Source organism: Lacicoccus kunmingensis DSM 17847, assembly GCF_059568765.1.
The window spans coordinates 1-57,671 of record NZ_JCANUC010000011.1; the positions used below are offsets into that span (position 1 = coordinate 1).

At 41.6% G+C, this 57,671-nt stretch carries 57 protein-coding genes (1 of these 57 running past the window's edge); 27 read left to right on the forward strand and 30 right to left on the reverse strand.

Features of this window, described 5'->3' with window-relative positions; translation table 11 throughout:
* Positions 1-175 precede the first annotated feature (175 nt).
* From BO48_RS10820 to BO48_RS10835, 4 genes are all read right to left on the reverse strand, one after another.
* Entirely contained in the window at positions 176-1,393 is a 1,218-nt protein-coding gene (locus BO48_RS10820) for a tyrosine-type recombinase/integrase (RefSeq protein ID WP_001291561.1), read from the reverse strand.
* Positions 1,394-1,474: 81 nt separating this feature from the next.
* Positions 1,475-1,678, reverse strand: coding sequence for an excisionase (locus BO48_RS10825; RefSeq protein WP_000814511.1), 204 nt, complete (start codon positions 1,676-1,678; stop codon positions 1,475-1,477).
* Between the two features lie 460 nt (positions 1,679-2,138).
* Positions 2,139-2,369 (reverse strand): helix-turn-helix domain-containing protein, encoded by a 231-nt coding sequence (locus tag BO48_RS10830; RefSeq protein WP_000857133.1) that lies wholly within the window; start codon positions 2,367-2,369, stop codon positions 2,139-2,141.
* Positions 2,366-2,788 carry a sigma-70 family RNA polymerase sigma factor gene (locus BO48_RS10835; protein WP_000804885.1) on the reverse strand — a complete coding sequence of 141 codons (423 nt, stop codon included), beginning with the start codon at positions 2,786-2,788 and terminating at the stop codon, positions 2,366-2,368. Before BO48_RS10835 ends, BO48_RS10830 begins: the two co-directional genes overlap by 4 nt.
* Before the next feature lie 504 nt (positions 2,789-3,292).
* Between BO48_RS10835 and BO48_RS10840 the strand changes: the two genes are divergently transcribed.
* Positions 3,293-3,646 carry a helix-turn-helix transcriptional regulator gene (locus BO48_RS10840; RefSeq protein ID WP_001227347.1) on the forward strand — a complete coding sequence of 118 codons (354 nt, stop codon included), beginning with the start codon at positions 3,293-3,295 and terminating at the stop codon, positions 3,644-3,646.
* A gap of 59 nt (positions 3,647-3,705) precedes the next feature.
* Here BO48_RS10840 and BO48_RS10845 read toward each other — a convergent pair whose 3' ends face one another.
* The 14 genes from BO48_RS10845 to BO48_RS10910 form a co-directional block, all read right to left on the reverse strand.
* Positions 3,706-3,873: a cysteine-rich KTR domain-containing protein gene (locus BO48_RS10845; RefSeq protein WP_000336323.1), complete on the reverse strand. Its 168-nt coding sequence runs from the start codon at positions 3,871-3,873 to the stop codon at positions 3,706-3,708.
* Between the two features lie 118 nt (positions 3,874-3,991).
* The gene (gene tet(M), locus BO48_RS10850) at positions 3,992-5,911 is read right to left on the reverse strand and encodes a tetracycline resistance ribosomal protection protein Tet(M) (RefSeq protein ID WP_000691736.1); all 1,920 of its coding nucleotides are present in this window, start codon (positions 5,909-5,911) and stop codon (positions 3,992-3,994) included.
* 15 nt (positions 5,912-5,926) lie between these two features.
* Positions 5,927-6,013, reverse strand: coding sequence for a tetracycline resistance determinant leader peptide (locus BO48_RS10855; protein WP_012386611.1), 87 nt, complete (start codon positions 6,011-6,013; stop codon positions 5,927-5,929).
* A 274-nt stretch (positions 6,014-6,287) separates the two neighbouring features.
* Positions 6,288-7,220 (reverse strand): conjugal transfer protein, encoded by a 933-nt coding sequence (locus BO48_RS10860; protein ID WP_001224318.1) that lies wholly within the window; start codon positions 7,218-7,220, stop codon positions 6,288-6,290.
* Complete coding sequence (locus BO48_RS10865; protein WP_000769868.1) at positions 7,217-8,218, reverse strand: bifunctional lytic transglycosylase/C40 family peptidase; 1,002 nt, start codon at positions 8,216-8,218, stop codon at positions 7,217-7,219. The genes BO48_RS10860 and BO48_RS10865 overlap by 4 nt, the downstream gene beginning before the upstream one ends.
* A complete protein-coding gene (locus tag BO48_RS10870) occupies positions 8,215-10,392 on the reverse strand; it encodes a CD3337/EF1877 family mobilome membrane protein (RefSeq protein WP_000804748.1) in 2,178 nt (725 codons plus the stop codon). Before BO48_RS10870 ends, BO48_RS10865 begins: the two co-directional genes overlap by 4 nt.
* Positions 10,393-10,394: 2 nt before the next feature.
* The gene (tcpF, locus tag BO48_RS10875) at positions 10,395-12,842 is read right to left on the reverse strand and encodes a conjugal transfer ATPase TcpF (RefSeq protein ID WP_000331160.1); all 2,448 of its coding nucleotides are present in this window, start codon (positions 12,840-12,842) and stop codon (positions 10,395-10,397) included.
* A complete protein-coding gene (locus BO48_RS10880) occupies positions 12,826-13,332 on the reverse strand; it encodes a conjugal transfer protein (protein WP_000506270.1) in 507 nt (168 codons plus the stop codon). The genes tcpF and BO48_RS10880 overlap by 17 nt, the downstream gene beginning before the upstream one ends.
* Positions 13,307-13,804 (reverse strand): antirestriction protein ArdA, encoded by a 498-nt coding sequence (locus BO48_RS10885; RefSeq protein ID WP_000342539.1) that lies wholly within the window; start codon positions 13,802-13,804, stop codon positions 13,307-13,309. Before BO48_RS10885 ends, BO48_RS10880 begins: the two co-directional genes overlap by 26 nt.
* A gap of 116 nt (positions 13,805-13,920) precedes the next feature.
* Positions 13,921-14,142, reverse strand: coding sequence for a hypothetical protein (locus BO48_RS10890; RefSeq protein WP_001009056.1), 222 nt, complete (start codon positions 14,140-14,142; stop codon positions 13,921-13,923).
* A gap of 42 nt (positions 14,143-14,184) precedes the next feature.
* Positions 14,185-15,390 (reverse strand): MobT family relaxase, encoded by a 1,206-nt coding sequence (gene mobT, locus BO48_RS10895; RefSeq protein ID WP_000398284.1) that lies wholly within the window; start codon positions 15,388-15,390, stop codon positions 14,185-14,187.
* A gap of 177 nt (positions 15,391-15,567) precedes the next feature.
* On the reverse strand, positions 15,568-16,953 hold the full coding sequence (locus BO48_RS10900; RefSeq protein WP_000813488.1) for an FtsK/SpoIIIE domain-containing protein: 1,386 nt from the start codon (positions 16,951-16,953) through the stop codon (positions 15,568-15,570).
* Between the two features lie 28 nt (positions 16,954-16,981).
* On the reverse strand, positions 16,982-17,365 hold the full coding sequence (locus BO48_RS10905; RefSeq protein ID WP_001234286.1) for a YdcP family protein: 384 nt from the start codon (positions 17,363-17,365) through the stop codon (positions 16,982-16,984).
* Between the two features lie 18 nt (positions 17,366-17,383).
* Positions 17,384-17,698 carry a YdcP family protein gene (locus BO48_RS10910; RefSeq protein ID WP_000420682.1) on the reverse strand — a complete coding sequence of 105 codons (315 nt, stop codon included), beginning with the start codon at positions 17,696-17,698 and terminating at the stop codon, positions 17,384-17,386.
* A 407-nt stretch (positions 17,699-18,105) separates the two neighbouring features.
* On the opposite strand from BO48_RS10910, the gene BO48_RS10915 reads away from it, so the two are divergent.
* On the forward strand, positions 18,106-19,209 hold the full coding sequence (locus BO48_RS10915; protein ID WP_496367484.1) for an LPXTG cell wall anchor domain-containing protein: 1,104 nt from the start codon (positions 18,106-18,108) through the stop codon (positions 19,207-19,209).
* Between the two features lie 198 nt (positions 19,210-19,407).
* Here BO48_RS10915 and BO48_RS10920 read toward each other — a convergent pair whose 3' ends face one another.
* The gene (locus BO48_RS10920; protein ID WP_496367485.1) at positions 19,408-21,108 is read right to left on the reverse strand and encodes a M3 family oligoendopeptidase; all 1,701 of its coding nucleotides are present in this window, start codon (positions 21,106-21,108) and stop codon (positions 19,408-19,410) included.
* A gap of 145 nt (positions 21,109-21,253) precedes the next feature.
* Between BO48_RS10920 and BO48_RS10925 the strand changes: the two genes are divergently transcribed.
* The 3 genes from BO48_RS10925 to BO48_RS10935 are packed head-to-tail and all read left to right on the forward strand — an operon-like array spanning position 21,254 to position 24,200.
* Complete coding sequence (locus tag BO48_RS10925; protein ID WP_496367486.1) at positions 21,254-22,690, forward strand: phosphate--AMP phosphotransferase; 1,437 nt, start codon at positions 21,254-21,256, stop codon at positions 22,688-22,690.
* Between the two features lie 20 nt (positions 22,691-22,710).
* On the forward strand, positions 22,711-23,337 hold the full coding sequence (locus BO48_RS10930; RefSeq protein WP_496367487.1) for a LemA family protein: 627 nt from the start codon (positions 22,711-22,713) through the stop codon (positions 23,335-23,337).
* Complete coding sequence (locus BO48_RS10935) at positions 23,337-24,200, forward strand: TPM domain-containing protein (RefSeq protein ID WP_496367488.1); 864 nt, start codon at positions 23,337-23,339, stop codon at positions 24,198-24,200. The genes BO48_RS10930 and BO48_RS10935 overlap by 1 nt, the downstream gene beginning before the upstream one ends.
* Positions 24,201-24,255: 55 nt before the next feature.
* Here BO48_RS10935 and BO48_RS10940 read toward each other — a convergent pair whose 3' ends face one another.
* A complete protein-coding gene (locus BO48_RS10940) occupies positions 24,256-25,050 on the reverse strand; it encodes a CPBP family intramembrane glutamic endopeptidase (RefSeq protein WP_496367489.1) in 795 nt (264 codons plus the stop codon).
* 174 nt (positions 25,051-25,224) lie between these two features.
* Between BO48_RS10940 and groES the strand changes: the two genes are divergently transcribed.
* Together groES and groL are read left to right on the forward strand one after the other, a co-directional pair.
* The gene (groES, locus tag BO48_RS10945) at positions 25,225-25,509 is read left to right on the forward strand and encodes a co-chaperone GroES (RefSeq protein ID WP_496367490.1); all 285 of its coding nucleotides are present in this window, start codon (positions 25,225-25,227) and stop codon (positions 25,507-25,509) included.
* Between the two features lie 42 nt (positions 25,510-25,551).
* On the forward strand, positions 25,552-27,186 hold the full coding sequence (gene groL, locus BO48_RS10950) for a chaperonin GroEL (RefSeq protein ID WP_496367491.1): 1,635 nt from the start codon (positions 25,552-25,554) through the stop codon (positions 27,184-27,186).
* A gap of 58 nt (positions 27,187-27,244) precedes the next feature.
* Here groL and BO48_RS10955 read toward each other — a convergent pair whose 3' ends face one another.
* Both BO48_RS10955 and BO48_RS10960 read right to left on the reverse strand, forming a co-directional pair.
* A complete protein-coding gene (locus BO48_RS10955; RefSeq protein ID WP_496367492.1) occupies positions 27,245-27,664 on the reverse strand; it encodes a hypothetical protein in 420 nt (139 codons plus the stop codon).
* Positions 27,665-27,709: 45 nt separating this feature from the next.
* Positions 27,710-28,099, reverse strand: a complete 390-nt coding sequence (locus tag BO48_RS10960; RefSeq protein WP_496367493.1) for a hypothetical protein — start codon at positions 28,097-28,099, stop codon at positions 27,710-27,712.
* 243 nt (positions 28,100-28,342) lie between these two features.
* On the opposite strand from BO48_RS10960, the gene BO48_RS10965 reads away from it, so the two are divergent.
* The 4 genes from BO48_RS10965 to BO48_RS10980 all read left to right on the forward strand — a co-directional run bounded on the left by BO48_RS10965 (position 28,343) and on the right by BO48_RS10980 (position 33,204).
* Entirely contained in the window at positions 28,343-29,737 is a 1,395-nt protein-coding gene (locus BO48_RS10965; RefSeq protein WP_496367543.1) for a purine-cytosine permease family protein, read from the forward strand.
* A 512-nt stretch (positions 29,738-30,249) separates the two neighbouring features.
* A complete protein-coding gene (locus BO48_RS10970) occupies positions 30,250-31,176 on the forward strand; it encodes a prenyltransferase (RefSeq protein WP_496367494.1) in 927 nt (308 codons plus the stop codon).
* A 60-nt stretch (positions 31,177-31,236) separates the two neighbouring features.
* A complete protein-coding gene (locus tag BO48_RS10975; RefSeq protein WP_496367495.1) occupies positions 31,237-31,746 on the forward strand; it encodes an RDD family protein in 510 nt (169 codons plus the stop codon).
* A 3-nt stretch (positions 31,747-31,749) separates the two neighbouring features.
* Positions 31,750-33,204, forward strand: a complete 1,455-nt coding sequence (locus BO48_RS10980; protein WP_496367496.1) for a phospholipase D family protein — start codon at positions 31,750-31,752, stop codon at positions 33,202-33,204.
* Positions 33,205-33,459: 255 nt separating this feature from the next.
* Here BO48_RS10980 and BO48_RS10985 read toward each other — a convergent pair whose 3' ends face one another.
* The 6 genes from BO48_RS10985 to BO48_RS11010 form a co-directional block, all read right to left on the reverse strand.
* Positions 33,460-34,227 carry an NRDE family protein gene (locus BO48_RS10985; protein ID WP_496367497.1) on the reverse strand — a complete coding sequence of 256 codons (768 nt, stop codon included), beginning with the start codon at positions 34,225-34,227 and terminating at the stop codon, positions 33,460-33,462.
* Positions 34,228-34,556: 329 nt separating this feature from the next.
* On the reverse strand, positions 34,557-35,453 hold the full coding sequence (locus BO48_RS10990) for a fructose bisphosphate aldolase (RefSeq protein ID WP_496367498.1): 897 nt from the start codon (positions 35,451-35,453) through the stop codon (positions 34,557-34,559).
* Positions 35,454-35,530: 77 nt separating this feature from the next.
* Positions 35,531-35,680, reverse strand: coding sequence for a hypothetical protein (locus tag BO48_RS10995; protein WP_496367499.1), 150 nt, complete (start codon positions 35,678-35,680; stop codon positions 35,531-35,533).
* A gap of 33 nt (positions 35,681-35,713) precedes the next feature.
* Positions 35,714-36,847 (reverse strand): ABC transporter permease, encoded by a 1,134-nt coding sequence (locus BO48_RS11000; RefSeq protein WP_496367500.1) that lies wholly within the window; start codon positions 36,845-36,847, stop codon positions 35,714-35,716.
* On the reverse strand, positions 36,834-37,886 hold the full coding sequence (locus BO48_RS11005) for an ABC transporter permease (RefSeq protein ID WP_496367501.1): 1,053 nt from the start codon (positions 37,884-37,886) through the stop codon (positions 36,834-36,836). The genes BO48_RS11000 and BO48_RS11005 overlap by 14 nt, the downstream gene beginning before the upstream one ends.
* The gene (locus tag BO48_RS11010; RefSeq protein WP_496367502.1) at positions 37,886-38,812 is read right to left on the reverse strand and encodes an ABC transporter ATP-binding protein; all 927 of its coding nucleotides are present in this window, start codon (positions 38,810-38,812) and stop codon (positions 37,886-37,888) included. Before BO48_RS11010 ends, BO48_RS11005 begins: the two co-directional genes overlap by 1 nt.
* 115 nt (positions 38,813-38,927) lie before the next feature.
* On the opposite strand from BO48_RS11010, the gene BO48_RS11015 reads away from it, so the two are divergent.
* The 6 genes from BO48_RS11015 to BO48_RS11040 all read left to right on the forward strand — a co-directional run bounded on the left by BO48_RS11015 (position 38,928) and on the right by BO48_RS11040 (position 43,222).
* On the forward strand, positions 38,928-39,968 hold the full coding sequence (locus tag BO48_RS11015; RefSeq protein WP_496367503.1) for a sensor histidine kinase: 1,041 nt from the start codon (positions 38,928-38,930) through the stop codon (positions 39,966-39,968).
* A 1-nt stretch (position 39,969) separates the two neighbouring features.
* Complete coding sequence (locus BO48_RS11020; protein ID WP_496367504.1) at positions 39,970-40,569, forward strand: response regulator; 600 nt, start codon at positions 39,970-39,972, stop codon at positions 40,567-40,569.
* A gap of 8 nt (positions 40,570-40,577) precedes the next feature.
* A complete protein-coding gene (locus tag BO48_RS11025; protein WP_496367505.1) occupies positions 40,578-41,075 on the forward strand; it encodes a GNAT family N-acetyltransferase in 498 nt (165 codons plus the stop codon).
* A gap of 1 nt (position 41,076) precedes the next feature.
* The gene (locus BO48_RS11030) at positions 41,077-41,994 is read left to right on the forward strand and encodes a DUF7916 family protein (protein ID WP_496367506.1); all 918 of its coding nucleotides are present in this window, start codon (positions 41,077-41,079) and stop codon (positions 41,992-41,994) included.
* A 225-nt stretch (positions 41,995-42,219) separates the two neighbouring features.
* Positions 42,220-42,564, forward strand: coding sequence for a PadR family transcriptional regulator (locus tag BO48_RS11035; RefSeq protein WP_496367544.1), 345 nt, complete (start codon positions 42,220-42,222; stop codon positions 42,562-42,564).
* The gene (locus BO48_RS11040; protein WP_496367507.1) at positions 42,551-43,222 is read left to right on the forward strand and encodes a DUF1129 family protein; all 672 of its coding nucleotides are present in this window, start codon (positions 42,551-42,553) and stop codon (positions 43,220-43,222) included. The genes BO48_RS11035 and BO48_RS11040 overlap by 14 nt, the downstream gene beginning before the upstream one ends.
* Before the next feature lie 44 nt (positions 43,223-43,266).
* Here the strand turns inward: BO48_RS11040 and BO48_RS11045 are convergent, their stop codons facing one another.
* A complete protein-coding gene (locus BO48_RS11045; RefSeq protein ID WP_496367508.1) occupies positions 43,267-43,728 on the reverse strand; it encodes an S-ribosylhomocysteine lyase in 462 nt (153 codons plus the stop codon).
* Between the two features lie 160 nt (positions 43,729-43,888).
* Here BO48_RS11045 and BO48_RS11050 point away from each other — a divergent pair, with 160 nt between their 5' ends.
* Positions 43,889-44,632, forward strand: coding sequence for a glycerophosphodiester phosphodiesterase (locus tag BO48_RS11050; RefSeq protein WP_496367509.1), 744 nt, complete (start codon positions 43,889-43,891; stop codon positions 44,630-44,632).
* Positions 44,633-44,697: 65 nt separating this feature from the next.
* Here the strand turns inward: BO48_RS11050 and BO48_RS11055 are convergent, their stop codons facing one another.
* On the reverse strand, positions 44,698-46,011 hold the full coding sequence (locus BO48_RS11055; RefSeq protein ID WP_496367510.1) for a nucleotide sugar dehydrogenase: 1,314 nt from the start codon (positions 46,009-46,011) through the stop codon (positions 44,698-44,700).
* Positions 46,012-46,245: 234 nt separating this feature from the next.
* Between BO48_RS11055 and BO48_RS11060 the strand changes: the two genes are divergently transcribed.
* From BO48_RS11060 to BO48_RS11100, 9 genes are all read left to right on the forward strand, one after another.
* A complete protein-coding gene (locus BO48_RS11060) occupies positions 46,246-47,553 on the forward strand; it encodes a UDP-glucose dehydrogenase family protein (protein WP_496367511.1) in 1,308 nt (435 codons plus the stop codon).
* Between the two features lie 156 nt (positions 47,554-47,709).
* Positions 47,710-48,813 carry a glycosyltransferase gene (locus BO48_RS11065; protein ID WP_496367512.1) on the forward strand — a complete coding sequence of 368 codons (1,104 nt, stop codon included), beginning with the start codon at positions 47,710-47,712 and terminating at the stop codon, positions 48,811-48,813.
* Positions 48,814-48,834: 21 nt separating this feature from the next.
* The gene (locus BO48_RS11070) at positions 48,835-49,989 is read left to right on the forward strand and encodes a glycosyltransferase (RefSeq protein ID WP_496367513.1); all 1,155 of its coding nucleotides are present in this window, start codon (positions 48,835-48,837) and stop codon (positions 49,987-49,989) included.
* The gene (locus BO48_RS11075; RefSeq protein WP_496367514.1) at positions 49,952-50,791 is read left to right on the forward strand and encodes a glycosyltransferase family 2 protein; all 840 of its coding nucleotides are present in this window, start codon (positions 49,952-49,954) and stop codon (positions 50,789-50,791) included. The genes BO48_RS11070 and BO48_RS11075 overlap by 38 nt, the downstream gene beginning before the upstream one ends.
* Before the next feature lie 41 nt (positions 50,792-50,832).
* Positions 50,833-51,612 (forward strand): ABC transporter permease, encoded by a 780-nt coding sequence (locus tag BO48_RS11080; protein ID WP_496367515.1) that lies wholly within the window; start codon positions 50,833-50,835, stop codon positions 51,610-51,612.
* Positions 51,613-51,656: 44 nt separating this feature from the next.
* Positions 51,657-53,360 carry an ABC transporter ATP-binding protein gene (locus tag BO48_RS11085; protein ID WP_496367516.1) on the forward strand — a complete coding sequence of 568 codons (1,704 nt, stop codon included), beginning with the start codon at positions 51,657-51,659 and terminating at the stop codon, positions 53,358-53,360.
* A gap of 18 nt (positions 53,361-53,378) precedes the next feature.
* Positions 53,379-55,214 (forward strand): glycosyltransferase family 2 protein, encoded by a 1,836-nt coding sequence (locus tag BO48_RS11090; RefSeq protein ID WP_496367517.1) that lies wholly within the window; start codon positions 53,379-53,381, stop codon positions 55,212-55,214.
* Position 55,215: 1 nt separating this feature from the next.
* On the forward strand, positions 55,216-57,246 hold the full coding sequence (locus tag BO48_RS11095) for a glycosyltransferase family 2 protein (protein WP_496367518.1): 2,031 nt from the start codon (positions 55,216-55,218) through the stop codon (positions 57,244-57,246).
* 30 nt (positions 57,247-57,276) lie between these two features.
* Positions 57,277-57,671, forward strand: the 5' portion of a protein-coding gene (locus tag BO48_RS11100; protein WP_496367519.1) for an ATP-grasp fold amidoligase family protein. Its footprint extends 964 nt past the window's final position; only the first 395 of its 1,359 coding nucleotides appear in the window; the start codon lies at positions 57,277-57,279; the stop codon falls past the right edge of the window.

Consider the following 57,671-nt stretch of genomic DNA (forward strand, 5'->3'; position numbering starts at 1 on the left):
TAAACAAAGTATAAATTTCTAATTATCTTTTTATATTTTCTTAAATGCTCGTAAAGCCTTATTCTATGTGCTTTCGAGTATTTTTACTGTAGGAAGATACTTCACGTTTCTTTGCATATTTCCTCATGTCTTAGCTGTCAGAAGTGGTAAATAAGTAGTAAATTCATTTGTACTACTAAGCAACAAGACGCTCCTGTTGCTTCTCTTTATTCAAGCGTTTCATTTCTGCCATTGCAGAATCGAATGTTGCATGTGCGTAATAGTTCAGCGTCATGGCTATATTAGCATGTCCCATAATGTACTGTAATGCCTTTGGATTCATTCCTGCATTTGCATAGTTGGTACAGAATGTATGTCGCAAACTATGTGGAGTGATGTGTGGCAATTTATCCTCGTTATACTTATTGTATTTCTTAACAAGACCTTTCATCATGCCGTTGTAATCACTTGCCACTTTTGGATAGTTCTTTCTATTAAGAAAGAGGAAATCACTATATCCATCAATCTCAACACGCTTATCATTCTTTCGATTCGCTAACACTCGCTTAAATGCTTGATAGGCTTCTTCAACCATAGGAACTTGACGTTCGCCACTTTTGGTCTTTGGTGTTTCAATGTAGTACCCAATTTCAGTATCTCTCAATAGCTGATGGTCTATATTGACAAGACGATTCTCAAAATCTAAATCTGGAAGTGTCAAACCACCAAACTCTGAAATACGAAGACCTGTTTTTAAGAGTATCAGAATTTCATCATAATTTTTGCTGTAGGTTTTATCAGCTTTTGCAAAGGCTAACAGTTTTTCTTCCTGTTCTTCTGTTAGTACGGTCTTAGGGACAGTATCATCATCAAGAACTGCTTTCAGTTGAAAGTCAAATGGATTCTTCCGAACACAATCATCTTGTATAGCAATATAGAATGAAGCCTTTAAAGAACGTTTGTAGTTATTGATGGTTTGATAAGCATAACCATTTTCACTCATTCTAATAGCCCATTCTTTAGCGTCTGATGGCTTAATACTGTCAATACTTCTTACACCTAACTTGTCTTTCTTCAAAATATCCATAAGATATTTGCGTCCAGTTTCAGTGTTTTTTCTAACCTTTGGTCTTTGAGCGTTCTGTTTTGCGTAAAGCTGGCAGAGTGTCATTTTCTTTCCTACAACATCAATACCATCATGAATGTCTTTCTGTAACTCTGCGATTTTCTCTCTAAGTGAGATACAATCACGCTTTCCTGCTGGTACTCGGTCTGTAGCCACAAGTTTCCACGAGTAAACAAATTGCGGTTCTCCAAATGAATCTATATATTTGTATAAGTATCTTCCGTCTTTTCGTTGGCTCTCTCCAGTCTTTAAGATTCGACCTTTATTGTCACGTCTTTTTTCTGACATGGCATTTGCTCCTTTCCTTTATGGAAAGAGCCTTGATACGACTTAATACTATTTTATCATATACAAGACCCTTTGGCGACGCTAGATTGCGTCCAATGTATCTATAATTTTTTCAAATTGTTTTCGTTTAATCTGAATACGATTGCCATTCATAATCAGCCAATTTGCATTTTTATTTTCCTCTGCCAAGCGTCGTAGCTTGTTTTCGCCAATACGAAAATATTTTGACGCTTCTTCAATGGTTAGGGTATAACGTTCCCAAATAGGAATGTCAGTCTGCTTCATAAAATCCTCCTTTCCAAATCACTTATTTGGATTTCATAAAAGTTGTTTTACCAGCAATCGAACAGCTTTAGCAAAGCTCACGGGAGTTCCACCCCTGCATGGTTCTCATGTAGCCATACTCATTGCCTGCGACGGTTTTATCACGCTCGGACTATTGACTGTATGGGAGTATCATTATCACGATAAGAATGTCGTTGCAGGCAATCCTGCTAAAGATTGCTTCTCGGATCACTAACATGAATCGCTCGCTATCTTTATAAGATAGGTCATGGCGGTTAGTTCCGTTGGCTCTTTTCTTATCGAAACGTATTCGATTACTTTTATTCAGTTTTCAAAGAACAATGGCTCGTTAGCCTATCAAAACACATTGAAAGCTCAATATGCTTTGGTGGAATAACAAACCTCCCTGTTCGGGAAGCGTGGAATGGTTTAGCACGCTTCCACGAAAGGAGAGAGGATATTACTTAATTTCAAATGACAAAATCTTTGTAATCAGTCTGGTTTCCATTCTTCCACGTAAGACTTCATCAACGACCATACTTTGATTGCCATATTCATCTTTCATAAGTCGTAGGGAACGCTTCGTTATGTACCCTCTGTAATGATGTAGAATCTGGTTAATCGCTTCGGTATCGCCATCTGTTGCCTTTACAATGAGAGGAAAGGGAATCATAGGATATTGTGTTTTCATTCTTCAAATTCCTCCATAAACTTTTTAATTAAGGCTAGTCCACTGGTTCTATGCCGATAGACAGTAGAACGGTTCAATTTCAACAGGTCTGCAATTTCTGAATCGCTCATGTCCATAAAGTAAAACAGCAGTAGAATTTCACGTTTCTTGTCTGGCAACTCACGTAATGCTTCACTCAACAAATCATTTTCAACGCCTACTGATAACCCATTGAGTGTAAAAATCTGAAAGTCAGTTGAATAGTTATCTGTTGTCGCAAACTGGCTAACAAGATAATCGCCAACATCCGAAAAGGACACCTCACGCTTTGCAATCCTTGAAAGATAAAGCATATAATTCTTTCGCTCGTCTTCCATAGCACGTTTACAGATATAGTCAAACTGATTTTCTATTGTGGTCTGAAAAGAAGATGGTTTCATGTTTCTCACCCCCTTTCTGTCTAGGAAAGGAAGTGAGCCTTGCTCGTTTATCTCCTTTCACTCTTAGTCCCAATGTGAAAGGGGGATTTGTTGCATTACTGATAAATAAACTTTGTAAAAAAGTTCTGAATAGCCAAAAAAGCATATAAACAGATTTATTTCTCTGTTTACATGCTTCTGTTATTCTATCTATATGATTTATAAAACCACATTGGTGGACGTACTTATCTATTGCAGATAGACGACTTTTTTTGACAAGAACCCAATGTAAGGAAATTTATTGTATATGATGTACTTCATGGCGACGTTGACCTCCAACAAACCGCCATTTGGAAGTAATATACAATATTTTAACAGCGTAAATAGCACTACCATATAACGGTTTTTTTTATTGGCGTTTAGTAGTGCTTTTTATTAAATATAAACCTATAAACCATATAACACGTTTTTCTATACCTGTTTTTAATTCAGTAGGAACAATAAAATGTATAGAGGTGGTCTACTATGCGTAAAAAAGAAGATAAATATGATTTTAGAGCCTTTGGTTTAGCCATTAAAGAAGCTCGATTGAAACGAGGTTTAACTCGTGAACAAGTGGGAGCATTGATTGAAATTGACCCACGGTACTTAACTAATATTGAAAATAAAGGGCAACACCCCAGCATACAAGTTCTTTATGACCTTGTATCGTTACTTCATGTTTCCGTTGATGAATTTTTCTTACCTGCTAATAACTTGGTAAAAAGCACCCGACGATTACAGATAGAGAAATACATGGATAGCTTTACAGACAAAGAACTATCCTTAATGGAATCTTTAGCCAGCGGTATCAACGAAGCAAGAAACATCGAAGACTAATTAAAAGAATCCATACATAACGGAAAGAGCCGATAAAATGAGATTGTATTAATCTCATTTTATCGGCTCTGCGTCTTTGCGTCTGGCTCTGTAATCACAGTTACTTTGAACTGCTTTATTTCAATTAAATTTTCTTGTCTGCATTTCGGACAATAGAGGGGGAATTTTTTTAATTCAGTATCTTCCCTTATCTTTAATCGTGTTTTATTTCCACATACAGGACACAATATCCACTTGTAGTTTATAATAACTATCTCCTCCTTTACACTTTAATTCAAATCTTTATTAAAAAATATTTCATCTTATTTAACAAGAAACCATATTTATATAACAACATAAAATACACTAAGTTATTTTATTGAACATATATCGTACTTTATCTATCCGACTATTTGGACGACGGGGCTGGCAAACAGGTTCACCGGTAGTAACATGGTACCCTTTTAACTCTGTTAAACAAACACTACGTCCATTTGTAAAGAAAGTTAAATCACTACGATATTCTTGAATACACCGAGCAGGGATTTCTCCACTAAGAATGACCTCATTATTTTTCAATTGAGTGTCTACGATGTTCGCACAATATTTAGGAGCATCGTTGTATGCTCGTGAAAGATATTCCTGTGGCGCATAAATTTTAAAACTAAGATATGGCTCTAACAATTCTGTTCCAGCTTTTTTTAAGACTTGTTCCAATACAATAGGAGCAAGCATCCGAAAATCTGCTGGGGTACTAACAGGGCTATAGTATAAGCCATACTTAAAACAGATTTTACAGTCCGTCACATTCCAACCATACAATCCTTGTTCACAGCCATAGCGTATCCCCTCCATAACTGCATTTTGAAACGATTGATTTAAGTATCCAAGAGAAACCGAGCTCTCATACTGCATTCCACTTCCCAACGGAAGCGGTGATACAGATAAACCAATGGAAGCCCAGAAAGGATTTGGCGGCACTTCGATGTGAATGGTATATTCTGCATTTTTTAACGGTCTCTCCATATAAATGACTGTAGGCTCTTTTAGTTCTATCTCCACATGATACTTTTCTTGCAACAGTGCACTAATCACTTCCATTTGTACTTTCCCTAAGAAAGAAAGTATAATTTCATGTGTCGTAGAATCCACGTAATATCGTAGAAGCGGATCACTATCTGAGATTTCCAAAAGGGCATCAAGCAACATTTCTCTCTGTTCAGGTTTACTCGGTTCAACAGTTGTTTGTAGTAGAGGGTGCGGATTTTCAATCTTTTTTCTCTGTGGCAATAGTTTTGTATCTCCAAGAACACTATTTAACTTCAAAAACTCATTTTGCAAAATAACAATTTCTCCAGAATAAGCTCTATCAATCTTACATAATTCACCATTTATTGAAGTATACATTTCTGTAACTTTTATTTTTTCTTTTTCTGATACTCTAACCGAATCTCGTAAATGTAGTACTCCACTATAAAGGCGTATATATGCAAGACGTTGTCTTTTTTTTGTATATTCAATTTTGAAAACATTTCCGCAAAGTTCAGACGGACCTCGATGTGTTGATGAATAAAATTTATTAGTAATAACTTCTATAAGGTTATCAATCCCTATATTACTTTTTGCACTTCCATGATAAAGAGGGAACAGAGAACAATTCTGAAATCTTATGCTTTCCTCTTGTTCGAGTTCCAATGCTTCTAATGATTTACCGGACATATATTTCTCTAAAAGGTCATCGTTTCCCTCTATTACCGTATCCCATTGTTCAGATTCGGTAAAGTTCGTCACACACATATTAGGATACAGTTCTACCTTCTGTTTGATTACAATTTCGGCAGAAAGTTTCTCTTTAATATCCTGATAAACCGTTGATAAATCAATTCCATTTTGGTCAATCTTATTGATAAAAAAGATTGTGGGAATCCCCATTTTCCTAAGTGCATGAAATAATATACGAGTTTGTGCTTGTACGCCATCTTTTGCAGAAATCAGTAGAATTGCCCCATCTAAAACTGATAATGAACGATATACTTCTGCTAAGAAATCCATATGTCCTGGCGTGTCTATGATGTTCACCTTCGTATTTTCCCACTGAAAAGAGGTTATTCCTGTCTGAATTGTAATTCCTCTCTGACGTTCTAAAAGCGTATTATCCGTCCTCGTTGTACCTTTGTCCACGCTTCCTAATTCTGTAATCGCTCCACTGTTATATAATAAGCTTTCTGTTAAGGTAGTTTTTCCTGCATCAACATGAGCTAAAACTCCAATATTAATAATTTTCATGTGATTTTCCTCCATTCAAAAACCCAAAAGGGCATAAAAATCCCAGTGATAAATACTTTTATCACTGGGATTTTTATGCATAACCATAGGCATACAAAGCATACAGATATTCTCCGGATACTTTAGAATCACATGATAAAGGTATTCTTAAACTGGGTACAAAAAACTAAGCCCTCCTAAAAAAGGACATCCAATTATTTGTTCCCACTATCAAATTGACAGTTTATTTAAGAATACCTTGCCGCATATTTATTAACTCCTTTTAAATAGATACTTAAATAATAGCACGTAAGAGCATATTTGTAAAGGAATCTCCAATTTTTTATCAAAGAGAGTACGTGATTACAAAATAGCTGTAATAATGTACCAATATTTGTTATTCTATAATCTTCCAATTACTCCCGTTCTTTTCAAGTACCAAATCAAATTGAGATACCTGCGTTGCTTTGGTCTGCTGGTCGATATACTCCACTGTCAGCGATACCGTGACTTGATTATCCTTACGATTGTGAATAGGATTTACCAGTTCTTGAAAGATGTACTCTTTTCCGATTGGTTTTAATATCCCGTCATTCACATAGTAGGAAAGTTCACTGGCTGTCGCTGTAGGATAGAGCTTGAAGAACGTCGTTAAAAACTCATTGATTTCATTGGTTGTAATGGAATCAACCGTCCCCTCACTTTCAATGGCTTTTGGTTTATAACTTGATTTCTTAGGTATGTTGGTAATGGTCGGATTCTTAACCAGTACCATATTTCCAGAACCATCTACATAGACACTCACTATATAAGCAGAGTGGACGGTCTTTGTATTTTCTCCCTCTGTAATGAGCTGGTCTACACTGTAGGTTACATTAAACTCATTGTCGCCAGTTGGCTCTACCGTCCATATCTGAAATCCTCTTACAGAAGACGATACAGGAATATCTTTGCGTACTGTATCAACATTGAGAGCTTGAAGTTCATCTGTCAGATAGCCTTTTAGACTTTCCATTCGATTATCAATGGACTTATCGGATTGCTCCCATGAATAGTAGACTTTCGCAAAGTTCTCTACAAAATTTTCTACATGATGAGTATCAACGTATTCCTTTTCTATGATAGTTGTTTCGTGAATAGTATGAGTATCTATAGCTGTAAAGTGCTTGAATATCGCAAAGCTGAAACTAAGCCCTAAAAGTACCCACAAGGCAATCACAACCTTTTTATGAGGATTGACCTTATAGACACGAGGTTTCTTTTCCTTTGGTATCTGTTTTTCTTTATTCTGATTTTTTCTAAATTTCATCATTAAATCTTCCTTTCTCATTGTTTGATTCGTCCTGCTCCCACTAAATGCTGTTGCCAGTAGGGGCTTGTTAAGTCGGCATAACCGATTGGGTCGCCTGCATGAAACATACGGTTATTGCCAAGGTATATCCCAACATGAGTAATATAAGAGCCAGCGTTATAGGTAGAATGAAAGAAAACCAAATCGCCAGCTTGTGCTTCCGATAGTGGGATATGCTGGGTCACATCATATTGCTGTTGTGCGGTTCGTGGTAAGTTAATTCCAGCTTTTCCATACGTCCATTGTGTCAGTCCGCTACAATCAAAAGAAGTAGTCGGGGAAGCTCCACCGTAAACGTATCGCCAGCCCTCATATTTCAGTGCTTCGTCCATGATGGCTTGTACCGTATCATCATCAAACTCTGTTGTGACAAGATACTGCGTTACCAGTTGCACATAAAACATATTGCCATAGTTGTATCGCCAGCCCCCATTGATAGGTATGGCTATGGGATTGGGGTAAGACACTTTTTCGCCACCTGAATACTCTTTTGAGAAACTTTGAGCCAGTTCAAAGGTATATTTATTTCCACGATTAGCCACATACCCTAAGAAACCACCACCATAATTGTAGGACTGGATAACCGATTCTAAATCTACACTGAGCCTTTCGCTACTGGCTAATAATTCACTGAAATACTTCACACCTTGCTTAATGGATTCTTCTGTACTCAATGAATTAGGTGGAAGACCGAGGGATTCCGAGGACTGCATAACATCTTCCGCAGTACCGCCCGATTCCACCTGTATAATCGCAAGAAGTATGTTGACATATTCTTCAACGCCATATTCTTTGGCATATTTTTCTACCATAGGCTTATGAGCCAGCACTTCTGCGGAAACATTCACACCTCCATAATGAATATTGGAAATTCCGCTGTCCTGTTCATCTGAAAATAAAATGGCAACAAACAGAAGCAGTGAGAAGACCATCAAGAATAATCCAGAACCACCAATCACTAAAGTTTTCAACTTCATGGTTTCTTACCGACTTTCTTAATGGTGGCGGTTTTGATTGGTGGTCTACTTCTTGTATTTTGTAGTGGTACTCTTTGAACAGTAGACGGACGTTCTTTTGTGATTGGACGTTGTGAAGTTCTATCTGCTGTAGTGGTTGAAGTTGCTGGCTTTTGAACGGTTTTTTCTTGAACGGTATTGCCTTGGCGTTCCACTTTTGGACTTGAAAAATCGGACTTAACTGCTGGACGCTCTTGTTTGGCTTGTTGAGATTCCTTATATGAAGTCTGAATATTAGACTGTTTTGAGGTCTGTTCATCATGATATTGTTCTTGTCTTGTAGTCGGTCTTTCATGAACAGAAGAAGCAGGCTGTTTTTTCTGTTTGACCTGTTCCATTTCAGAGCGACGCTTCGCAATGGTTTTTCGCCTTTGTTCCTGCTGTTCCTTGCGTCCACTGGCTCTGTCCGCTTTGGTTTGAGAAATACTACTGGTTAAATCACGGACATTCTCTTTTACTTTGGATTTTCCTTGATATACTGCATATCTTGCATTGGTCGGCAAATCTTTAACCTGTTCTTTCAAACCACTAGCAGTGTCTACCATTCTGTCTTTGGTATCAGCTACTGTACCGATGGTTTGACCGATACGTTTTCCAAGTGTTGATTTTTCCTTTCCGTCTGGTCGGGAGTGATCTGCTTGTGTCCTTGCAGAACTCCCCGAACCCGACTGTCCTTTTTTACCTGTAACAATGGCAGACCCAGCCCCTAGAGTAGTCATGGAACGTCCAAGTTTCCGCTGTAGACGGTGCATGTGAGCGTGCATAAGCATACGAGGTTTTCTCATCACACGACTTCCCACACTTTGAGAATCGTTACTCTGTAGAGAAAACATACTCATTAAATCGCCCAGCTTGAAGTAGATTCCTGCAAAGGTCACAATCTGTAGAAAAGCAATCAAAAAGAACGGATAACCAGCCGATAAGGTATAGAGCATGGTTGAAATACTAAATGCTGTCGTAATAATCAATGTGATTCCAGCTCGTGTCAAAATGGTATTAAAGAGCTTTGTTATGGCTCGTTTTGACATACCATCAAATGATGGAATCATGCTTAAAATAAAGCTCACAGGCAGAAACATAGCATAGATGATAAAAAGTACCTGCGAGAAAATCATGATTCCTGTTAATAGGAATACAAATATGGAAATCCCAATATTGAAGACAAATAGGAAGAAGACTGTACCTAAACGGTTAATGGTCTTTGTAATGGTTAGATTGGTATTGCTTCTGTCTTCAATTTCTTCCGCAACAATTTTTTCTCTGTCTTCGCCATTGTTGGAATCTGGGCTGGTGGAGAGCAGGCTTTCCACACGGTCAATACCGATACTTTCAATGTCTGAACTGTTGTATTGAAGCAGTAGCCACGGTTGCTGAACCTGTATGGAAAACAGGCTATCTCTGATTAAGTCCACGCTGTCCTTGCCTTGACTATCGGAATGGGGCATGACAATCTTCGTGCCAAGTGATAAACTGGCATTACTGATGTCTGATGAAAAGTCATTGATTTTTTTAATGTAGTCGGGAGCGTAGGCAATAAAGGAAGCCGATAGGATAAACACCAGCACAAAATTCATAATGGCATGAATTGCCTTTGTGGTTTCTCTCTTTATCAGTCCCGTATAGGCAACATAAACCCCAAGAACCAAAATCAAGAGTAAGAGGAATCCAACATAGAAACCCTCTGTTGAAAATCCGTTTGCACTCACACCAGCTAAGGTCTGCATATTCTTACCAATGGAATCTGCTGTAGCGGAAATGAAGTCTAAGGAATAGGCTTCCTGTACTAAGTAACCTGTCGCATTGGAAACATACAAACTGATTGTCCAAATAAAATTGGTAATGGCATATAGTCCATACATGACCTGTTTTCCAATCCCGTCCGACCAGTTCCACGGAAGCCAGCCCCAGCTATTATCCACATAAAAATCCAGTTGATAGTTTTCAAGTGGGTATCGGCTGTATTCATTTGCCACATTGACCGTATCATCTACCAAGCCCGCAGCTTGAACCACCGTTCCCAGCATGGCTAAAAGAAAAATGGCAATCACAAGTGTGAAAGCCACTGTCATTGCCACTTTACCTAGACGTTTCAGCGTCCAGTTTGATTTTATTCTGTTTACTATTGATGGTTTCACATTTACACCTCTTTTCGCACAGGTGGTCTGGTATCAAAGGCATGGAGCAGTTCTTCAAATACAGGGTGGAACTGTATCACACCGACACGACCATATAAATCACTGATAAGGCATTGCCCGTTTTCCAAATCACGCAATCGCTTCTGATTGTTTTCGTCCTCTGGGTCTACACCAAAAAAGGCTAAGGTCTTTTTAATCTCGTTAAGGTCAGTGGAACGAAATGCAAATTTTAAGCCGAGGTTATTTTTCAGTTTTTCATCTAAGAGGTCGTCTGTATTTTGGGTCACGAAATATACCCCAGCGTTCATAGCACGACCAGCCCGAACCAGCTTCATAGATAGTGTTTTTCCTTGTGCTACCTGTAAAAAGCTCCATGCTTCGTCTAAATCTACAATCTTGAAAATGCTTCGGTCTGTATGGATAAAGTCTAAAGCAAAGGTACTAATGACAATCAGCATAGCAACGGATAAAAGCTCCATAGTGGTATATTCCTCAAAGGAAGTTTCCTTGTCGGGAAGTACCAAGTCCGCAACCTGTATAATGTTCAGTTGTTTTTCTAAGCTGATAGACTGCTCCACATAACCATTACTGAATAATAAATGTGCAAAGTCATAGTCTGTAAAACTTTCGATATGGTCGGCTATACTGGTACTTAGTGGCGTATTCTCAACCCGTAATTCCTCAATCACTTTCATCAACCCTCGTACTTCACTATTGGTTACTGCACGAATGGCTTTTCTAAGGATTGGGAAGCGTTCCCCATCACGAGAGGAAATCCCCGTAAGGAATGTCAGAATATCAATAGCCAGTGATTCAGAATCTTTGGGATTTTTCATAATCACATAAGGGTCAAGTAAGCCTTTGTTTTTCTCATCAGAAGTCAGAGTGACGATATTGATTTCATGGGAAATCTCTGGCAAGGTTTCTTTCCATCTGCCACGTTCTGCTTTTGGGTCTACAATCACTGCTTGTGCCCCATAAAGCACCGCATAATAGACGATAAGGTTATTCGCAAAGGATTTACCACCACCCAGCGAACCAACAAAAGCCGACGCTAACGCATTGGTTACTGAACCCTTAACCCCTTGACTGGCAAGAGCAGGTTTCAGATAGACATTGCGTCCAGTATCTAAGCTGTAGCCAACATAAATCCCCTCATTTTCCCCCAGCATTTGAGTAGCACCAAAACCTAAACCAGCGAGGAAATCAGAGGTCACGTATTGAATATAATCATTCATATAACGCTTGCTGGCAGGTAAAAATTCTTCATGTAAGCCGAGCATATCCCCAAATGGTCGTACCAGTTTTACGCTTAAATCGTCATAAAAATCTTTCACTTCATTACAACGACGTTTGAGTTCGTCAAGATCATTTGCTGATACCCTTACCACATAAGACAGCTTGTACATAGATTCCTTGCTTTGGTCTAAATTGGTTTCCAGCTCATTCACACTTTCCAGAGCTTCCGCCACATTGGAGCTGGTTTCATTATCACTTTGCCAAGCGTGGTTATCCAAGTCTTTCAGTTCTTTCTTTTTATTGCGGACAGTAGATAGGGCTTTACGATTCGCTACAATTTCCACATTCATTGACGTATCAATCGGGAATGTAAATTGCTGTTGCTGGTAGTAGAAGATTTCAGAGGACGGGAAGTCCAGTTCTCCGACAATGCTGTTAATGGTAAAGTAAGCTACATAGACGGTTTCATCTTCCTGCTGGATTTTCAAATATCGCTGTTTTTCTTCCACCAAACAGCGAGTAGGCTTAATCAAGTCATAGTATTTAATCAGCGTTTCATTATCCAGCTTTTTCTTTGATAGATGGTACTCATACTCTTCATAGGCAGTGCCTGTCTGTCCGTAAAGGTGTTCAATCAGATAGCCGAAGTCGTCCTTATCTAACCTGCGGATTTTGAAACGACGAGAGATTTTATTTTCTAAGAGCTTTTCCATCTTCTGAAAACGCAGGATTTCATCATTACTCATACTAACAAAATCGCCCATCAGCTTATGGTTCACATCATAGACAAAATCAGACAAAGCATTTTTTGCTTCAACGGTAAGACTTTTCATAGAAAACTCCTGATCGTTGAGAAGCAACTTAAAGCCGATAAAGAAACGGTAGTTCACTTGATTTTCGCCAATCATGGATATTAAAGCGTCTGTCTGTTGGTCGATTTTGTCATAGGCAACCGCTTTGAGCTTGCCAGTGACTTCATTTTTGGAACGCTCTTGTGCAGAACGTATGCTGGATTCTGTACTGATTTGTAAAGCATGAATTTTGCCATCACGATTTTGTGCGATAAGCTGTCTGAAAGAATCATGCACTTGTATTTTCTGTTCTGGACTTAGAAATGAGTAATTGTAAGGAACAAGCTCATAGTAAGCATAACATTCCCCGTCTTTATTCCAGACGAGATTGTTTTCAATGTATTTAATTGGATATGCCATAAAATTCACTCCTAACTGCTGTAATGGCTTCTTGTGGCTGGTTTCTGCCAAGCGTTACTTTTTTTCCTGCATAGGTCAGCTTTGGTCGCAGTGCATAAGCAATGACAGACTTCAAAAATCCATAAGGCTTTTTACCATCAAAAGTTTTTGTAGACATAAACCATGTGAAAGCCACAGGAATCCCAAAGTATTTGAGAAATGCTCCCTCTATCATGGAAAGAGGGGGCAAGTTGCCAAGTATCATCACTGCAAAGAGTGACACGACAAACCATGTCATTTGCGTAAAGGTTATGGGAAACGGAAGTCTAAAATCATTGATAGAATACAGTACCTTTTCCACAGACCAGATACTGGTATAGCTTCGTATTTTCTTCATGTAATCAATCCTTTCATAAAAAATAGGGGTAGCTGATTGAGCCACCCCGTAAAATAGAAAATCTGCCAGTAGTAATGTACCGACAGATTTAATAGACGATTTCAAAAATCCCATGATTGGTTGAGATAAACGTTCCTGAAAGGTCTAAATCCCGACCATAGGCTTGATAATCAATATAGTTTTGAAGACTAGCTGGTACTTCGCCTAAAGCACCCGTTTCTTCAATGTAGTAGCGTGCCACGTCATACATATCATCACAATCGGAATGAATGATAATATCCTCTTGATGTTCGCTTAGTTCTTCAATGCTTGAAAAATGAGTGAGCAGAGCAGATAGCTCCGATTGTAATTCTTCGGGTAATTCCGATACCATTTCCCATAGTCGATTGAGTTCGCCAATGGAAGTGTATTCGTCAACCGTAAAGGGTAACTCGTAGTCATGAATGGCGTATTCCTCATATTCATCATTCAAGCCGATTTTCTCTTTGACTTCCTCAAAGTCAATGGGAAAGGTAAACCACGCACCGACCAATTCGCCCTCATTGTATTTGCCTAAATTCGCAATATAGACTTGCATATCGTCCATATATTCACGTCCTTTCTTTGTAGAGATTCAAAAATCCCTACCGCACTTCGTTTGGTGTACCATTCCTTTGCGGAACATAAGAAAACCACTTATATTCCACAAAAGAACGGTTTTATTTAAGCACCAATAATGCGATTGAATAGCTCTAGTAAAATGTCTTTTACTCCAGCAGCGTTGAAGACTAAGCCAACCGCAATAATCGCAATAATTAAAAAGCCAATCAGTTTGCTAAACTCACGCTTGAAGCCAAGATACAAGCCAATCACAACGATTGCTAAAAGCACCAGTGATTGAGCGTTTGATAGAAACCAGTTATAAAGGTTTTGTCCAAAATTCATAAAAATGTTCTCCTCTCTATATTCAATGAATTTGTATTTGAGTTATTTTTTTGTTGTTATCACGTCCTGTTCTTTTACTGACTGTTGCTTCAAAATCTGCTTGTGTCGGTCTGTCAGTTTCGCATGGTCGAGAATGTCTTTTACAACCTGCGTCTGGTTGATTTCATCAAGTTTAATCGCAACCTTTAAGGTCGGGGCAACTTGATGAGATAGCCAGTTCAGCGTCCTTTGGAAGGAGTAAGGCTCTGGTTTTGTGGTTAGTTTTAATCGTTCACGATTGTTCCCAATAAACCAAGCCCATTCTTCATTCAGTTTCCAATCAGAACGAGGTTTGGAATCGTCTTTATCTACAAAACGGATATACCGATTGATAATTTTAAAGGCGGTATGCTCTGGATTGTCATAGACGAGTAAATCACGGACTGCATAATAGGCACGCTCATTTTTCAATCGAATCTCAAAACGGTTTTTTACTTCTGCGTCTTCAATGGGAATATCATTTTTCTTGTACTGCTCGTAGTCCTTTTCATAGATACAGAAATAAACTTCACTTTGTAATGAACCGATATAGAGGGTGTTTCCCATACATTCCTTTTCCTCTTTGCGTACCAGTTCGCCACTGCGATAGCTTTTAAAACTGCGGAAGACGGAGATACATTCTTCCTGTTGGCACTTTTCAGTGAGTACAGGGATATTTAAAATCCCTGTCTTATCGTTAATGGCAAGGTCAAGGCGTTTCATCACACCGCCAGCCACCAAAACGTCCATAAAGAACTCATACCAGCTTCTTTGTTGTGCCAGAAGATAGCTTTCAAATTGTCTGCACCCACGACCTTTCAATTCCACCAGAACTCCTTTGTCCAGTTCATGGGAGCAAAGGACGAATATGTCGCCTAAAGCATAATGCTCTGAATAAGAATAGAAACCATAGTCCTCATGAAGAAAATAGGACAGTTTCAGTTGTAAGATGTTTTCGACCACCTGCTGTACGTCTGTTGTCGGAAAGCGAATTCTTACATAATCAAACAGCATTTCAAGGGGAGCGTCGGGATTGAAGCGTTCCAGAGCTTCCCAAAGGGACTGCTGTAAATCCTCTGATGGCTTGACTTTTCCTGTTTCAATATCGCTTAGATACTGCCTTGTAATACCAGTCGCAACAGCTAAACGGTTTTGAGATAGTCCATAAGCCAAGCGTTTTTCTTTTAAATGCTGTAACCAAGTTTGTTCATTCAGTAAAAATCCCTCCAATCAAAAAGGCGTATGTCAACTTTTAAAGCCCATTTGACATACGCTGAAATTTTGTAAATCCCTTGTAACCAAAGGATTTTCTAATGTTTTTTTGACTGTTTCCTGTCGATTTGTACCCCCCTGTTAGATACGGGGGGTTAAGTGCTGGCGTGGCTATTGCCACACCAGCCAGCAAGATCAGTCCACACCTGCGACTTCCGCTTCGCACGTCGCCTGCGTGGACTGTCTGCTGTTGGATAACTTTTTAATTTCCTCCAAGAAATCATATCCTTTTGGTACAAGGGGAGTATAAAACTCTGATATGACACTTGTTCCTACATCAACATAGCCACGACCTTTGATTCGCTTTAAGAAGAAATCCTTTTGTACGTCACTGCCAAACATCATGCCATAGCCCATTTCAGACATACGACCTAAAGCCACTCTGAAATTAAACTGATCACGGATTCCGTCGCCTAAATATTTTGCGTCTGGACGTTGACAAGCCAGTATTAGAAAGAAGCCAGCTTGACGACCTAACATGACAATCTGTTTCAGCTTATTCATAACTGCGGTGTTTTCTTTTGTTCCCAGCATTTCCATGAAAGCGACGTATTCATCAAAGATTAAGAAGTGTGCCGGGAGACCTAAGTAAGCATAATTTTTGCCAGTCTTATAGTTCTTCATCTGCTTCATTTCCTCACTACGTTTCATCATTTCTTCATAGAATGTTTCAATGCAAGAAAGCAAGTCTTCTTTTCTATAGTAGACATTTGCCATCACAGAACCTAAGTCCGCAAGATCAGCATTTTTCGGGTCAAGAATATACAGTTTTGAATCTGTATGAAGCAAGGCTTCAATCAGTGTCAGTATAAAGTAAGTTTTACCGCCACCTGTACCACCAGCAATCAACATATGAGGGAGCTTATCATATTCCCACCATACGTTTTTCATTAAGCGAAGTTTACCATCTTTAGCTTCTACTTCATCAATAGAAATACGACTGGCTATGGTGTCATAGAGCAAAGTATATTCCACATAGGAATCCTTTAACTCTTTATCCGTCAGCTCACAGTACAAGCCACTCTCTAATTTCTTTTCCAAGTGTAAGAGTTGGTCTTGATATTTTCCCAGCGTGATTTCCACCCGTATCTGTATCAAGCCATTTTTAAGTCGATAATACATTTTAGGGAAGTAGGTTATCTTTTCCTTTGTACGACCAGCACTATCTTTAAAGAAACCCTCTGTTTTGACCTGTTCAGATTCATACCACTTGTTTTCAAGTATCATCTTTGCCAGTTTTTGACGGTGGTAAAGTTGTTTAACCGTATCATAGCGAACCCGTTTGAATACAAACGCTACCAGCAAGCAGATAAGAATTGCGACACTGAAACTGATAATTAAATAGGGAATGTCAATCTTATCTGCTTGTGATAGGTTAAAATCCTGCCAGTTGATCTGCTGGATTGTCTTCACATGAAACAGTCCGACAACCAGCAGGAAAACAGGCAGGAGTGACGCTATCGTAAAATGAAAGACTAAATCTTTACCAGATGGGCGAATCCTTTTACCACGCTGTTTCATGCGAAAAAGTCTCCTTTCTACCTAGCGACTATTTGTCTTGTGTCGGTTCTTTCTTTGCTTGTGGTTGAGCTTTGAATGAACTAGAATCCTTTGTCAGCACAATATCGTCTGCCTTGATATACCAGTCAACATCTGCTCCTTGATAGGTGGCAGTAGCAACGGTGTCCGCAATGGGATTGATAAGTTCCACCCGTGCGTTATAATCAAACTCTTTCAAAGGCACGCTGGCAGGAATACTTACTTGAATCATGCGTCCTTGTCCTTTGGATTTTAAGTCATAGGTACGTTCCTTGATTTCATCTGAAACCGACCCGTCTTCATTTTGGATTCTCACTTCACGACGTAGAGCAGAGAATTTCAATTCTCCAAAAGTCGTGTCTTTATCTAATACAATGCCATTTGCTAATCTCATCATTTTTCCTCTCTTTCTTTATTCTTTTATCATGTCGTCAGCATGTAAAAGGTAATTTGTAAAACCACGAGTGCCGATTTTGTAGCCCTCTGCGGTAATACGTGGATTGACTAACTTCACACGTTCCTCAAAGCCGAAATGTTTTTCGCCAGCTTCAGCAGGAAGCACCACCACAATATCATCTGCTCTTTGAACATCAGAATAGAGATTATAGCTTCTTGATAAGACAGTTAGCCGTCCGTTGATTCTTCGCTGAACGACTTTATCCTCGCCAGCAAATTCTAAATTGCCGAATGTTTTTTCCATGTTGGGAATCACAAATTTAAGTTCCATATTTTTACCTATCCTTTCTTTTTTATTGGCTGAATGAATGTTTGATGGTCTTAAAGAGTGGGGAACGACCTTTTGATTCTTGATTTTTTGTTTTCATAAGTTCACTTCCTTTCAAAATCGGGTAAAAAAATAGACACCTCATTTTTTGAAGTGTCTACCTATTAAATATTCAAATTTTATTGGAAGTATCTTTATATCTTCACTTTTCAAGGATAAATCGTCGTATCAAAGCTCATTCATAAGTAGTAAATTAGTAGTAAATTGAGTGGTTTTGACCTTGATAAAGTGTGATAAGTCCAGTTTTTATGCGGATAACTAGATTTTTATGCTATTTTTTTTAGACAAAAAATATAGAAGAAACGACAGAAACTGATCAGGACAGTGAAACACAAACTGGAGAAGAGCCTGTGACTGAGCAGGAAACTTATGAAGTCGACAGCGAGGAAAGCGATTTGGATGGAACCGATGAAGAAAATCCAGGTGCTGAAGAGGAACCGGTAAATGAATCCGGTACTGAAACAGAATCTGATGATGAACTTCTAGTACCTGAAGAAGACTTTGGCGGAGACAGCCCGGAAGCGCCGTCGGAAGAAGAAGACCAGAATAATGATGACGGTAGTGGTGACAATGGTGGGTTAGAAGAAAACCCGGAAACTATGCCTGAGGATGATCAAAATAATCCTGAGGAACAAGATAATGACAACAATGATAATGAACAGGCAGAGCCTGAAAACAATGAGAACATCAATGATGATGTGAACGAAAATGCACCAATTGAAGAAGCTCCAGAGTCCGATGAAAGTACCGGGGACACGGGCGGAATTGATGCAGGAGATGGTTCAGGCGGTGAAGAATCGTCTGAGGGCGGCACTGAAGTCGAAGGACAAGATCCTGGGACTGGTAATGAAATATCAGATGATAGTAATACAGAAGACCGAAATAATGAAGGTGACCAGACTAATGGAAACCAGCAAAATCAATCATCTGAACCTGGAGCAGGAGATCTTCCACACGGCAGCGGCGGCGCTGCATCAGGACCAAACGATCAAGAGGTGGACTACGGTGCTTCAGATACTGATGAGGCGACTCAGACTGACCGGGTAATCGAAGGTGGATATGAAACCGGTGGAGAAGAACAGCAGACTGAAGTCCAGCAAAATAAAAAGTCGGGTGTAGCCGGTAAGAAGCTGTATCGCTATAACTATGGGAATATTTTAAACGGTATTGATATAAAACCGGGAAGTACAGAAGAAAATTACTCAGAATTGGACAAAAGAATTAACCGTATCATGACTTCCAAAATTGTCGAAGAAGATGATATGACAGAAGAGGAAATTTTAGAAATTGAAGAGGAAATCAAAAATGAATCAGGCGTGATCTCCTCATCTTCTGATAGAGACACTTTGCCAAATACGGGAGATACAAACCAATATAATTCGCTCTATAGTGTCGTATTACTATTAGCCGGAGGAATTTTATTTTTCTTAACAAAAAGACCCGGCAACGAATAATAAATAACTTCAATATTTAAGCGAGTGTGAATCCTCATGAATCACACTCGCTTTTTGTATATCTTGAATTACAATATAAGAATGAATCTGACCTCGTATCATGGCACGCAAAACGATGACATGTGATGAACTTTAATACAAAAATAAAGACAGGGTAAAACCTCATTAAAAGATTTCATCCTGTCTTTAAGATTTTTATTACAGCTGTGTATCGTCAATGGAATCCAGATAATCGCTGACTTCCTCAACCACTTCTTTCAAGCTGCCTTCTTCAAATGGTGATTTCAGTTTTGCTGCCTCAACTAAAGAGTTGAATGGCAGTGACCCGCCGAGCTTACATAATGCAAGGTAGTCTTTCCAGGCACCATCAAAATCTTCTTTGGCACGTTTCCAGAACTGGATGGCACAGATTTGTGCGAGCGTGTAATCGATGTAGTAGAATGGCGCACCGAATACATGGCCCTGATAGTGCCAGAACGAACCGCTTTCGAGTGGTTCGATACCATCATAATCTCTATGCGGTAAATATTTATGCTCTAGTTTCTTCCACTCATCACGACGTTCTTTTGGTGTAAGTTCAGGGTTTTCATAAACGATGTGCTGGAATTCATCAATTGCAACACCATATGGCAGGAATGAAATATCACTTGCCAGATGTGAGAATTTAAATTTATCCGTATCTTCCCCGAAGAATAAATCCATCCATGGGTAAGTGAAGTATTCCATGCTCATAGAGTGAATTTCAGCAGATTCAAGTGTCGGGAACTGGTACTCAGGGACATCGAAACCGCGTGACATATATGATTGGAAGGCGTGGCCGGCTTCGTGAGTCAGCACAGTGACATCGCCCAGAGTACCGTTGAAGTTTGAGAATATAAACGGTGAATCATATTCAGGGATAAATGTGCAGTATCCGCCGCCTTCTTTACCTTTCTTGGCTTCGACATCAAACAATTCACGTTCTGTCATAAATGTATAGAATTCATTTGTTTCCGGTGACAGTTCCTTATACATTTTCGCACCGTTTTTCATGATATCTTTTGTTTTGCCTTTCGGAGCCGCGTTACCTGTAAGGAAATCGAATGATTCATCATATGATTTCAGTTCGGATAATCCGATACGTTTACCCTGACGTTCTTTAAGTTTTGTTACAACAGGGACGACATACTCTGCAACCTGGTCTCTGAATGTTTCTACCATATCGCGGTCATAGTCGATTCGGTTCATTCTTACATAGCCAAGTTCGATAAAATCCTGATAACCGAGCACCTTGGCAATTTCATCTCTTGTTTTTACAAGCTGGTCGTAAATATCATCTATAGTTTCCAGGTTATCTCCCATAAAGCCCTGTACAGCTTCGGTTGCGGCTTTACGGACGCTTCTGTCAGGGTCTTCCATATATGGGCTGAACTCTGAGAGGTTTAAAGTTTTACCGTCGAATTCAATTTCAGCACCTGCCAACAGTTTGGAATACTGAGTGGATAAACGATTTTCTTCCTGAATCAACTCTTTCACTGCAGGGTCATAACTTTTCAACTGGTTTTCAGCAAGAGCAAAAAGCTGTCTGCCGTATAGATCTTCAAGTTCGAAACGGAAGTCACTGTTTACGATAGCATCGTAGTATTTGTTGTTTATTTCTGTGATGACAGGATCATATTCATCGAAGAAGTTTCTTTCTGCATCATAAAACTCGTCTTTAGTATCGATGGATGCACGGATATGGGCGAGTGTGACCATTGTATCCACATGGTTGAAAATCTTGTTCAATTCGTCTATGACTGTACTTTGTCCATTCGCATCTTTTGCATCCTCAAATTTTTCAATCAGCCCGGATACTTCTTTTGATATCTTTTCTAAATCGGGTCTTTCATATTTATAGTCCTGAAACTTCGTGACCATTTTGTTTCCCCCTTATTGTTATTCATAAATATTCTATCATAACCACCCGTTGACAATCTAAAATTTGATAGCTCCTAATTTATGAATTATGCTATTTTTATTAAAATAAAGGGTATATATATACCTAGTGGTTAGGGGGAGAAATATGATTGAAATAGATGAAGAACTGGAGTTTAGAATTGGAGAGGTTACAAGGAAAACACATGAGATGGACATTCCTGTGATGATTATTATTGAAGGACCGCCGGCTTCCGGAAAGTCACGTTTGTCCAATGCACTCTATATGGCGCTCGATGCAAAATATACAGATTTCATAGCAACAAGACCCCCGAGGGATATTGATCTGCGTTATCCATTCATGCAGAGATTTTGGAATCATCTGCCTAAATCAGGAGATGTGAATATCCACTTCAGAAGCTGGTACGCACAATATATCGAATATAAGGAAGCAGAGATAACCGATAATATTGCGGTTGACTTTAAAGAGATATCTACGGATATGGAGAACTTTGAGAAGACCCTTCAGCAGAACGGCTACGAAATTATAAAATTCTATGTGAATACATCGGAAAAAGTCAGAAAGAAACATTTGGATAAATTAAAAGACAATCCGACTTTAAAGTGGAAAGCTGAAGAATTTGAAGAACACCTTGAACTATTTAATTATGAAGAAGAAATGCAGGGTTTCATCGATCAAAAACAGCAGATTCCATGGACTGAAATTGATTTCGAAGATAAAAATGGAGCAATCAATACAATGTTTAAGACCATCATAAATACTCTCGAAGACAGGATTGAGAAAGAACGTACGACACCTGTGGAAAGAATCGTCAGTGATTTCACCAAGTATTTCGAGACGGAGCTTTTCACGTTCGATTTCGATAAAGAAAAAATATCAAAAAAGAAATATAAAGAAATTCTTCCAGAATTACAGTTAAAAATGCGGGATATTCAGTTTCAGCTGTATCAGCATAAAATTCCTTTGATTCTGGTGTATGAAGGGATGGACGCCGCAGGTAAAGGCGGTAATATCAAGCGCACACGCCAGCAGCTGGATCCGACAGGCTATACAATCAATGCGGTCAGCGCCCCTTCTGATATTGAACTTGCTCATCATTATTTATGGCGCTTTGCTACGGACATACCCCGGAGCGGACATATAGGATTTTTTGACCGCAGCTGGTACGGCAGAGTGCTGGTTGAGCGGGTGGAAGGGTTTGCGAGTCAGAAAGAATGGACTCAGGCTTATGATGAAATCAAAGATTTTGAGAAATCACTTTATAATTCAGGCGCAGTCATTCTGAAATTTTTCCTGTCACTGGATAAAGATGAACAGCTGGAACGTTTTGAAGAGAGAGAAGAGAACGTTGAAAAACAGTGGAAGATTACTGAGGAAGACTGGCGAAACCGTGAAAAATGGGATCAGTATCTTGAAGCGAGTGAAGATATGATTCAAAAGACCAGTACAGAATATGCACCTTGGCATATCATCCCGGGGAATAATAAAAAGTATGCCCGTATACAAGTTTTAAAGAAAATTATATCTGCGTGTGAAAAAGTGTTAAATGATGAGCGGAATTAATTTTTCATGTATAATTTTAAATGAAGTTTATTGAATGGAAAGAGGAAGCGAACATGAAAAAATATTTAATTCCAACAGGGATTTTCATTGGTCTCGTTATTCTCATCGCAATTTTAATTGTTCCGAGGTATAACTCACTGGTTAATCTCGATGAAGATGTGAATAATGCAGAATCCAATATTGATACCCAGCTGCAAAGGCGTGCCGATCTGATTCCAAATCTCGTTAATACGGTTCAGGAATATGCGGATCATGAAGAGGAAGTATTCACAGATATTGCTGACGCTAGAAGCAACATAACGAATGCTGACAACATGGAAGAAGTGTCTGAAGCGGATTCAGACATGAGATCAGCCCTGTCAAGGCTGATTGCTGTTGCGGAGAACTATCCCGAACTCCGGGCGAGTGAGCAGTTCACAGGATTGCGTGATGAACTTGCCGGTGCGGAAAACAGGATTGCTGTTTCGAGACAGGATTACAATACTACTGTCCAGGAATATAACAGAAATACACGTACATTTCCCGGTAATTTAATCGCCGGAATTTTCGGTTTTGAAGAAAAACCCTACTTCGAAGCGGATGATTCTGCAGATGAGGTGCCTGAAGTCAATTTTGATTCAGGTGGAGACGACTCTGGTGATGAATAATGAAACGCTGGTTTTTAATCATAGCGGCAGTGTTACTTTCTTTATCTTTTAGCCCGGATGCCTTTGCAAGAACGGACCTGCCGGAAATTGATACAAACAACTATTTTGTGCAGGATCATGCCGATATTCTGAGCCAGGAAGCGACAGAGTCATTGAATGACTTGGGTGAGCATCTTGAGGAAGGGACGGGGGCAGAACTTCTCCTCATGACCATGCCGAGTGTCGGTCAGGAGCACCGTCAGGATTATGCGCTCAGAGTCTTGAGAGAGTATGGCGTTGGTAAAGAAGAGCATGATAACGGAATCGTCATATTCTTAAACTTGGACAACGGTAACGAATTTAATAATCGGGGTGTTGATATCCAAGTGGGATACGGTGTCGAGGGATACCTGAATGATGCTAAAATTGGCAGAATTATTGATAATACTGCGATGGAAAGTTTCCAAAGTGCAGCAGAAGCGGATGATGAAAGTGCAGCAAATGCTTATTATGAAGAAGGTTTAGTAAATTTATACAATGCAATATATCAGGAGTCATTGGATGCGTACGGCTTTACGGATGGGGAGTTTACCCGTGAAGAGCCTGCTGATGATGACGGTGAACTCAGCTTGTTTAATATCATTGCCAGAATTTTATTCATGATGGTTGCAATATATGTTCTATATAAAATGTTTTCGAATAACTCAGGAGGCCCAGGCGGGCCGGGCGGCAGAAACAGACGCACGAGAAGAAGACGGGGCGGTCCTGTAGTACTGTTCCCGCCTTCCGGTGGTGGCGGCTTTGGTTCAGGCGGCGGTTCCGGGGGATTCGGCGGTTTCGGCGGAGGATCCGGCGGCGGTGGCGGTGCCGGCCGGGGATTCTAGGAACACAGAAAAAAAGACTGGAAAAATCCAGTCTTTTTTTCTGTGCATTATAATTTTAGAATAAAATATTTCTTACAGTTGAAAATACAATACCGATTGTTTCCTGAAGTTGTTGAAGTTCATCTAACCGATCGCCCAGGATGATTTGAATACCGACAACAAGACCGTTCATTATTATATGAATGATAACAGGTACAAGCAGTCGTCCTGTAATGACGTATAAGAAGCTGAATGCGTAACTCATTGCCAGATATATGATGATATGGGTAAAGTCAAAGTGAGCCACAGCAAATATTAAACCGCTGACTAAACCGGCCACTAAGAAAGCAAGGACTTTATACCCTGGATTTTTCATTGGAAATAGTGTGTAGACCTCAGCAAATATTGCACGTCTGAATACATATTCCTCTATGATCGGACCGAGTATTACAACGACTAAAATCATCAGAGGCATGGACTCGATCATCTCAATGATTTCATTTGTATTCTGACTTTCCAACGGGTTGTCAAATACATAAACATTGATCATACCTGCAATCACCTGTGATGCATACGCGAGTATAACACCACCGACAATCCAGACGAGAGTGACAGGCATGTCTGTCTGTGGGCCTCTTTCAATCGCATTTTTATTTTGGTGAAGACTGCCGATAATGATAACGAGTATTGTACCAATTAAAAATGCAATGAATTGATAAGGAATGACTGAAGTGATCAGTTCCTCAGGACTTAATTCGGGGCTCGTAACCCCCATTATAATACCCACAGGTATGACAGCGAGCTGTACGCCGATGAATATCAGTAAAATTAAAGCACTGTTAATTTGTCGATTTCTAAAAAGTTTCTTCAAGCGATTCCCTCCAATGGCAATAAAATTATTTTACATGAAATCGAAGTCAACTTAAAGCAATATAAAACACTTGCAATTTTGACCTTCTTTGATTATTATATTAATTGTTAGCACTGAAGCGAGTAGAGTGCTAAAATAATAATTGCAATGATGAAATAAGAGGAGGACATTAAAGTGTTAAAACCTTTAGGAAATCGTGTAGTGATTGATTTGACTCAAAAAGAGGAAACAACCAAAAGCGGTATCGTTTTAACAGATTCAGCGAAAGAGAAACCTCAGGAAGGTACTGTTGTTGCAGTAGGTGCAGGTAAAGTCCTGGACAATGGTACTCGTTTGGAAGTAGAGGTAAAACCAGGAGATAGAGTCGTCTACTCCAAATTTGCCGGTACTGAAATAAAACATGAAGACAAAGACTATTTAGTTTTAGCTGATAATGAAATTTTAGCAATCGTTGAGTAAAAGATAAAATAAAACCACTCAAATTTTTAGGAGGCAGAAGTAATGGCAAAAGAAATTAAATTTTCAGAAGATGCACGCCAGTCCATGCTGGACGGTGTGGATAAGCTTGCGAATGCAGTAAAAGTGACATTGGGGCCAAAAGGCCGTAACGTTGTTTTGGATAAACAGTTCACATCACCATTGATTACAAATGATGGTGTGACGATTGCAAAAGAAATTGAACTTGAAGATGCATATGAAAACATGGGTGCAAAACTGGTTGCTGAAGTTGCGAACCAGACAAACGAAATTGCCGGTGACGGAACGACAACGGCAACAGTTCTTGCTCAGGCAATGATTCAGGAAGGTCTTAAAAACGTAACAAGCGGTGCAAATCCTGTAGGTATCCGTACCGGTATCAATAAAGCGGTTGAAGCTGCAGTTGAAGAGCTTCAGAATATTTCCCGTCCGGTTCAGGACAAAGAATCCATCTCCCAGGTCGGTGCGATTTCAGCAGATGACCCTGTTGTCGGTGAGTACATCTCCGAAGCTATGGAAAAAGTAGGGAAAGACGGCGTAATCACCATCGAAGAGTCACGTGGATTCAAAACTGAACTTGAAGTAGTGGAAGGTATGCAGTTTGACCGCGGTTACACTTCACCTTACATGGTGACAGATTCCGAGAAAATGGTCGCTGATCTTGAGAATCCTTATATTCTGATCACTGATAAGAAGATTTCAAACTTCCAGGATGTTCTTCCGCTGCTGGAGCAGGTCGTTCAGCAGTCACGTCCGATCCTGATTATCGCTGACGATGTTGAAGGCGATGCAATGGCGAATATCGTGCTGAACAAACTGCGCGGTACGTTTACAGCAATTGCTGTTAAAGCACCTGGATTCGGTGACCGCCGCAAAGCAATGCTTGAAGATATTGCGATACTGACTGGCGGCCAGGTTGTTACTGAAGATTTAGGACTTGAACTGAAAGATACGACAATCGACATGCTCGGTAATGCTTCAAGAGTGAACGTATCCAAAGATGATACGACAATTGTTGAAGGTGCCGGAGAGACAAATAATATTGAAGCTCGTATCGGCCAGATCAGATCACAAATTGAAGAAACGACTTCAAGCTTCGACAAAGAGAAACTACAGGAGAGACTTGCGAAACTTTCAGGCGGTGTGGCAGTTATCAAAGTAGGTGCTGCGACTGAAACTGAAATGAAAGAGCGTAAACTCCGTATTGAAGACGCATTGAACTCAACACGTGCAGCTGTTGAAGAAGGTATTGTATCCGGCGGCGGTACAGCATTGGTGGCGGTTCATGAAAGAGTTGCAGGACTTCAGGAATCCGGCGATGTGCAGACAGGTATCAACATCGTGCTTAAAGCACTCGAAGCACCGTTACGTCAGATTGTTGAAAATGCTGGTTTAGAAGGTTCTGTAATTGTTGAAAAACTTAAATCCCAAGAAGCAGGTTACGGCTTTAACGCTGCAACTGACGAGTGGGTAAACATGGTGGACGCAGGAATCGTCGACCCGACAAAAGTGACACGTTCAGCACTTCAGAACGCTGGTTCTGTTGCTGCGATGTTCCTGACGACTGAAGCAGTCGTTGCAGACATTCCGGACGAAAATGGCGGCGGCGCCCCTGATATGGGTGGCGGCATGGGCGGCGGAATGCCGGGCATGATGTAATCAGCCATTTATAATCAATAATAAAAAGCTATCCAGAATTCTGGATAGCTTTTTTCTGTTAATTGATTTTATAAAATACTGTATTGGAAGAAAATCCTTCATACTTAATTAAAAAGTCGTTATCTTCCGGAATTAATACAGACGAATATCCTGAGCTTGTACCGCCAGAATATATATCTTCACTTCCGTATTCATCAGGGGGCACTGCACTTTCTCTAGGTGCAGAAGAACCATCACCCTCCACTATTTTAAAGTGGTCCATTACATAATAAGCATAATCATCAGTTTCAGACTCAACAAGTTCAATTGAAGCATTTATCAAAGCCCATTGATAACCTTCAGGAGCAGGGTCGTTAAATTGATTTTCAGCCAATAACATATCGTATGCTTCATCACCGATTATGATATCATTTACAGTTAAATTGACTACTGCTTCATATCGATCATCATAATCATCTCCATTAATTGTTACATCCAATTGTGCAGTACTGCCAATTGTCCTCGGATCAGAACGGGTGCCTTCTCAGTCAGAACTTGATTCCTCTTCGGATCCATCAGCTTTATCTTCTGAATCGCTTGCCGGCTCATCTTCTTCAGCCGCATCTATTTCAGCTTCAGCATCGCTCTCAGCCATTTCTTCGAGCGCTTCATTTTCCGTCTCTAATTCTGTAATTCTATCCTGTAATGATTCAACGTCCTCATTTTCTTCTTCCAATTCGACGATTCTGTTTTGCAATGAATCATTCTCGGCACTCAGTTCCTGGAGCGCTTCTGAATTGTCCTCTGCGGCTTCATTTTCTGGTTGCTCTGCGCTCTCTTCGGCTTCTGCTTCTTCACTGGCCCCGGGGGTCTCCCCACATGCGCCCAACATTAAGACAACTGATAAACCACCGGTGAGCAGATATTTTTTCAATAGTTTCAACTCCAATTATTAATTATTTTAAATAGATGATTATATAGTAAATCATACTACATTTATGGTAATAAATACCTTTATTAGAAAATTTAAATAAAATTATTTAGTTTAAATTTAGTGCTCAAGAAGGTTTGATTAAACCCTAGCTTAATGCTATAGTTAGAATCGCAGTCGTAATAAGGATGTGAATACTTACACATATTAATGGTTCATTTATAAATTATTATTATGAGGGAGTAGATATACATCAGTACACATGAACTTGTAGAAGAAACGGGACAAAGTGATGATTATTCATTAGAGAGAGTCCCGAGAAGCAAAAGAAATATGGGTTGGTTAAGCATAACCAATATCACATTCGGAATCGCTACGGCGATTTTTTATTTTCAGCTGGGAAGTGTGATGGCATTACAGTTTGGTGCGATCAACGCAATTATTTCATCAATATATGCGATTGTCGTAGCAGGGATTTTGAGTACATATATTTCATATTTATCTGCTAAAAGTGGCTTGAATGTCAATTTACTGTCCAGAGGGGGCGGATTCGGTTATATTGGCGCCTCGCTGACTTCTCTGATATATGCATCGAACTTTATTATGTATTGTGCTTTAGAAGGTATGATACTTGTATATGCTTTGAATGAATTTTTCCCTGCGATTCCTATGTGGGTGTATATTATTGTTTTTGGAACAGTAGTTATACCGCTTAACTGGTTTGGAATCAAACAGCTGGATAAACTGCAAAAGTGGTCTTTACCAATATTTTTTGTCTTTTTAGCTGCAGCAATTATCATGGCGTTTTTTGTGACGCCTGAATACACTGGAAATGTCTTTACTTATATGCCGGAAGGCGTGCAGGTTGGCGGTACAGCTTTATTATTATGTATCGGTATGCACCACGGTATCATGGGCCTGACAGCTCTGATACCTTCAGACTACGCACGATTCCTTAAACCGAAAGATATGAAAGCTACAGTGGCAATCGGTTTTATTCCACAGATTTTCTGTTATGGAATCATGGGCGGCCTGGGCATCTGGTTCGGTGTTCTGCTGTCAGAACCCAACCCGGGTGTCTATATCGTTCACCTGCTGGGTATCGGCGGGGCCCTGTTCACGCTGATCACTCAGTTGAGAATTAATGTAACGAACATTTACAGCAGTTCGTTGTCATTATCAAACTTCTTTGAAAACATAGCGAACTTCAGGCCGGGACGCCGTTTTTGGGTCGTTGTGAGCGGGGCGGTCGCTATTATTTTGATGCTTGGCGGTATTACGGAGAACCTGGATACGGCATTGACATTCCAGGGAGTGTTCCTGCTGTCATGGGCATCGGTGCTGGTCGCAGATGCAGTGATAGTCAAAAGACTGTTGAAAATCGGGCCTGCTTACTATGAAGCCAGACAGTCTAATCTGTTCAGATGGAATCCGGTCGGCGTTACTGCACTGATAGTTGCGAGTGGTCTCGGCACAATTGCCGCTTTAGGATTCATGGGTCCTTTCCTTGCGAGTACCGCAGCATTCTTCGCGGCATTACTTGCAGCTGTACTGACGGTGGTCATTGCTGTCGCAACTAAAGGCGGTTACTACATCAGACAGGAAAACAATGATATTCCCAAAGAAGACCATATAGCCTAAACAATCATGTTTCTTTTTATTTGATCTAAGAGCTTGTATAGAGAACATCAGCTGCCATAGAGATGAAAATGACTGTTATATGTGAATCACTGTTCTTATTACGGCACTTAATCAATTTTGTTCATATCCTGAAATGGAAAGTGAATTCTATGATGGTAGTTCAATTAGATAAAGAAAGCTCGGACAATGTGTGTTTAATTGCAAAAACATACGATTGTAAACTGTGAGAAGCTGGTCATCCAAGAGACGGATGGCCGGCTGTTTTTGTGTTTTACGTTGTTTTTCATGTTCACTCTGCTTTATATGAGGTCATTCAATGATTTTGGAGAGTCTTTCCACCGCTTCACTTATATCTTCCGTTTTGATATTGGCAAAACTGAGTATGAGTACAATTATTAAGAATCAGGGTAACTATATGTGTTTTTTGGTATAATTGCACAAATAGTTGGTATCCGAGCGAAGGGGATAACCTGAATTAAAGAATGAACATAATTTAAGAAGGAGACTAATCGTTGAAGGGTAACTTAAAGTTTTTAAAAGGGTTTGGTATGCTTACGCGCATTTTAGCCGTCGCTTTTTCCAGTTTTGTCACGGTTCTGTCCACTTCCATCCCGTTGATTTTATTCTACCCGGCACTGGATAATGGAGCTTTATTGATACTGATCGGTATTTTGCTTCTGGGTTCTTTTTTGACGCACGGCTTACTGACCCATATCGTCAATGATCTGGCTGACTTCAAATCAGGTACAGATGACTCCAGTCCGGGCGTACTTTCAGGCGGCAGCCGGGTCATTCAGGAAAAACTTTTCACATACAGCCAGTTGAAATTATTAGGCATTATACTGAGCAGTGTTATGATGCTCGCAGCCATATTGTTTTTCATTTTCGGTCATGTGAAGCTTGGAATACTGACAATCATCGGCATATGGGGCGCACTTTCCTATTCAATAAAGCCCTTCAGCTTTGCATATCGGCCGCTTGCGGGTGAGTGGCTCAGCCTGTTTCCGTCGATGCTGTTTTTAGGGCTCGCTGCACCGTGGATTATGCTTGATGCAATTCCTGTCTGGGCATGGTTTAACGCTGCTATTAATGCTGTATGGTGCATGTCATGGGTAATGGTGCATCATATACCGGACATTGACGCCGATCAGAGCGCACGGCCGGTGAAAAACACGACGGTGCTGTATGCAGTGAATAGGTGGGGGAGACGTGCGGCACACATGCCTGCGGTACTTTATTTGATATTGGTTGCAGCACTTGCCGTCGTGATGACGTCGACCCGTGAACTTGCCGGCATGGTGGCACTGGTCCTTTCAATCGTCACAGTGCTGATGCTTTTTGATATGAAGAACAGAGATGTTGAAGCGGTGACCGCGGTTGAGAAAAAGATGCTGATCATGGCATCTGTTACCGCAATCTTTTTAGGACTGACAATATAAGTCGCGGGGTATTTTTGCTGTAGTGTATGATAAAACCAGAGGAATATGGGGATGTTCTTTATGAGAAAATCGTATTTGAAAAAAAGGTTTATGGCACTGGCTATCGATTATATTGTCATTTGGATTTATCTTATTTTATTGTTTTTGTTCTTTGCGGTCATTTATATGATTGTTCTCGACAGTATTCCTGTTTTCACTGAAACTGCTTCGCATTTAATGTCTTTATTTACAACAGTCATCCCTGCAGTCATAGCTTTCTCAATTATGGAGTACAAGTATCCTTACGGTACATTGGGGAAGAGGCGGATGGGGCTTGAAGTATCATATAAAAATCGGACGTATGGAAACAGTCTGCTTCGGAATGCTTTGAAGTTTCTGCCATGGCATATCGGCCACACCGGCGTCATCAGAGCAATGTATCATGACTATTCAACATTGTGGTTTATGGTGGCAAATATCGGTATTCTTTTGGCCGTCATATATATTTTCATGGTTTTATTCGGTAAAAACTTTAAACATATCCCGGATGTCATTGCTGGAACGAAAGTCACAGAAAAAGGGGGATATTAGTTTATGAAACGTAAAAAGAAGATCTGGTTATCAACGGGTGTACTGGTTTTAGTCTTTTTAATCCTTATTCCTTTCACAGTGGGTCTGTTCAATTATTTTAAGTCGACACCTGAAAATATTACATATGAAAGTGAAGTTTATTCTACGGATTCTGTGGAGTTTCTTTATGATTTAACTTATGCTGACGCTGACGGCGAGGAAACACATGAGCAGGAGATTTTTGACGAAGTGTTCCAGATGATTGATGAAGCGGAGGAATTTCTGCTGATCGATATGTTTTTGTTCAATGATGATTATGATCACGGCGATCCGGAGTTGGATTTTCCGGCGCTGTCGGATGAGTTATCCGATGCTCTCGTTCAGAAAAAGTCCGAGAATCCGGATATGGAAATCATTTTTATCACAGACCCGATCAATACTTTCTACAAGACATATGAGCCGCCTCATATTAAAAAGATGACGGAGGCCGGGATATCGGTCCATCAGACAGATCTGGCACCGCTCCGTGACTCCAATCCGCTTTACTCCAGCTATTACAGAGCTTATCTGCAGTGGTTTGGTTCATCGTCCGGTGAATGGCTGCCGAATGCCCTGAGGCCGGAAGGTCCTGAAGTGAACTTGCGTTCTTATTTCAGCATGCTGAATTTTAAGGCGAATCACAGGAAAACGGTGATGCATGAGGATTCTGCGCTGGTTTCCTCAGGCAATCCGCATGATGCGAGCTTTTATCATTCCAATATCGCTTTTAAGGTACAGGGTGGAGTTTTGGAGGATTTGATGCTTTCGGAGCGTGCTGTTCTTGATATGGCAGGTGTGGATACTTCTGTTTTTGATGATTTTGAAGTGAATACTGAAGAATCCGGAGCAGGCGAATATGAAGTGCGTCTCGTCACGGAAGGGAAAGTTAAAGAGGAGATACTCGAGATGGTTGAAGGTGCGTCGGCCGGTGATACGATTCAGACCGGAATGTTTTATATTTCTGACAGGGATGTCATCAATGCGCTTAAAGACGCTTTGAACCGGGATGTTCATGTACAGATGATTCTCGATGTGAACCAGGATGCTTTCGGCAATGAAAAAATAGGGATTCCGAACAGGCCGGTGGCGTCAGAATTGATGGACAATGAAAAGACGCCTGAAATCCGCTGGTATGAATCCCATGGTGAACAGTATCATGCGAAGTTTTTGATGGTGCAGTCAGATGATGAAGTGACGATTACAGGCGGCTCTTCAAACTTTACGAGAAGAAATATAGAAGATTATAATCTTGAAACAAACCTTACGGTGACCGGTTCTGCTGATTCCGAACTTATGACTGAAGTGACCGGGTATTACGACCGGATATGGAATAATGAGGACGGGACATATACTGCCGACTATGACACTTACAAAGAAGATGTATGGTGGAAAAATATATTATACAGAATTCAGGAAGACACCGGGCTGTCCACTTTTTAGTGAAATATGTTTATGCCATGTATGTGAGGGGAATTGAACTTATGAAAGATGAATTTGATCTTCATAGGAGGCGTAAAAAAATGAGAAGTATTATTTATATTATTGGTCTCATAGTAGTAATCGCAGCGGTATTATCGTTGATTGGTTTAATATAATTGATAAATTATGAAAATAACAATTAGGAATATGAAAGAAAGACCACGCATAAGTTCGGCAATATGAACTTTTATTATGCGTGGTCTATTAATGTCTTTTTTAACTTTCTATTTTAAATTCAAACTTTTCCTCTCCGGACTGTTCTCCGTCTGAATAAGTACGTTCAACAAACGTGACATTATCGGAGTGGTCGATCAAAATCACGGTAGAACACCGCGTGCCGTACTTATCCATGTTGATGAACAGCGGTGATAAGTTCTTTTCAATCTCTTCTGAAAGCCCTGTGTCAGGGAGTTCTTTATTTTCCGCAGTATCATTATCCCGGAGCAGCCGGAACAAATCTTCTACATCGCCATCTTTACTGTCCATGATTTTTTTAAGTCCGTCTTTGCCTTTGACGACTTTTGGCCAAGGTGTGTCCAAATGATGGTTGGAAAGGCCGTGGACCCCCTGGTCGACCTTGCTGACTTCATTTTCATAGTTGTTCAAATAAAAAATCTCATCCTGATTGCCGACCAGTAAATTGAACCCGGCATAATCTTTACCGCTCTTTGATATATCATTCAAATATTCTGAAGGGCTTTGATCGCCGATCAAATAGCTGCTTACTAAATAGCCGCGCGACTTCTGATGGGTGGAGAGCAGCTCTTTTGTATTGCGGATATTCGTGAGCGCAGATATTCTGCCGTTTTTAGTAATGCCGAGCCATGTACCCATGCCGCGAAGGTCCCTGCCGCCCAATATGTGAGGATGATCTTCCCAGTAGTGTGCCGCTTCGGTGGGGCGGCTGTATTCTTCATCACGGTTCGCTGCCATGACGAGCTTATATTTACTGTGGTCATTCAGCTGGAAATTAATTAAACACATGGAATCATTCCTATCGGTTATAAGTTACATAATATTATACTTAAAAATGGCAGTCTGCTCCAATATGTTGATTTTAAAGGCTGTTACGGTGTGAGGGGCGGTCTGATGGGGTGATGCGTTGCGCTGCCACGAAAAGTTAAAATTAAGCTTGGTTATGGCAGTTCATGCTTAAAAATGCCACTTAGCGTTGAAATCTGCCTGACTTATGGCAGCGGGGACTCGAAACCGCCACTAAGAACCGAAATCTTCCTGAATTGTGGCAGCCTCTTCACATTCCCAATCTCCATAAAAAAACGGATGGAAATTATCCATCCGTCCGGTTAAGCATATTATTTTAAAGTTTTATGAACAGAAGCGTCGAAGATGTCCTCTACTGCTTCGTCCAATGTAGTGTTGAACTCGTCATCCGTCAATTCTTCTTTCAGGTCAGAAGCAAGCGCTCTTGAGAAGCTGGCGATGAGGCCGTCGTTCTCTTTCAGCTTGTCATTTGCCTGACGGCGTGTGTATCCGCCGGAAAGCGCAACCACTCTGATAACCTGCGGGTGGTCGATAAGCTCTTTGTAAAGGTTAGCTTTTGTCGGAATAGTAAGTTTCAGCATTACAAATTCATCATCGTTCAATTGATTTAAGTGATTCATGATTTCATTTTTAAGAATTTCTTCAATCTCTTCTTTTTCTTCAGCGTGGATGTTCACTTCTGGTTCGATAATTGGAACGAGGCCTGAAGCTACAGTACGCTTACCAATTTCAAACTGTTGTTCTACGACAGCTTTGATGCCTGATTCATTTGCTTCCAAAATGTTGGAACGCATTTTCGTACCGAAGATGTTGCGTTCTACTGCACGTGAAAGCAGGTCATCCAGTTCAGGCATAGGTTTCATAAGCTGAACACCATGCTCTTCATCAGCAAGGCCTTTATCCACTTTTAAGAATGGAACGATACCTTTGTCCGCTAAAAAGTCACCGGTATATTTACCTTCGATAGTGCGGTCCATAGTCTGTTCGAATAAAATAGCTGCAAGAACTCTCTCTTTGTTGAAAGAAGGTGAAGTAATGATACGTGAGCGCATTTTATGCACCAGATCAAACATTTCCTCTTCGTTTGAGTACTGATCTTCATCAATTCCATATGCTTTCAAAGCTTTTGGAGTACTGCCGCCACTCTGGTCGAGTGCAGCGATAAAACCATCATCATTCTTCATTCTGTTAAATTGTTCCTGATTCACTCAAATCACTCCTAAATAATTTACTCTTCATCTCTAGTATGCAAAAAAACGAGGTTTGATGCAATGATTTACTAAGTTTAGTCCTTATATAATATGAGTACGGCAAAAGTGCTGGCCGCTGAAAATTTAATATCGATAATTTCAGCATAAGCATTTTCATACATGAACTCATTAATTTTCTTGTCCAGCCCCTTTTCAGTCATTGCACTTAATGTTTTTGTTTTCATCAATATCCCCCTGATTACTATTTTACCCGATTATCATAAATTAAATGAGCTTTTTCTTTTATTTTCAAAAATTATTCCGATAATCAGCATCGTTATGATGAAGAGAATAAGGATCATCACGTGGATAAAACTTTCAGACCATGTAATATCGGATGCAGCATAGATTTGCGTGAAGTGATAAAGCGGTAAAAAATTCGCGATATTGTGAGCCGTCTCACCCAGCACCTCCATCGGTATGAAGATGCCCGATAGGAACGCCATCCCGATGGAGATGAAATTCGCGATACCGTTGATCAGAAACTTATTCGTCGTGAGTGCAGAGATTACAAACTGCAATGCCAGAGTGAAAAGACTGATTAACAGTAGTGCGACGAAAATTTTATCCAGCGGTACACCGTCGAGACTGTCCCATCTGATGAATATCCCGCCGAAAAACAGGATGAGCACCGAGAAGAGACCCATGATGCTTTGCGCGCTGATGATCTGCGTTGTATATGAAACGGTCTTTAATGGAGACACTCTGACCCTGTCCCTGAGTTCCGGCTTATTGAATTCTGTCATGATGTTGCCGATGAACAGGAGAAGCATCAGCATGATAATATAGCCTGCATAGTTCGTGTAGAACTTCATACCTTCAAAGTCCGATTCTTCAGAAGCATTTTCCGGATTGGCGATATTGACCGTGATGCCGTGTTCAAGTGTCGATAATGTATTTTCTGTATCGACTGTGCCGGTATAATTATAATCTGCATTCAGGAATCTGAAGTATTTTGACACTTCGTTGTTCAAATGGATGCTTCCGCTGCCTCTCGGGTCGGTGAGTATTTCAACTGTTGAAGCACCGTTGACGAATTTTGATTCGATATTTTCATCTATTATCACTGCACCGTTAACTTCCATCAAATAAACTTCTTCGACAATCTGATCTCTGTCGTAATCACTGACGACATCCACTTCGTTATTTGTACTCAAATAATCAATCAGACCGTCAGCAATTTCAGAATCTGACGGGTTGACGACTTTTATATTCATCGACCTTGTTTCAAACACTTCTGCGGACTCGTTCTGGGCGAACAGCACCGCGATGCCGAAGAACAGAAATGTGACGATGATGACCATTATTTTATATCTCCAAAAATGGAGGAGCATCCCTTTAAAGACTGTCATATTGTTTCCTCCTCAAGGCGACTAAAGTAAACATGAACATGACGACGGCAATTCCGATTAAGATGCCGAGTGTCAGCATGTAATCATCAAAGTTGTCCATCAGGTTGATTCTGAACAGTGTATCTGTCAGACGGGCGACAGGATTAAGGTTGTTGAGCAGCGGCAGGTGTTCATTCACCAGCACTCTCACTGCCGGACCGATCATCCCCGCGCTGAACGTGAGCGCAAGTAAAACAATGATACCGACAAATGTTTTGAAGTTTGCATTGATCTTCGGAAACAGACCGACAGCAAAGCCGATGCCTATGCCGGCAATATTACCAAAAACGAGCAGAAGGACAGTCGGCAGAAATGCACTGAACAACGTGCCCTGATAAAATATCATCAAAAATGCAATGATGATTGAATTGGTGAGCAGTCCGAGGCCGAGGGCACCGAAAGCACTGGATAACAGCAGTTTCACTTTGCTGTATGGACTCGACTGAAATCTCGCACCCATCGTGCTCAAATTCGGCTGCATCGTTGTGATGAACTCGATGCTTGAAAACATTGTATAAAAAACCATCATGGCGATCAGAGAGTAGAACATGACTACCTGCGGTTCACGGTCGGCATCTGTTTCGACAATAAAGTGATTATCAAAGGAGAAGTTTTCGGCTGGAATGCCGCTTTCATACATCTGGGTAATTTCATTCAGAACAGATTCAAGTATTGTCTGATCCAGGCCGCTGCTTGTTACAAGCAGTTCATTATCTTCTGTAATAAAACCCGACAGCTCGTCATTCTCCATCAGATTCAGCGCTTGTGACTCCGTTGTTTCCGTCACTTCGAGAATTTCAACTTCCTCCAATATAACGGTGAGCTGGTGTTCTTCTGTAATACCGACCGGGATATCTTCCATACCGTCACCGGCAATATTGGATGTTGTCAATATAAAAAGGGTGGACAGCAAAAGCGGATAGAGCAGTGTCCAGAACCAGTAGCCGAAGTCTTTAAAATTAATCAGCACCATCTGGTATGTCATTTTCAAAATACCCATCAGTCTCTCAACTCCTTGCCGGTCAACTCAAGGAAGATATTGCTGAGTGATGGCTTTTCACTTGAAATCTGGGTGTAGGTCAACTGATTCTCCTCTATGAATTTTATTAGATTCGGTAAATTGTTCTGATGTTTTTCAAAATGGATGGTGTAAAGATCATCACTCTTTTCGACATTGACCACATTAGGGAGTGACTTCAGTTTTTTACACAGATTTTCATCATCCAAAAAGCTGACAGTAATGCTTTCCTGTGTGGAAATGGATTTCTGCAGTTCGTACAAAGTGCCCTGTGCGACATTGCGGCCGTTGTCCATAATGACAAGGCGGTCACACAGATCTTCCGCCTCTTCCAGGTAGTGGGTGGTATAGACGACGGTCGTCCCGTTATCTTTCATTTTCTTGATGCCTTCAAGAATAAAGTTCCGGCTCTGTGCATCCACCGCAACAGTCGGCTCGTCAAGAAACAGAAGGTCCGGTTTATGTGCGATGCCGCAGGCGATGTTGAGGCGTCTTTTCAGTCCGCCGCTCAGCTGTCTGGGGCTGAACTTCCTGTATTTATCCAGTCCGACGAACTCGATGGCTTCATCTACAAGACTTTTACGAGCCGTGCTGTCTTTAACATACAGTCCGCAGAAAAAGCTGATATTTTCCACGACATTCAAATTTTCGAATATGGCGATTTCCTGGGGAACGACGCCGATGCGCTTTTTAATATCATTATTGTTCGGATCGACTTTTTCTCCGAAAATCTCAATCTGCCCCTGATCGAACTTCAATATGGAGAGCATGCAGTTGATGGCCGTCGTTTTACCGCAGCCATTCGGGCCGAGCAGACCGATGATTTCATTTTCACCGGCTGAAAATGAAAAGTGGTCCAGTGCGATGACTTCTTTATATCGTTTGATCACATCTTTCATGAGTATCATTTTTAAGACCCTCCTATTACATTTGTTAATTTAAGTTTATAATATAAATTAAGGTGAGGTTAGTGCCCTCTGTAACGAAGTGATATGACATTTGTCATGGGATGGGGTGAATTTAATGCGTGAAATATTGGAAAAAATGACATTGTTCATTATGATGACGCTCATCTATGCGATATTCATCGATGAAGCGAATGTATTGCTGGTGCTTACGGCTTTTATCATTCTGTTTCTGCCTGAAGTGTTGAATATAAAATATTTGCTGGAAATCATCACGGTGCTGTTTATTGTGCTCGTATCCATAAATACGGAATGGATATATTACTTTCCGCTGCTGACGCTGTTTGTACATAACAAATATGGCAAATGGGCATATTTTCTGTTACTGGTTTTTGTGATATATGAAGAATGGCTGCTGCTTGTATTCTCATTGGCTGGACTTTATTTGTCGGCATTGAATTTGAAACTCGCGTCGCTGGAATCGGATAATAGGAAAATCAGGGACCGGCTGACCCATGATAATATGCAGTTGAAGGAGAAGCATAATGAACTGATGAAAAGTCATGAAAAAGAAGTGTTCAGCGCAAGCTTGAATGAGCGCAACAGAATCGCGCGCGATATGCATGATGCGCTGGGGCATTCATTGTCGAGCAGCATTTTATTGATAGAATCATTGCAGTATGTGGATGATGAAGAGAAAATAAAATCCTCCCTGAAGACGCTTCAGGAGCGGCTGAAAGCGGGGATGGACGATATCAGAAGCAGCATCCATCATCTGTATGACACATCGATCGACTTCAGGAGCAGGGTGGAGAGTTACGTAGATGATATGGAGCCGGATTATGATGTCGACTTTCAATACAATGTCGACATGCAGATGCTCCATGAATTGAAGCTCGATCTCTTATCCGTCGTCATGGAATCTTTGACGAATATCCGCAAGCATTCCGATGCGACCGCAGTCAGCATCATCATCAGGGAGCACCCGGAATACATCATCATCGCAATCAAGGATAACGGCACTCGCAGCAAAATAAGCGAACACGGCATGGGGCTCCAATCCATGAAGGAAACCGTACGCAAGTATAACGGGGTGTTCAATACGATGGATGATGATGGCTTTAAAGTCCATGTTTTCTTGTATAAGGAGGAATTATAAAATGAACGTAATCATAGTTGATGACGATGCACTCGTTGTTTCTGCACTGACGACGATTGTCGAGAGTTCAGGGTATAAGGTGGTAGCGACGGGTAACAGCGGCAGGGAAGCGGTCCGGTTATTTGATGCACATCAGCCTGATCTTCTGATGACGGATATACGTATGGAAGAGATGACGGGGCTGGATGCGAGCAAGATCATTCTGGACAGATATGAAGATGCGAACATACTGCTGATCACAACTTTCAAAGATGATGAATATATAGCCGAAGCATTGCGAGTGGGATGCAAGGGGTATCTGCTCAAAGATAACTTTACCGGCATCATCCCCGCCGTGCAGGCGATCGAAGCGGGCAATATGGTATTCGACAGCAATATCGTGAAAAGCATGTCAGCAGCATCGAGTCATAAAAATCTGGATGAACTGTCGGAGCGTGAACGGGATATTCTTGAATTGGTCGCCGATGGTCTGAACAATAAAGAAATCTCCGAACGGTTATATTTGAGTGAAGGCACTGTCAGAAATTATATTTCCCAGATGCTCGGCAAACTGGAACTGAGGGACAGGACACAGCTTGCAGTCTATTATTATAAAAACTAGGTGATTATATGGAGATAAAGATCAGGAAAGTGAAGGTGGAGGACGCAGGAAGCGTTGCTGAAATCTGCCGGAGCGGCTGGCTGGATACTGTCGATGACCGGCTGTCGGAAACATATAAGACTAAAAATGTCGGGTTCTGGTATTCACCTGCTAAAGTTGAACAGGATATTAAAAAGGGGCAGTACAGCTTTGTGGCTGAAGTGGATAATGACGTCGCCGGAGTCATTGGCGGGGGGATGATCAGCAAAAAAGAGAATGAAGTCTTTGTATTTTATATGGACCGGGACTACCGCTATATGGGGATTGGAAAACGGCTGCTCCATGTCTTTACCGAACATTTCAAGAAAAAAGGCGCGTCTGTACAGTGGGCATCTGTGCAGGAGGGTAATGCGCTCGGGATGCCCTTTTATGAGTCCAACGGTTTTTATTTTCAAAGCGTGAAAGAGAAGCAGACGGGTACAGGAGAAGTGCAGAGATCATTAAGGATGAAGAGGGAGCTTGAATAATATGAAGAGATTACTGGATTGCAGTGCATCGAATTTTTTGAATATGACCGGGCGGGAACTGAAACAGTCGATCATGGCGAGTGAGGGCCGGGTGATTATGGCTGAAACGATGACCGCACCTGAGCCGCTAATTCCGGACATTACGAACGCGGAGCTTGCTGCATCGTTTGGCGCGGATATTATTTTGTTGAATCTGTTTAATGTGTTTGAGCCTTCGGTCAGGGGGCTGGACGTTGAAAATGATGATGAAGTCATTGGTGAATTGAAGCGGCTGCTTGGCAGGCCAGTCGGTGTCAATCTGGAACCGGTGGATGCTGGTGCCGATGCGCATGAAGCTCTGGACGAAGTGCCAGATGGGAGACTCGCTTCGGTGGAAAGTCTGAAGCGTGCCCGTCAGTTGGGCTTTGATTTCGTGTGTCTGACGGGCAACCCGAAAACAGGTGTGACGAATGATATGACTGTCGAAGCAATCAGGAATGCACGGGAAATTTTCGGAGAAGACGGTCTGATCATTTCCGGCAAGATGCACGGCGCAGGTGTGTCTGGAGAATCGGGCGGCGATATCATTTCTGAGCAGGTGATCGGGCAGTTTACCGCTGCAGGAGCGGATATCATACTGATGCCGGCGCCGGGTACTGTGCCCGGAATGACCGTGGATAAAGCACAGAAATATGTGGACTGTGCACATAAAAATGGTGCGCTTGCACTGCTTACAATCGGTACCTCTCAGGAAGGTGCAGATGAGCATACGATCAGGCAGATTGCGCTCAACTCCAAGATGGCCGGTGCGGATATGTATCATCTTGGGGATACAGGTTATTACGGCATCGCTGTGCCGGAAAATATCATGACATACTCCATTGCAGTCCGCGGCCGCCGTCACACATACGTGCGGATGAGCCGATCGGTGAACAGATAGGTAGGCGCTTTCTATCGGCCAAGTTGAGAGTCGGTTTGCCCGATAGGGGTGTTCTATCGGCCAAGTGAAGAGTCGGTTTGGCGGATAGAAACATATCTTATTCAGCTGTATTTACTGCAGTGTGATCTCAACAGGGCTCCATAAATAACTTAATAAAATACTACTTGGTATTGCCGAGTAGTATTTTATTATGATACTATATGGTTATACAAAGTAGGTGGATAAATCATGTCAAGAACTCAACTGCTCAAAGGGATTCTGGATGCATGCATTATGACGGTGATTAAAGAACAGCCGGTATATGGTTATGAACTGGCATTGAAGCTTCAGGATGCGGGTCTGCCGGAAATTACCCAGGGCACGATATACCCGGTGCTGCTGCGTCTTCAAAAGAAAGGTTACATTACCAGTGAACAGAGGGAATCGCCGGCGGGTCCTAAGCGAAAATATTATTTTTTAACGGATGAGGGCGAAGTTGAACTTAAAAACATCGCAGCCGAATGGGAAAACATAGTAATACCGGTCAATAAACTTCTTGGAAAAGGGGATGTGACAAATGGAGATGACTAAAGAGCTGATTCAGGAGAACAATGATAAGCGTGAACAGCTTACAGAAGATAATAAACAGTTGTATGAAGAGTTTTTAATGTATTTGAGGACGGACTTGAGGATTGAGGAGCATCAGGGTGAAGAGATTTTGATGGAAATTTTGAATCATCTGCTCGAAGCTCAGGCAGACGGTGTATCTGCTGGTGAAATATTCGGAAATGATCCCAAGGGTTTCGCAGATGAATTGATTGCTGAGCTGCCGTCTGAGAAGAAGAGAGGAAGAACGGGCTTTATTGCCGGACAGTTTTTAAGCATTGCCGGGTTTTTACTGATTGTTCAAGGCATCATGACTTTCATCCTTCCTTATTTCACGGAGACAGATACATCAGTCGGTCTTGGAAATATACTGCTCCTCGGCGTTTTGATTACCATTGTGGTCCTTGTTGCAATCAGAGTGGTATTCAGTCTTATCCGTCAATCTTTATTTAAAGAGCATCCAAAAAAAGCGGAACGGATGGCCATGCTGAAGGCGGCTGTCTACGGAATGGCCGGTTTTGGGATAATCATGGCTGCTGCTGTCTTTGTACCTGATTTCGGGCCTGTCATCAATATGGCGTGGTGGGTGTACATTGCTGCAGGTTTAGTTTTATACGCCGTCAGCAAATGGGTTGATAAATAAAAAAGCTCATCCAGAGACGAGGCTCTCTGGATGAGCAAAACTGATCAGCCGAATACTTTATCCCACTGGTCGCGGCCTGCGAGCATTTTTTTGGCGATTTCTTTAGCGCCTTCAAGGCTGTGGCTTGCCGCCCAGCCGCACTGGACTTCGTTGCAGGCAGGTACTTCATCGGCTTCTAAAACATCATTCAATGTGTTTTCCATAACGGTCTGGATGTTGTCGTAATTATCATCATTCAGTACTGACAAATAAAAACCGGTTTGACATCCCATCGGGCTGAGGTCGACGACTTTATCATGATGATTGCGGATGTTTTCTGCCATCAGGTGTTCAATGGAGTGGAGCCCGGGCATTTCCATATGCTCTTTATTCGGCTGACAGAACCTGAGGTCATATTTATAAATGACATCACCGTGTTCGCCCTCACTGGTGCCGGCGAGTCTGATGTACGGTGCAGCGACTTTCGTGTGATCGAGATTAAAACTTTCGACATTCATCTTGGTCATAGTACTCTCTCCTTAAAAGTTTTGTTAAAATAATGATATATGATTGAACTGAATAATACAAAGAACAGGAAACAGCATGAGAAGTGTCTTTTACTATATTTTATCTTATAATAATTTTAAGTGAACTTGTGTATGCAAATCAAATTGGAGGAAATGAATAATGCCAACGACTAAAATATTCGGCCATCGTGGGGCCATGGGTCATTATCCTGAAAATACGATGCTCGGTTTCAATAAGGCTCAGGAAATGGGCGCAGATGGCATTGAAATTGATGTTCATTTGTCAAAAGATAAACAAGTTGTGGTCATGCATGATGAAAACCTTGATCGTACAACGACGGATAAGGGTCTGATCAAAGATTGGAAAGTTTTTGAGCTGAAAAAAGTTAAAACTGGCATGAAGTTTAAAAAGCTGCCTAAGTACAATGAAACCTGGCATAAAGAGAGAGTGCCCGAATTATTTGAAGTGCTCGCTCTTTTTGCGAATGATAAAATGGTTATCAATATTGAACTGAAAACCGACGTTCATCAATATCCGGGTATCGAAAGGGAGGTGCACCACGTTGTCGCTTCTCATGGTATGAAAGACAGAGTGGTTTTTTCGTCATTCAACCTTGAAACTTTGAAACGTTTGAAAAAGCACGACCCGAATGCCAGAGTTGCGTACCTCACAAAAAAATTGCCTGAGAATTATGAAGAGATGATAGACAAATACGATTTTGAAGCCATCCATCTCCATGTCAAAGCTGCTCTCGAGAACATCGAACTGATGAAAGAAAAAGGAATCTTCTTCAGAGTGTGGACAGTGAATGAGAAAGAGCAGATGCAGCAGCTGATTAATGCGGGCGTCCGCGGCATCATCACCGATTATCCGGATACAGCACTGGAGCTAAAAGAAGATTAAAAGATAAAAAGCCTTCATGTGGATGAAGGCTTTTATTTATCTATATTAAAATATCTGCATTCAGACTACAAACTCCAGTAGTGGTAGCCCTTGGATTCAAAATCTCTTCTGTCCAATATGCTTTTGACATCAATGAGGACTTTACGTTCATCTTTGAATAGTGTGTCCAGAGTGTCAAAATTGATTTTTTCGAGGTATTCAGCGTGAGGCACCGTGAGAACCACACAGTCCAGGTCGGTTAACTCTGCATCCGGCACAAGCTGTATGCCAAGATCTCTTTCCACAGCTTCGGGAACCGCCACAGGATCATGCACCAGCACATCAGCACCGTAATCTTTGAGCTCATCAATGATATCAGTCACTTTGGTATTGCGGACGTCTGCGACATTCTCCTTGAAAGTGAGTCCTAAAACCGCAACTCTCGCTCCGTCGATCAGCTGTTTGGCCTTGATCATCTGCTTGATGATGTTGCCTGCGATATGTTTACCCATATCGTCATTGATTTTTCTGCCCGCTAAAATGATCTGTGAATGATAGCCGAGCTGTTCCGCTTTATAAGTGAAATAGTACGGGTCCACACCGATGCAGTGTCCGCCGACAAGGCCCGGTGTGAACTTCAGGAAATTCCATTTTGTGCCTGCAGCTTCCAGAACTGCATTCGTATCGATATCCATCTTGTTAAATACCATGGAAAGTTCATTCATGAAAGCGATGTTGATATCTCTCTGCGAGTTTTCAATCACCTTTGAAGCTTCCGCCACTTTAATGGATTCTGCTTCGTGCACACCGGCTTCGATGATGGAGCTGTAAACACTGGAGATCTCCTTCAATGCTTCCTCGTCCGAACCGGAAACGACTTTTACTATTTGCGTCAGCGTATTTTCCTTATCACCGGGGTTGATGCGTTCAGGTGAATAGCCGACTTTAAAATCCTTACCATATTTAAGGCCGGACTTCTCTTCCAGTATCGGAATGCAGATTTCCTCCGTCGTTCCCGGGTAGACTGTGGATTCATAAACGACGATCGAGCCTTCAGTCAGATTTTTGCCGACTGTCTCACTCGCGCTGATGACAGGGGTCAAGTTCGGTGTTTTGTCCGTGTTGATCGGTGTCGGAACAGAAACGACAAAGAACTTTGATTTTTTAAGTTCTGATTCATCGCTTGTAAATTCCATCGTCGTGTTTTCAAGTGCGGCATCTCCGACTTCTTCAGTGACATCATTACCTTTTATATACTCATCCAACTTTTGCTGGTTCACATCAAAGCCGATGACGTTGTATCTCTTTGCGAATTCCACGGCAAGAGGCAGGCCGACATAGCCGAGTCCGATTACCGATAATGTTTCTTCACGTGATTCCAGTTTTTCATATATATTCATAGCATCTATACCTTTCTTTTTTCAACTTCTCAAGGTTGTATTTCCATCTCCATTATTATACATTTTATCACGATGCCATGCACTCATTCCATCCTCAAAGTAGAATGTTCACAAGGCATATGATAAAATTGATGAATGTGAATGATAAAAGAAAAAGATGAATCATATAAAATACGGATGGAATTTTTGCAGGCAGATTTTAATGATGCGGCAAAAACTGGGAGTGTAAGATTTATGAAAATCGCAGTAATCGGTACCGGGTATGTGGGGCTTGTCACAGGCGCCTGTTTATCTGAAATCGGCAATCATGTGACATGCATAGATATTGATGAAGAAAAGATTGAAACTTTGAAACAGGGCGTCAGCCCGATATATGAAGAAGGACTCGCGGAACTGCTTAACAGGAATATTAATGAATCCCGTCTGAAGTTCACTACAGACTACAAAGAAGGGCTCGCTGACAAAGACATCGTGTACATTGCTGTCGGTACGCCGCAAAATGATGACGGTTCAGCAGACCTGACGTCGGTGGATGCAGTATGCAGATCGCTCGCAGCCCACCTCGACAGGGACATCATCATCGTGACAAAAAGTACAGTGCCCGTCGGTACGAATGAATATATTAAAAAAGCGATCGAAGACAGGATCGTCAACGATGTGACAATAAAGATCGCATCCAACCCTGAATTTCTAAGACAGGGGTCAGCTGTCTACGATACGTTTAACGGAGACCGCATCGTCATCGGTGCAGAAGATGAGACGGTGCTGGATGCTCTGGAAGAAGTCAACGCCGGCTTCAACCTTCCGATCGTCCGGACGAATCTAAGAAGTGCAGAGATGATAAAGTACGCATCCAACGCCTTCCTTGCTACGAAGATCAGTTTTATCAATGAAATGGCCAATCTATCTGAAAAGATCGGTGCGAACATTGACGACGTGGCAGAAGGGATGGGCATGGACGGAAGAATCGGCAGTGCATTCCTAAATGCCGGCATCGGTTACGGTGGTTCATGTTTCCCGAAAGATACGAGAGCGATAATATCTGTAGCAAAAGATGCCTCATATGATATGCAGATCCTTGAAAATGTAGTGGATTCAAATGAGCGGCAGAGAGGTATCATCGTCGACAAGGTCAAAGAACGTTTTGACTCCATCAAAGGCAAGAAGGTTGCAGTGCTTGGCCTCGCATTCAAGCCGAACACGGATGATCTGAGGGAGGCGCCTTCGATTTCAGTGACGGCAAAACTGATTGAAGAGGGTGCGGAAGTCCATACTTACGATCCTGCGGCGATGGAAAATGCACAGCGCATATTATCAGATGAAGTCATTTATTCGGATGATATCAGACAGGCTGTAACAGATGCGGATATCGTCATCATTCTGACAGAGTGGCAGGAAATAAAAGAGTTCCCTCTCGAAGAATATAAGAAGCTGATGAACCGACCGGTAATCTTCGACGGCAGAAACTGTTTCACTTTAAAAGAAGCAGAAGAGAGCGGTGTCGAGTATCACTCCATCGGCCGTCCTTCTGTCAGAAAATGAATATCAGCGGAAAGTCGACTTTATAGTCGACTTTTTTGTATTATACGGCGCCCACACCATGTGCGATAACTTGTTTACTAATATGTTTATGATATAATATTCGAGGTGAAATACCGCTTCAGAGAAAGGCAGAATATCGTGGAAAAGAAAAGAATAATGTTTTTTATTTATCAAATGGGCGGCGGCGGTGCAGCAAGAACACTGCTCAATATCATCAACAATATTGACCGGACGAAGTTCACGCCCGTGCTTGTGACGCTCAATTACGATGGAAGCTACGAGAAGTATATTAATGAAGATGTTAAATTTATAAAATTAAAAACGAAAAGGCTGCGCAGTGCGATACTGCCTCTTTCGAAAGTAATCAGGCAGCAGCAGGTGGAGCTCGTATTCAGTACGATTCCAAATTACAATATCATAGCACTTCTTGCGACCATGCTGTCGTTTACGTCAGCTGAAAATGTCGTGAGGGAAGCGGCCTACCTCGGCGGCAGTGCAAAAGAAAATCTGAAGTTACGTTTTGCCGGCCAGCTCTACAGACGGGCAAAGAAAGTGGTCGCACTTTCAAAAGGTGTTAAAAAGAATATTATTAACAGGTATAAAGTGAATTCTGATAAAATTGATATTATATATAATCCGGTGGATATTGAAGGCATCCGGGAAATGATGGCAAAAGATGAAGTTTCTGATGCGCACAAAGCGATTTTAGAAAGCAGTGGCAGGACGATCATCACTGCAGGACGCCTTCACCCGGACAAAGACCAGAAAACATTATTGAAGGCATTTAAAATAGTGAGAGAAAATCATATGGACAGTCATCTGTTCATCCTCGGTGAAGGCGGGCTGGAGGCGGAACTGAAGCAGATGGCCGTCGATTTAAACATTGAAGATTCAGTTCATTTTGCCGGATTCCAGCATAATCCATATGCCTATTTTAAATATGCGGATACTTTCGTGCTCTCATCTGTCAGGGAAGGTTTCGGCCATGTGCTTACAGAAGCGCTTGCCACCGGTACGCCGATTGTATCGACCAAAGCACGTCCGGGAGCTGAAGAAGTGCTGGCATATGGAGAATACGGGTACATGTGCGAACCATCAGACGCAGAGGCGCTTGCCGCCGGCATCAATCATATATTTGAGCTCAACGACAGTGAAAGGGAAGGCATCATTGAAAAAGGCCTGGAACGTGCAGAAGAATTCCATGTAAATAAAATCACCCGGCAGTATGAACAGATGTTTACAGAAGTACTGGAAAAATAAATGAAAAACAGGAGATACAATATGGAAACAAAAAAACGAGTGGTACACATGACTACCGTTCATCACCCTTACGACCCGAGAATCTACCATAAACAGTGCAAATCACTGGAGAACGCCGGTTTTGATGTCACGCTGATTGCACGACGTGACCCTAAAGGGAACGATGGTGATAAGACAATCAACCATATTTTACTTAAGACATATAAAAGCCGGTTGAAACGCATGGTTTTCGGCACAATCGATGCTTATAAAAAAGCAAAATCGATGAATGCGGATATCATCACTTTTCATGATCCGGAGCTGCTGCCCGCTGCATGGCTGCTTAAAAAGCAAAATCATGTGGTCATCTATGATATTCATGAAGACTACATTACGAGCATTATGCAAAAAGATTATTTAAGTGAACTTGTGAAAAAAATAGCGGCGTCCGGCTATAAATTAATGGAGAAATTCTTCACAAAGGGCATGGGACTGTCACTTGCTGAAAAGTATTACCAGGACATTTATCCAGACGGTGTATGGATACTGAACTATCCAACTGTCAATGAAAAATTCATCGAACATGAAAGAACCGGTGAAGTTGAAAACAAAGTATTGTACACAGGAAATGTTTCACATGTGCGCGGGGCAAGACACCATGCAAAACTCCCTGTAATCGATCCGGACGTCAATGTCCATTTTGTCGGCAAGTGTCCGAAGAGCCTCGCTGAAGAGATGTATGATGTAGCTGGTGAACATAAAAACAGACTTCATATAGAAGGCATCGACAGTTTTGTTGAAAAAGAAGTGATCGAAGAAAGATACCTTGAGAGAAACTGGCTGGCCGGCATCGCTCTTTTTCCACCGACAGAACACTATAAGAAAAAAGAGCTGACAAAGTTTTTTGAATATATGAATGCAGGTATCCCTGTCCTCTGTTCTGATTTCCCGGTGTGGAAAGCATTTGTGGAACGACATGAATGCGGTATAGCTGTAAATCCTGAAGACGACGAAGCGATAAAAGAAGCGATCGATTATCTTAAGAACAACCCGGAAGAAGCATCGAGAATGGGCAGAAACGGCAAAAAGGCCGTCATGGAAGAATTGAACTGGCAGACTCAGGAATATAAATTGATTCGCTGGTATAATGGACTGTTGAATGAAGGATTATCTTCCAACACGGGAGAGGAGGTCTGATAGTGTGACTCATGATAAAGAACCGGTAATTTCGGTGATTACTCCTGCATACAACTCAGAAGTATTCATCAAAGAAACGATTCAGAGTGTGTTAGATCAGACGTATTCCGACTGGGAAATGATTATTGTTGATGACCGCTCGAAGGACGATACGGTCAGTCTCATAAAGGAGATGCAGGACAAAGATGCCCGGATCAGACTGATAGAACTTGAGAAAAACTCAGGTTCGGCAGTCGCACGCAACACTGCGATTGAACATTCAAATGGCCGTTATATCGCATTTTTGGACAGTGACGACAGCTGGTATCCCGAAAAGCTGGAACGTCAGCTTAAATTTATGCAGGATGAAGATGTCGCATTTTCCTTTACAGAGTATGTCCGTACACTTGAAGATGGGACAGAAACAGATTATATTTCAAAAGCACCTGAGACAGTGGACTGGGACGCACTTATGAAACGTTGTGTCATCGGCTGCCTCACTGTAATGATAGATACTGAAAAGACTGGAGAGGTGCGCATGGTGGACATCCGCACCCGCCAGGATTATGCACTGTGGCTCAGTCTCACAAGACAGGGCCATACAGCATATGGTCTGCAGGAAGTACTTGCGAAGTACAGGGTGGTGGGCGATTCGATTTCAAGCAACAAATGGAAAGCTGCTAAAAGAAACTGGTATGTGTTCAGACACATCGAGGGTCAAAATCTGCCGAAAGCATTATGGTATTTTGGCCATTATGCGGTCATTGCGATCAAAGATTTGATTAAATATAAGATAGTTGTAAACAGAAAGGCCGGGAACTGAAATTTCGGTCGTTAGTAAACTAGGCGGTGTCATTTTTAATTATGAAAACTTATTTAAAGGAAATGTTGAATCGTAAGGACTTGTTATATTATTTAGTGAGATCCGGTTTAAAAGCAGAACACCGAAACAGTTACCTGGGTTACTTATGGTGGCTGCTTGATCCACTTCTTAACGCATTGGTTTTTTATTTTCTTATTGTAGTGATATTGGACCGGGGAGACACTGAGAACTTCCCGTTGTTCCTTGTCATCGGATTGATTGTATGGCGCTGTATCAGTACGACTTTGAACTCGTCATCAGGATCGATCATGAGATACAGTTCGATAGTGAGCCAGGTCTACCTGCCGAAATCACTGTTCCCGATATCATTTACACTGACCCAGCTGTTCAACTTCTCATTCGGGTTCATAGTGATTGCAGGCTTCCTTGCTTGGTTCCGTGTGATGCCCGGATGGGAAATCGTATTTCTGCCGCTGCTGATTATTATACAAACGACGTTCCTGCTTGCAATCGGGATGATTCTGGCCTATGTGACGGTGTTTGTAAGGGATATTGAGAACGTACTTCAGTATGTCACCCGGGCATTTTTCTACGCATCCCCGATCATCTGGGAAGGCGGCAGACTGCCGCCGGAGTACGGCTGGGCTGTCACATACAACCCAATTGCCGTCATCGTCACAGCCTACAGAGATATACTGATGTATGCGAGCCTGCCGAATTTCCTTGGTCTCGGCATCATTTTTGTAGTGTCCGCCGCGGTCATCGTCTATATGCTATGGTATTACAGCAGAAATGAATATAAGATAATCAAAGCGATGTAAGTGTTACAGCAAAATACGAAATTTATAAAAAGAGGGTTTTTGAATTGGCTGTACAGGAAGATTCAAAAATAAATGAAGAAACTGACAATAAAAAAACGGTCATTAAGTCTGAAGGCGTTGGTATCTCCTTCTTCTCAGGAAACCATGCTGCAGATTTCAAATCCAGAATACTCAACTTTTTTCAGACTTGGAAACTGCCGGAGAGAAATCTTGTCCATCCACTCAAAGATATAAGCTTTGAAGGGAAGGAAGGCGAAATACTCGGAATTATCGGTTCGAACGGTGCAGGGAAATCTACGCTGTCCAAAATAATCGCCGGTATTTTAAAAGAGGATTATGGTGTAATGGAAGTGAAGGGCAAAGTGACAGCGCTCTTTTCTTTCGGCATGGGGTTCAATCAGGAACTTCCCGGCAGGGAAAACGTTTATTTGAACGGTTTGATGCTAGGCATCGATAAAAAGGAAATCGACAGATACATTCAGGATATAAAGGACTTTTCAGACCTCGGCGATTTTTTCGAGCAGCCGATGAAGTATTATTCAAGCGGAATGAAATCAAGGCTCGGTTTCAGTGTGGCGGCCAACCTCCACCCAGAAATACTAGTCATCGATGAAGCATTGAATACCGGGGACGGAAAATTTTCACAAAAAGCCTCACAGAAGATGAAGTCGCTCGTAAAGGATGCGAAAATGGTCATCCTGGTCACCCACAGTCTGAGATATGCACAGCGGAACTGTAACAGGATCATGTGGCTCGATAACGGGGAAGTCCGGGAAATCGGCGACCCGAAGACGGTCATTGCGAATTACCGCGCGACTGTACCGAAGCGGAACATTCAAAGAAGGCGCGGCAAACTGCAGCTTAGAAAGACTGAAACGAATATGACGGACAATGTCGTTATCCGTGCGAATGATGTAAGTGTCAAATATAAGCTGACCACAGGTGATTTCTGGGCGTTGAAAGATGTTAATTTTGAAGTGAAGGAAGGCGAAGTTGTCGGCATCATCGGCCACAACGGTGCCGGTAAGAGCACGCTATGTAAAACACTCACCAAAATTCTGAGACCGGACGAAGGGCATATGGAGCTCTACGGAGAAACTTCGGCGCTGCTCGGCTACGGCACAGGTTTCAATCCCCATCTCACAGGCGAGGACAACATTTATCTGAATGCGCTTCTGCTGGGAATTCCAAAAAGCCGTGTGGATAAAAAATATGACAAAATCATTGAATTCACCGGGCTTGGCGACAAAGTCAAAAAGCCTGTAAAAGATTTTTCGAGCGGTCAGAAAGCACGTCTCGGCTTCAGTATCGCAGCCAATCTGCAACCCGATATATTCATCGTTGATGAAGCCCTGTCGACAGGTGACCTTGCGTTCCAGCAAAAAGCGAGCGAACGTATACAGGAAATGATGAGCCGGGCAAAAGTGGTGATCATCGTATCCCACAGCCTGTCATTCATTGAAAAAATATGTACCCGCGGTATATGGATGGACCAGGGACGGGTGATGTTTGACGGGACTGCAGAAGAAGCGGTATATAAGTACAAAGAATCTCAAGGGCTGCTTAAAAAACCGGTACAGAAACGTTCTGTCGGACGAAGACAGGGCGCCGTCAAGGGCCAGGTCAACAGAAGAGCCGCCAACAGACAGCAGCAGAAAGTGGTAAATAAGAAAGCCGGCCCTGGGACTGTGAACAGGAAGCAGCCGGGAAAGAATCAGGCAGTAAACCAGAAAACGACTAATAAATAGTATGAAAGTGGTGTTTTGATGCTGAAAAAATTAATATCAAAGCCTGTGGACTGGGTCGTCTATTCAGTGATGGGTGAAAAACAGCGGAAACAGATTGGTGATATGCTTTCAAAAAAACAGAAAGAAAATATCACCCGGCTGCTTAACGGTAAGAAGTTTCGTGAAAGACGGAAGCTGAAAGCATTGAAGCACCACTTGTATAATCTGGGATTCACCGAAAGAGCATTGAAAGATATGCGTGAATTTCTGGTGGAAACAGAGAATAGTGAAATGAAAAGACTCATCTCCTGGGAGATGAGTCTTTGGCACGCCAATAAAAATACTGTCGAAGGTGCCAAAGAGGCGGTAAAGTTTCTGCCGGAGGCGGCAGAAGGTGAAAATAGTCCTGATCAACTGAGAAGAATCATCATTGTCACTGCAGAATGCTTCGGCCGTCTGTCCCATAAAGAACATGCCCGTGAACTGCTGGAAAAACAACTGACCAGCGCCCCGCATCCAGATCTGTATCTTGCGCTGGCAAATCTTGAAGAAGATATCGAAGAACGCATGAAAATCATCAACAAAGCATTTGAGATATATAATTTAGAGCCGATCGGTTTTAAAACAGATTACAATACAGCGACTTACGATGATCTGGTTACATTATCTTCTGATAAAAACAAAAAAGTACATGAAGAACCGAAAGTTTCAGTGATTCTTCCAGCGTATAAAGCGGCGTTCGGAATCAGAATCGCAATAGAGTCTATACTTTCCCAGTCATGGCAGAACATAGAACTGCTCGCTGTGGATGACTGCAGTCCGGATGACACAGTTGAAACCATCAGGGAATATGCGAGGAAAGATCCAAGGGTAAAACTGTTGTCCACACCAACCAACAGCGGTCCGTATACAGCAAGAAACATCGCTATGAAAGAAGCGACGGGTGAGTTCATCACGATCAATGATGCGGATGACTGGTCCCACGAACAGAAGATTGAAATGCAGGTCAGACATCTATTGGAAAATGATAAAGTCATCGCAAATACTTCAGAACACGCAAGATTGACTGAAGATTTGACATTGTACAGAAGAGGGACGCCCGGCAAATATATATTTCCGAATATGTCGTCGATCATGTTCAGAAAAGATCAAGTACTTGAAAAAATCGGCTACTGGGACAGTGTGCGTTTTGCAGCAGACGGTGAATTCAAGAGACGGCTGATCAAAACATTCGGGCAGAAAAGTTATGTTGACTTGAAATCCGGACCGTTGTCACTGCCGAGACAATCCGTATCGTCACTGACCGGCAGTTCGGCATTCGGTTATGACGGATTTTTCATGGGCGTCAGAAAAGAGTATGTCGAGAGCCTTGAATATTATCATGATTCGGCAGACGGTCTCTACTACCCCTATCCCCAGGTGAGACGGCCATTCCCGGTGCCTGAACCGATGTGGCCTGTACGAGAAGGAAAAACAGACGGTTACAGAGATTTTGATGTCGTTTTGACAGGAGATTTCAGAAAGAACAGTACTGGACATATTTACAAAATCAATGAACTGAAAAAGGAATATGGACGCATTGGACTGGTGCAGCTTTATGAATATGATCTAAACTTCCAAAGCGGCATTCAGCAGAATATACGGAATGTACTGGATGGTAATAAAGTGCAGATGCTTGTCTATGGTGAGAAAATCAGGACAAGGCAACTGATTATAACAGAGCCTGAACTGCTGCTTACATGGCAGAAATACCGGCCGGAAATAAAGGCGGAAAATGTCACGGTAAAAAACATGGAAACGGTTGAAAGCAGATATAAAGCACAGGCCTTGGAGCGGATCGAAGAGTATTTCGGTAAAAGAGCGGAGGATGTTTAGGATGCTTAAACAAGAACAGCTCGCAGCGGAACTGCAGCAGCTGCAGGCCGTGCTTGCAAGAAGCGAGGCAGAAAAAGCAGAATCCATCCACGACCTGAAAACAGCACAGATGGAATTCAATGCCGCAGAAAAATTCATCAATAATGCAAAAAACATCCCTGGAAATTTAAAGGGGTTTGTCCGTACGACCGGTGCCTACGCACTCGGCAGAAGAAACCGTAAACAGCTGTACAGTCCTTCCTACAGAAGAAAAGATGCACAGAATAAGCTGAAGCAGTATACTTATCATCTGTACGAACTGGGTTTTACCAAAAGAGCGCTGAAAGATCTGGAACAGCTGTATGAAACAACGAAAAATAATAATTTGAAAAAAGCGATCGCCTGGGAGCTCACACTCTGGCACGCCAATAAATACACCGAAACAGGTGCAGAGCAGGCATTTGTATACTTACCGCAGGCAGTGCACGGCGTTAAGGACAAAGATTTTTTAAGAAGAGCCGCAATCATCGCTGCAGAATGTGCAGACAGGCTGGACCATAGAACGTCTGCCAGGAAAATTTTGAAGACGGTCATGCACCAAAACCATCCGGATATCTATCTTGCGATGGCGAACTTGGAAGAAGGTCTGGATGAACGTACAAAGTGGGTGAATAAGGCAATCAGCGTTTATAATCTTTCACCCATTGAATTTAACGGCAGCACATACGAGGACCTGACGGCAGTAAGACCGCGCAAGGCACACGGACCGAAAGTCACGGTAATCATGCCGGCATACAATGCTGCAGAGGGGATTGCTACAGGAATCGATTCGATTCTCAGTCAGACATGGAAAAATATCGAACTTCTCGTCGTTGATGACTGCAGTTCTGACAATACTAGAGAAGTGGTTGAAAGATATGCAGAAAAAGACGACAGGGTAAAGCTTCTGTCTACAGTTGGAAACAGCGGGCCATATGTTGCAAGAAATATCGCATTGAAAGAAGCAACGGGTGACTTCGTCACGATCAATGATGCTGATGACTGGTCTCACCCCGAAAAGATTGAAACCCAGGCGAACCATCTGATGGAAAATGAAGACATCATTGCCAACACATCCGCCCATGCAAGATTAACCGAAGAGCTGAAACTGCACAGAAGAGGGACTCCCGGAACTTATATTTTTTCAAATATGTCATCATTGATGTTCAGAAGACGGCAAGTTTTAGAAAATATCGGTTACTGGGATACTGTACGTTTTGCAGCAGACAGTGAGTATAAGAAAAGAATTGCTGCTGTTTTTGGAAATAGCGCAGTAAAAGATCTCGACAGCGGTCCATTATCTTTTCCAAGACAGTCTGCAGGGTCACTGACAAGCAGTTCAGCCTTCGGTTATAAAGGATTTTTGATGGGCATTAGAAAAGAATATGCAGAAGTGCACAGACGGTTCCATAATAATACAGACAGACTCGCGCTGTGTTACCCATTCAATCAGACCGATCGCAGATATCCAGTACCTGAACCGTTGTGGACGAAAAAAGAAGAAAAAACAGACGGCTATAGACATTTCGATGTCGTCATCATAGCAGATTTCAGATTGGACAGAGGCCGTCATCAGGACACCATCAAGGAAATACAGCTCAATAAAAAGCGGGGGCTCCGTACAGGGCTCGTGCAGATGGCGCATTATGATTTCAGCATCAAAAAGGAAATCGATGACAGTATCAGGCAGCTGATAGACGGCAGCCAGATACAGATGGTTGTTTATGGAGAATTTATCAATGCTGATGCAATGATTATTAAACACCCAGGCGTATTTGAAGAACATCAGGAATATATACCGGTCGTCAGAGCAAAAGTTGTTCGGGGTGTTATAGAAGATACTTTCAATGAGTTGAGACAATGTACTCGAAATGCTTCAGAATATGCAGGCAAAGAGGTAAAATGGTATCCAGTAAATGATAAAGTGCGTGAAACCATCAATAAAAAGCATATCAGACTGACAGCTGACAACTGGACAGACTATACGCACAGGCTGGATGACTGGATCATTTAAAACTCTGTGAAGAAGAAGGCGGTGAAAATTATGGCTGACAGTAAAGAAAAGAAAAGTCACAAGCTGATCAAAGCGTTGATTCAGACAAAAGCTGAAATAGACAAAGCTGAGCGGGAAAAATCTGCAGCAGATAAACGTACACATCAGATTAAAAGCAGCAGGACATATAAATCAGCAGGGCCGTTGAAAAAACTGGGGAAAAAGAATGCAGTTGATAATGAAATCCGCATACTTGAGGAAGAATTGAAAACTACACGTAAAGAACTCCTGGAAACCAAAGAAGCACTTCAGCTGGCGAAATTGGACAGTACTTCAATGAACAGCATCAAAATTCAAAAATCTGTAAGAGAAATGAAAAATGATGCCAATCTCATCGATTATATAGAAAAAGCGGTCAGACAGAAGAACCGCCATGATGAAAACTA

What these genes read in the sequence shown, in the direction of transcription:
- BO48_RS10820 (WP_001291561.1), bottom strand. Translation starts at nt 1,393, where the DNA reads ATGTCAGAAAAAAGACGTGACAATAAAGGTCGAATCTTAAAGACTGGA.
- BO48_RS10825 (WP_000814511.1), bottom strand. Translation starts at nt 1,678, where the DNA reads ATGAAGCAGACTGACATTCCTATTTGGGAACGTTATACCCTAACCATT.
- BO48_RS10830 (WP_000857133.1), bottom strand. Translation starts at nt 2,369, where the DNA reads ATGAAAACACAATATCCTATGATTCCCTTTCCTCTCATTGTAAAGGCA.
- BO48_RS10835 (WP_000804885.1), bottom strand. Translation starts at nt 2,788, where the DNA reads ATGAAACCATCTTCTTTTCAGACCACAATAGAAAATCAGTTTGACTAT.
- BO48_RS10840 (WP_001227347.1), top strand. Translation starts at nt 3,293, where the DNA reads ATGCGTAAAAAAGAAGATAAATATGATTTTAGAGCCTTTGGTTTAGCC.
- BO48_RS10855 (WP_012386611.1), bottom strand. Translation starts at nt 6,013, where the DNA reads ATGCTTTGTATGCCTATGGTTATGCATAAAAATCCCAGTGATAAAAGT.
- BO48_RS10860 (WP_001224318.1), bottom strand. Translation starts at nt 7,220, where the DNA reads ATGAGAAAGGAAGATTTAATGATGAAATTTAGAAAAAATCAGAATAAA.
- BO48_RS10865 (WP_000769868.1), bottom strand. Translation starts at nt 8,218, where the DNA reads ATGAAGTTGAAAACTTTAGTGATTGGTGGTTCTGGATTATTCTTGATG.
- tcpF (WP_000331160.1), bottom strand. Translation starts at nt 12,842, where the DNA reads ATGGCATATCCAATTAAATACATTGAAAACAATCTCGTCTGGAATAAA.
- BO48_RS10880 (WP_000506270.1), bottom strand. Translation starts at nt 13,332, where the DNA reads ATGGGATTTTTGAAATCGTCTATTAAATCTGTCGGTACATTACTACTG.
- BO48_RS10885 (WP_000342539.1), bottom strand. Translation starts at nt 13,804, where the DNA reads ATGGACGATATGCAAGTCTATATTGCGAATTTAGGCAAATACAATGAG.
- BO48_RS10890 (WP_001009056.1), bottom strand. Translation starts at nt 14,142, where the DNA reads ATGAATTTTGGACAAAACCTTTATAACTGGTTTCTATCAAACGCTCAA.
- BO48_RS10900 (WP_000813488.1), bottom strand. Translation starts at nt 16,953, where the DNA reads ATGAAACAGCGTGGTAAAAGGATTCGCCCATCTGGTAAAGATTTAGTC.
- BO48_RS10905 (WP_001234286.1), bottom strand. Translation starts at nt 17,365, where the DNA reads ATGAGATTAGCAAATGGCATTGTATTAGATAAAGACACGACTTTTGGA.
- BO48_RS10910 (WP_000420682.1), bottom strand. Translation starts at nt 17,698, where the DNA reads ATGGAACTTAAATTTGTGATTCCCAACATGGAAAAAACATTCGGCAAT.
- BO48_RS10920 (WP_496367485.1), bottom strand. Translation starts at nt 21,108, where the DNA reads ATGGTCACGAAGTTTCAGGACTATAAATATGAAAGACCCGATTTAGAA.
- BO48_RS10925 (WP_496367486.1), top strand. Translation starts at nt 21,254, where the DNA reads ATGATTGAAATAGATGAAGAACTGGAGTTTAGAATTGGAGAGGTTACA.
- BO48_RS10930 (WP_496367487.1), top strand. Translation starts at nt 22,711, where the DNA reads ATGAAGTTTATTGAATGGAAAGAGGAAGCGAACATGAAAAAATATTTA.
- BO48_RS10935 (WP_496367488.1), top strand. Translation starts at nt 23,337, where the DNA reads ATGAAACGCTGGTTTTTAATCATAGCGGCAGTGTTACTTTCTTTATCT.
- groL (WP_496367491.1), top strand. Translation starts at nt 25,552, where the DNA reads ATGGCAAAAGAAATTAAATTTTCAGAAGATGCACGCCAGTCCATGCTG.
- BO48_RS10975 (WP_496367495.1), top strand. Translation starts at nt 31,237, where the DNA reads ATGAGAAAATCGTATTTGAAAAAAAGGTTTATGGCACTGGCTATCGAT.
- BO48_RS10980 (WP_496367496.1), top strand. Translation starts at nt 31,750, where the DNA reads ATGAAACGTAAAAAGAAGATCTGGTTATCAACGGGTGTACTGGTTTTA.
- BO48_RS10985 (WP_496367497.1), bottom strand. Translation starts at nt 34,227, where the DNA reads ATGTGTTTAATTAATTTCCAGCTGAATGACCACAGTAAATATAAGCTC.
- BO48_RS10995 (WP_496367499.1), bottom strand. Translation starts at nt 35,680, where the DNA reads ATGAAAACAAAAACATTAAGTGCAATGACTGAAAAGGGGCTGGACAAG.
- BO48_RS11000 (WP_496367500.1), bottom strand. Translation starts at nt 36,847, where the DNA reads ATGACAGTCTTTAAAGGGATGCTCCTCCATTTTTGGAGATATAAAATA.
- BO48_RS11005 (WP_496367501.1), bottom strand. Translation starts at nt 37,886, where the DNA reads ATGGGTATTTTGAAAATGACATACCAGATGGTGCTGATTAATTTTAAA.
- BO48_RS11010 (WP_496367502.1), bottom strand. Translation starts at nt 38,812, where the DNA reads ATGATACTCATGAAAGATGTGATCAAACGATATAAAGAAGTCATCGCA.
- BO48_RS11015 (WP_496367503.1), top strand. Translation starts at nt 38,928, where the DNA reads ATGCGTGAAATATTGGAAAAAATGACATTGTTCATTATGATGACGCTC.
- BO48_RS11020 (WP_496367504.1), top strand. Translation starts at nt 39,970, where the DNA reads ATGAACGTAATCATAGTTGATGACGATGCACTCGTTGTTTCTGCACTG.
- BO48_RS11025 (WP_496367505.1), top strand. Translation starts at nt 40,578, where the DNA reads ATGGAGATAAAGATCAGGAAAGTGAAGGTGGAGGACGCAGGAAGCGTT.
- BO48_RS11030 (WP_496367506.1), top strand. Translation starts at nt 41,077, where the DNA reads ATGAAGAGATTACTGGATTGCAGTGCATCGAATTTTTTGAATATGACC.
- BO48_RS11040 (WP_496367507.1), top strand. Translation starts at nt 42,551, where the DNA reads ATGGAGATGACTAAAGAGCTGATTCAGGAGAACAATGATAAGCGTGAA.
- BO48_RS11045 (WP_496367508.1), bottom strand. Translation starts at nt 43,728, where the DNA reads ATGACCAAGATGAATGTCGAAAGTTTTAATCTCGATCACACGAAAGTC.
- BO48_RS11050 (WP_496367509.1), top strand. Translation starts at nt 43,889, where the DNA reads ATGCCAACGACTAAAATATTCGGCCATCGTGGGGCCATGGGTCATTAT.
- BO48_RS11055 (WP_496367510.1), bottom strand. Translation starts at nt 46,011, where the DNA reads ATGAATATATATGAAAAACTGGAATCACGTGAAGAAACATTATCGGTA.
- BO48_RS11060 (WP_496367511.1), top strand. Translation starts at nt 46,246, where the DNA reads ATGAAAATCGCAGTAATCGGTACCGGGTATGTGGGGCTTGTCACAGGC.
- BO48_RS11065 (WP_496367512.1), top strand. Translation starts at nt 47,710, where the DNA reads ATGTTTTTTATTTATCAAATGGGCGGCGGCGGTGCAGCAAGAACACTG.
- BO48_RS11070 (WP_496367513.1), top strand. Translation starts at nt 48,835, where the DNA reads ATGGAAACAAAAAAACGAGTGGTACACATGACTACCGTTCATCACCCT.
- BO48_RS11075 (WP_496367514.1), top strand. Translation starts at nt 49,952, where the DNA reads ATGAAGGATTATCTTCCAACACGGGAGAGGAGGTCTGATAGTGTGACT.
- BO48_RS11080 (WP_496367515.1), top strand. Translation starts at nt 50,833, where the DNA reads ATGAAAACTTATTTAAAGGAAATGTTGAATCGTAAGGACTTGTTATAT.
- BO48_RS11090 (WP_496367517.1), top strand. Translation starts at nt 53,379, where the DNA reads ATGCTGAAAAAATTAATATCAAAGCCTGTGGACTGGGTCGTCTATTCA.
- BO48_RS11095 (WP_496367518.1), top strand. Translation starts at nt 55,216, where the DNA reads ATGCTTAAACAAGAACAGCTCGCAGCGGAACTGCAGCAGCTGCAGGCC.